The following is a 57,671-nucleotide window of genomic DNA, read 5'->3' as shown; positions in this document are numbered from 1 at the left end:
ATTCGCCAGACGTTGGTCGCCCAACGTGCAGCCAATGCCATGCAGGCCTATTCGGACAGCGTTGTCGGGAAGCTGAAATCCGGTGACACAACGCTGGCTGGTGCGGCAGCCGCCGCAGGCGCAAGCGTCGAAACTCCCATCGTACCGGTCACCCGCATCACCGCAGAACAGAGCGGCCTGCCGACGCCCGCCATTTCGGCCATTTTTTCCGGGCGCGAAGGCGATGTGTACAGCTATCCCAACCGGGCGGGCGACATGTTCATGATCGTTCAGCTCAACAAGGTCACGCCGCCCTCGGATGCAGCGCTTGAAGTGCTCGGCACCCAGGCCACGTCGTCGCTGAACCAGGCCCTGCTTGCAGACCTGCAATTTGCGGCCGAAGCAGAAATTCGCAACGCCATGAAGCTCAAGGTCAATGACAATGGACTCGCGGCGTACAAGAAATCGGTTGCTACCGATCAATGACGCCAGCCCGTCTGATCGTTCGCAGGCGCATCGGGGATATTGAGACACCCGTCGGTGCGATGCTGAAGCTGGGTGATGACGCACCCGGCAGCTTCCTGTTCGAATCCATTGCAGGCGGCGAACGCCTCGGGCGTTATTCCTTCATCGGCCTGGAACCCGAACATTGGTTCCGCATCCAGGATGGAATCGCCACCGTCTCCGAAACGGCGGACTTCGCGGATCCGATCAGCACATCCGACAAGCCGGTTCAGGCCCTGCGCGACTTTGTCCGCTTTGCGCAGGCCGAAACGGACACGCCCCTGCCCCCGATGGCGTCAGGTGCGTTCGGCTATGTCGGCTATGACATGATCCAGCATGTCGAACCGGTGGCCATCACGGGCGAAGATACGCTGAACGTGCCCGAAGCGCTGCTCGTCATCCCGCGCGTGGTCATCGTGTTCGACCACATCTACCAGGAAATCCTGCTCATCGGCCGCGTGCATGATGGCAATGAAGCGGCGATCAACGCCCTGCTGGATGACGTCGAGGCGCGGCTCGAGCGCATGCCGGTCGTCCCACCGAAGGACCAGGCACCTGCTGAGGTCACGCTGACGTCGAACACGACCAAGGAGCGGTATTTCGAGATCGTCGAGCAATGCCGCGACTATATCCGCGCCGGTGACATCTTCCAGGTCGTGCCCAGCCAGCGCCTGTCGACACCGTTCACGCGCAAGTCGATCAGCTTCTACCGGGCGCTGCGCCGCCTCAATCCATCGGCCTTCATGTTCCACATGAACCTAGGCGCCGTGCGCCTCGTCGGTTCCAGCCCGGAAATCCTGGTCCGCCTGCGTGACGGCCGCGTGGCCATCCGCCCGATCGCCGGCACACGCCCCGTCTCCGGTGACGCCGCCGAAGATGCCCGCCGCGCCGAAGGCTTGCTCGCCGACCCGAAGGAGATGGCCGAACACCTGATGCTGCTCGATCTCGGTCGCAACGATGTCGGCCGCGTCGCTGCCTATGGCAGTGTCGAAGTCACCGAGCAATTCATCGTCGAGCGCTACAGCCACGTCATGCACATCGTCTCTCATGTGGAGGGCAACCTGCGCGAAGGTCTCGATGCGGTGGACGCTCTGTTTGCCGGTTTCCCGGCGGGCACCGTCTCTGGCGCGCCGAAAATCCGGGCCATGCAGATCATCAATGAAATGGAAAGCGCCCGGCGCGGAATCTACGGTGGCGCCGTCGGCTATTTCGGCTGGAACGGCGACCTCGATACCTGCATCGCCCTGCGCACGGCGATCATCAAGGACGGCCAGCTCCACATTCAGGCGGGTGGCGGGGTCGTGCTCGATTCCGTTCCGCAATACGAATATGATGAGACCCTGCACAAGGCGGGCGCCCTGAAGCGCGCCGCCGAACTCGCCGCCACATATGAGTTCGACCAATGATCCTCGTCGTCGACAATTATGACAGCTTCACCTGGAACCTCGTCCATTATCTGGAAGAGCTTGGCGCCCATACGAAAGTGATCCGCAATGACGAGCTGACCGTTGAGCAGGCGCTCGCGCTCAAGCCCGACGGCATCCTGCTCTCCCCCGGCCCATGTACGCCCAACGAGGCGGGCATCTGCGTCGACCTGATCAAGGCCGCGCCTGACGACATGCCGATCCTCGGCGTCTGCCTCGGCCACCAGTCAATTGGACAGGCCTTTGGCGGCGCCGTGATCACCGCTAAGGAAATCCGCCACGGAAAGCTGTCCGACATCCACCAGACAGGCGGCGACCTGTTCGAAGGCCTGCCCGAGACCTATTCCGTGGTCCGCTACCATTCCCTGTCGGTGCGCGATTCCGACCTGCCCGATTGCCTCGTTGCGGACGCTGTCACCGATGATGGAGAAATCATGGCGCTCCACCATAAGACCCGCCCCGTCTACGGCGTCCAGTTCCACCCGGAATCGATCAAGACCGAACACGGTCACGCGCTGCTGAAGAATTTCCTGAAAAAGGTCAAATAGGAGGCGAGCCATGAGCGATCTGGACGCTAGAGCCCAGGCCCTGATTGCGGCCATGAAGCCGACCAGTCCCAGTGCCGCACCTGGCCAGAACTTCCTGCCGCCCCAGACCCGGCGCGACATACCAGGCGAATTCGGCTCCACGCCTGTCTGGCGCGCCGGAGACGGAGCGGCGACCCTGTTCGTTCACGGATGGGACGACACGCATCGGGTCTGGCGCCACTTCGCACAGGATTTCCTCCAGAATACGCGGCCTGTCCTGATGATGGACCTGCCTGCGCATGGCGCCTCCAAACTGGAAGACTGCACGCCCGTGAACGCCAGTGCCAGTGTCGCCGAAGTGTGCGCCGCCGAAGGGCCGGTCGACACGATCATCGCGCATTCCTTCGGCTGTGAAGCGACAGTCCGCGCCATCGCCGCAGGGGCAAAGGCTGACTATCTCGTGCTCATCGCGCCGCCGCTCCTCTCCTGGGAAGCCTACCAGCGAATGAAGGGGCATGACGACGCTGTCATTGCCCGCGCCCTCGAACTCCAGGCGGACGGTAATGCAGCCGGCATCAACCGCATAGACTTTCGTGAGGTCCTCGCTGACTATGAAGGGACCGTGTGTTTCGTCGGATCGTCTGGCGACCGAAGCGCGCCTCTCGACCTTGTCCGCAGGCTTTCCGAAGACCTTCCCGGCTCACACCTCATTGCCGATTCCGAACTGGGCCATCGCGATCTCACACTCGATCCGCGCATCCTGTCGGAAATCACCGCCTTTCTCGGCTACTGACGGACCAATCCCGCATTGAACCGCGTGCCCAAGGCCGCTAACGATGGCGCTGGCTTTCGGGAAATCATGATGACTGACACTGCCCTCACCACCGCCATCAAGGCGATTGCCCGCCGAGAGATGCTCGATACGGAGACGTTGGAAGCAGCATTCAACCTGCTCCTCAGCGGAGAAGCTGCGCCGGAAGAAATCGGCGCTTTCCTGATGGGCCTTGCCGTGCGCGGAGAGACAGCTGCCGAACTGACGGCCGGGGCCCGTATCATGCGCCAGCATGCCCGTACAATCACGCTCGACGGCCCGGTTCTCGACACTTGCGGCACGGGCGGCCTGCCATGGAAAAGCCTTAACACGTCCACCGCCAGCGCGTTGGTCATCGCCGCTGCCGGCGGCCGCGTCGCCAAGCATGGCAACCGTTCGGTCCCTCCGAAGACCGGCTCGGCCGATGTGCTCGAAGCCCTCGGCGTGAACCTCGAAACCGACGAGCATGAGTTCCGCGCCTGTCTCGACGGCGCCGGTGTCGCCTTCATGTTCGCGCGCAGCCATCACAGCGCCATGCGCCATGTCGCGCCGGTCCGCGCAAAACTCGGCATCCGCACGATCTTCAACCTGCTGGGCCCCCTATCCAATCCCGCAGGGGCGCAGTTCCAGGTCCTCGGCGTCTTTGCACCCGAATGGACGCGCCCCATGGCCGAAGCACTCGTCGAACTCGGCACGACCCGGGCCTGGGTCGTTCATGGCCTTGACGGGATCGACGAACTTTCGATCGCCGGCCCCACCCATGTCTGCGAAGTACAGGACGGCGCGATCCGCGAGTTCGAGATCCATCCCGCCGATGCCAGCCTTGGCACCAGTCCGCTGTCACGACTCGAAGGCGGCAATGTTGCCGACAATGCCCTCGCGATCACGGAATTGCTCGACAGTCAGGAAGGCCCCTTCCGTGACGCTGTCGTGCTCAACGCGGCGGCCGGCCTCCACGTTTTCGGCAAGGCGCGCGATCTCAAGGAAGGCGCCGCCATGGCCGCCGAAGCCATCGATACAGGCAAGGCGCGCGACACGTTGCGCAGGCTTGTGGCACTCTCGAATGGGCAGGATCCGGCATGAGCACGGCCCTCGACCGCATCATCGATTACAAACGCGATGAAGTCGCTGCACTCAAGCGTTCAGAATCTTTCGCCAGCCTCTCGCGCGCCGCCTCCGAAGCCAGCCCCGTGCGCGGCTTTGCCGCCGCCATGGACCGGATCGCGGCAACCGGCGAAAATGCCCTCATCTGCGAATTGAAGCGTAAGAGCCCGTCGGCCGGCGACATCCTGCCCGGCGCCGATCCGGTCGCCATCGCAGCCGAATATGAATCCGGCGGCGCGGCCTGCCTGTCAGTGCTGACCGATGGTCCGAGCTTTGGCGGCTCGCTGGCCGATTTTGCCGCCATACGCGAAGCGGTGCGGCTTCCGATGCTGCGCAAGGACTTCCTTGTTGACCCCATCCAGGTCGCCGAGTCCCGCGCCAATGGCGCCGATTGCATCCTGATCATACTGTCCGCGGTGGACGACGCACTGGCAGCTGACCTCCACGACGCTGCGACTGGTTTCGGCATGGATGTTCTCATCGAGACCCACGATGAAGCCGAACTGGAGCGTGCCCTTGGGCTCGCCTCACCCCTGATCGGCATCAACAATCGCGACCTGAAGCGGATGGTGACCGACCTGTCGACGACCGAGCGCCTCGCACCTCTGGTCCCGGCAGGCCGCCACATCGTCGCCGAAAGCGGGATTTCGACGCCTGAACACATCGTCCGGCTGCGCGCCACCGGGGCGCGGCGTTTCCTGATCGGCGAGAGCCTGATGAAAATGAACGACAAGCGCAAAACTGCAGTAACAGCTTTAAGAGCGGCCCGTTCCGTTTGACCCGAACCGGGAACACATGTAGAACATAAGCGAACATAGATTCGGACGGAAGGAATCATCCCGTGCTGACCAGTAAACAAAAAGAGCTGCTGCTCTTCATCAACGAGCGGATCAAGGAGACCGGCGTCTCTCCCTCATTCGATGAAATGAAGGAAGCGCTCAATCTCGCCTCCAAGTCCGGTATCCACCGCCTGATTTCGGCGCTTGAAGAACGCGGATTCATCCGCCGCCTCGCGCATCGGGCACGCGCCTTGGAAGTGTTGAAGCTGCCTGAGTCCGCCGTTCCGACGCAGTCGGCGCGTGGACGCAAGGATTTCAAACCCTCCCTCGTCTCGTCAGGCCTGCCGGCAGAGGCCCGTGCGCCCCGCGCCATTCCGATCCTGGGCCGCATTGCCGCCGGTGTGCCGATTTCGGCAATCCAGCAGGACAATGGCCACATTACAGCGCCAGACGATCTGGCCGAGGGCGAAGAGCATTTCGCCCTCGAAGTCAAAGGCGACTCCATGATCGAAGCCGGCATCCTCGAAGGCGATCTCGTCATCCTGCGCCGCACGGAAGCCGCCAATACAGGCGATATCGTCGTCGCACTGATCGATGGCGAGGAAGCCACGCTCAAGCGCCTGCGCCGCAAGGGCGCCTCGGTGGCGCTTGAAGCGGCCAACCCGGCCTATGAGACCCGCATCTTCGGCCCGGACCGTGTGCAGGTCCAGGGGCGGCTCGTCGCCCTCGTCCGCCGCTACGACTGACATGCGCGCCAGGGTCGGTTGCGGCACGCCGCGCCGACCTGCACGTCCAGTCCGGCTTCACCTCGCCGTGCGGTGAGACCGCCTGCCTCCGAGACATCCGTCCAGCGATACGCATTCCGGCAGTCGCCCGGCGGGTCTGACAGTGTCAGTACCAGCACGGCATCAGGCGCTGCGCGGCAATCACCTTCCATAGCCAACACAATTGCGCCTGCTGGCGTTTCGAGCCGGCACGGCAGTTCACCGCATTCCGTCGTCTCAAGCGCGCTGTAGCGCAGCGGCGCCAACCCGTCCCCGTCTGCAAACCCGACCCTCAGCATGCCGTCATCCGCCGTGCGCACGAACACATCGCCCGAGGCCGACCAGTGCACCATGAGTTGCGGGCTGGACGTCCACAACCACACGGCTGGAACGACGGCCACCAGGCAGAGCAGGATCCGCCCCGCCCCGCGCGCGGTCGTCACCAACGCCAGGGCCGCTGCAAACAAGGCGAGGCTGCTGCCCGGCATCGCCGACGTCGTCGACAATTTGGCTGGCGCCAGGTCCACGCACCAGTGCGCAATCGCCAGCACCAGCTCCAGCGAATACCCGAAAAGGCGCAGGCCGACATCGCCCATGCCGAACGGCGTCAGCAGCAGCGCCAACGCCGCAGACGGGGCGCTGACAAAGCTGATCACCGGCATCGCCAGCAGGTTTGCAATCAGTCCCAGCCCCGCCAGGCGATCGAAATGGTAGAGTGCAAACGGAGCCGTTGCAGCAGCAGCCACCACCGATGTCATTACCAGCGACGCCCAGGCATAGGGAATTTGTCCCAGCACTTTTTCCTGCCCGGCCCGTCGATGAGTCCACGCCTCATAGGTTGCGATCAGTGCGCCCGACGCAGCAAACGACATCTGGAAACCCGGCGTCATCACGCTTTCCGGCTGCAGCAGGACGACGGCTATCATCGCAATCGCGAACGAGCGCATGCTGATCGCCGCCCGGTCGAACAGGACCGCACCAAACACGACGGCCGACATGATGAACGCCCGTTGGGTCGAGACACTTGCCCCGGAAAGAACAAGATAGGCGAGGCTTGCCAGCAGGGCGGTCATCGCCGCCGGCTTCTGCACTGGCACGCGCAGTGCCAGCGGCTCGATCAGCACCAGCGCCTTGCGCGTCAGGAAAAAGACGAGCCCGCCCACAATCCCCATATGAAGGCCGGAAATCGCCAGAAGATGCGCAAGGCCCGACCCGCGCAGCGCCTCCTGGTCGTCATTTCGCATGAAGCTCCGGTCTCCGGAAATCAGCGCCGCCGCAAAACCGCCCGCGCGCTCGCCAGCGGCTACAGTCACATGCGCCGCGAGGTTCCGACGGAACGTCGACAGCGCGATACCCATCCTGTCGGCCAGACGTGGCGGCGCACCCAATGTTCCACCCCGGCATCGGCCCTGTACATAGCCCACGGCCCCCAACTGCTCGAAATAGGCCTGTCGCTGGAAGTCATAGTCACTCGGCAGCATCGGCGCTGGCGGCGGCCGCAGCACTGCCCAGCACCGGACAAAACGTCCCGGAGCCACTTCCAGCCGCGCCATATGTGTCAGCCTTACGAATCGCGGTTCCGCCTCGGGCGAAAACCCGGCAATGGCGTGCACTTCGATACGCAGGCGCGGGCCTTTTTTGCCCGGTTCAACTCCGGCGACCCAGCCTTCCAGCATCACCGGCCGCGTCGCGTCGGTTACCACAGGCGCTTCCACCAAGCGGGTTCTGAGCGCGCCGGCCGCGAACCCGGTGACGATACCGAACAAGACGACCGCAAGCACATACAAGAAGGTCCACGCCACCAGCCGCCGCGCGGCCAATAGCAACAAGCCAGCCCCAAGCCAGGCCATCTCGCACAGGAGCAGTCTTGGTTCATCCGGCGCAAGAAAGTAGGCAGCGGCCCCGGCGCAGAGGGAAAACGCGAACAGCAATGGCCGCGCGTCAATGGATGCGAGCGACCACATCCGGGCCCAGGGGCTGCCATGGTCCCGGCCCGCCCCCTTGCCTTCAGGCGCAACCTTGTGTTTGTGCACCGCAGATGAGATTTCCGCACGCATTTATCAGGAGCCTGCCACCCTTATGACCGTTGTCACGCGATTTGCCCCCTCTCCCACCGGCATGTTGCACATTGGAGGGGCAAGGACGGCACTTTTCAACTACTTGTTTGCCCGCCGCCATGGCGGCCGTTTCCTCCTGCGCATCGAGGATACCGACAAGGCCCGCTCCACCGACGAAGCCACCGCGGCGATTTTCGAGGGCATGGCCTGGCTCGGGCTGGACGCCGATGAACCGCCCCTGATGCAATCGACCCGCGAAGCGCGGCATGCAGAAGTGGCCGCTGAAATGCTTTCGCGCGGCACCGCCTTCAAATGCTACGCGACGCAGGAAGAACTCCAGGCCCGCCGGGAACTCGGTGAGGAGAAGCGCCGCGCTGCCAAAGCCGACGGCCTGTCCGATACGGACCGGACCACACTGCTGGCCGAGGCCCATGACCTGCTGGCGCCGTTCCGCTCGCCCTGGCGCGACGGCGCACCTGCTCCGTCTCCCGACGCCCCTTACACCGTTCGCCTCCGTGCACCGGATGATGGAGATCGCGTTGTTGAGGACGTAGTGCAGGGCACGGTACGTATCCAGGCAAGCGAGATCGACGACCTGATCATGCTGCGCGCCGATGGCTCGCCGACCTATATGCTGGCCGTTGTCGTCGACGATCATGACATGGGCATTACCCACGTGATCCGTGGCGACGACCATTTGCGCAACACGTTCCGGCAGGTTCCGATCTATGAAGCCATGGGCTGGGACATTCCCGTCTTTGCCCACGTCTCGATGATTCACGGCAATGACGGCGCCAAGCTGTCCAAGCGCCACGGAGCGCTATCGACTCTTGCTTATCGCGACATGGGATACCTGCCAGAGGCCCTGAATGCCTACCTCCTGCGACTCGGCTGGAGCCATGGCGATCAGGAGATATTTACCCGGGAAGAGGCCGTTGCCGTGTTTGACCTAGAAGGAATCGGTCGGGCGCCCGCCCGTCTCGATCTCGAGAAGCTCGGCCAGATCAACTCCCATTTCATGCGCCTGGCCGACGATTCCCGCCTTCACGGCCTGCTGAAGCCCATTCTCGAAGCGGATGCCCCGCTCTCGAATGATGAATGGCAGCGGATCGACCGCGCGCTGCCGCACCTGAAAGATCGCGGCACCACTCTGGCAGAGCTGGCAGCTGCTTTTGCGTTCCTGACGGTCAAGCGCCCGCTCGATCTCAACAAGAACGCCAGAAAGGCCCTTTCAGGAGAGGGACTTGACCGGCTCGCCGGACTGCGCGACGAACTGCAGCGCGTATCGCAATGGACCTCTGATCAGATTTCCGAAACGATTACGTCGTATTGCGCTGCACAAGACCTATCTATGGGGCAGGTAGGTCAACCGCTCCGCGCTGCTCTGACCGGCGGCCTTCCAGCACCCGATATTGCACCGGTGCTCGAATGGCTGGGACAGGATGAAGCGCTCGGACGGATAGAAGATCAACTCGTCCAGGCCGGCCGATAAGGCGCGCCGGACGGAAAACGAACAAGAAGGGCAAGATCTGATGGAAAACAAGACGAAGAATGCCGGTACCGCCAAGCTCGAGGTCGCAGGCAAGACATATGATTTGCCCGTGCTTTCGGGAACCCACGGGCCAAATGTTGTGGATGTTCGCAAGGTTTACGCTGAATCAGGACACTTTACGTTTGATCCTGGCTTCACATCGACCGCCAGCTGCGAAAGCCAAATCACATTCATTGACGGCGACGAAGGCGTCCTGCTTCACCGCGGTTATCCGATTGGCCAACTTGCTGAAAAGTCGACGTTTCCGGAAGTCTGCCACCTCATCCTGAAGGGCGAGCTGCCTACCGAAACCGAGCTCTCCGAATTCAATGCCGAAATCAAGCAACACACGCTCCTGCACACGCAAATGGACCGCTTTTTCGAAGGCTTCCGCCGTGACAGCCACCCGATGGCCATGCTGACAGGCGCCGTTGGCGCCATGGCTTCATTCTATCCGGGCGCCATGGACAGCGAAGATCCCGAGGAACGCCACCTCAGCTCCGTGCGGCTCCTCGCCAAGATGCCGACACTTTGCGCCCGCATCCTGAAATACAATATGGGCCAGAAATTCGTCGATCCGCGCAACGAATTCTCATACGCCGAAAACTTCCTCAACATGTGCTTCTCGGTGTCGGCTGAGGACTATAAGGTCGACCCGGCCATCGCTAAGGCAATGGATCGCTTCTTCATCCTGCATGCTGACCACGAGCAGAATGCCTCCACCTCGACCGTGCGTCTCGCCGGCTCGTCAGGTGCCCACCCGTTCGCCGCTGTCGCCGCCGGTGTCGCCTGTCTCTGGGGGCCCAGCCATGGCGGCGCCAACGAAGCCTGCCTCAACATGCTGCACGAAATCGGGTCGGTCGACCGGATTCCGGAATTCGTCGAAAAGGCCAAGGACAAGACAAGCGGCTTCCGCCTCATGGGCTTTGGTCACCGGGTCTACAAGAATTACGACCCGCGTGCGACCGTCATGCGCGAGTCCGCCCACGAAGTCCTCGACCTGCTCGGCCTCAAGGACCAGCCGATCCTGAAAGTCGCGATGGAACTCGAACGGATCGCGCTCGAAGACGACTATTTCGTCGAAAAGAAGCTCTACCCGAACGTCGACTTCTATTCCGGCATCATCCTTGATGCGATGGGTTTCCCGAAACAGATGTTCACTGTGCTGTTCGCGCTCGCGCGCACCGTCGGCTGGGTCGCACAACTCAACGAGATGATCGAAGACCCGACACAGCGTATCGGTCGTCCGCGCCAAATCTATACCGGCGCAGCCCAGCGCGACTACGTGCCACTGGCCAACCGCTAGGCGCTGGCCTCTTCCAGAATCACGTCGGCCGCAATTTCAGCCGCATCGCGATCGCCCTCTTTCATCCGGGAGAGGGCGATTTGCTGTGCAGCCCTCTGTTCGGCCAGCGCGTCCGGATTCGTCAGCCAGTAGAGAGCGTGCGCCGCAATCAGGTCCGGTGTCTGCCGTGTCTGCACGAATTCCGGCACGATCTCCTGATCATCACTGACAATGTTCAGCAGCGTGATATGGCGTTTCTGATAAAGAAATCCGCGCGCCAGCGACCACGTCACCCAGCCGGTCTTGTAGGCCACAATCATCGGCGTACCCTGCATCGCGAGTTCGCTCGTGACCGTACCTGAACAGGCCAGCGCCAGGTCTGCAGCAGCCATCGCATCATAACGCTCCGATGTATCAGACGACACGGTTGCCCAATCGGCGACATCGGGAAATGCGACCGCGAACTGCGCCGCAACGCTCGCAGCCGGGGCAATAATGATTTCCCGCGCCGGATCGGACTCCTTGATGATCCGCGCCGCTTCCACCAGTGCTGGCGCGACGCGCTTGATCTCGCTGGAACGGCTGCCGGGCAGCACGAGCACGACCTGAGACTCCTCTGCGATACCATGTGCCTTGCGAAACACCTCGCGCTCGCCCCATTGGTGTCGTGACAGTGCCGGGTTGCCGATAACCGTCGTCTTCAGGTCGAACGGTTCGTAATACGGCGCTTCGATCTCGTGCATGCAGAGCAGGTGATCCACCGTCGCCGCCAGGGTTTTGGCCCGTCCCGGACGCGTCGCCCAGACTTGCGGCCCGATCAATTTGACCAGCCTGATATGCGGCGCCCGCGCCCGTACACGCTGGGCCACCCGCAGCATGAAGCCCCAGGAATCCACCAGTACGACCACGTCCGGCGCATCGGCTATGATCGCATCCGCCGCGATGTCAGCCAGTTTGACCACGGTGCCGTACGCTCTCAATCCTTCAAAAAGGCCGAGAACCGACAGCGGAGAAATATCGATCGGCGAGACAATCCCGACGGATGCCATTTCGGCTCCGCCAATACCCGAAACGTGTACATCGGGCTGCTTCACCCGGATCGTGCTGATCACTTCACGCGCCAGCAGGTCGCCTGAGGATTCGGCCGCCACGAAATAGAGGCGCGGGGCGGTCATGCGCCTAGCCCGGGATCAAAGCCGTAAATGAACACGCCCAGCCTTTCGGCAGCGGCCTGCATCTCCGCACGGCCCAGCATCAGCGCACCACCCGCCTCGACGGCGAGGCCCGCCAGGCCCGCAGCAGCCACTTTCTCCACCGTCGAGACGCCAACGGTCGGCATGTCGATCCGCCGCTCCTGGGTTGGCTTGGGCCGTTTGACCAGGACGCCCCTCCGCGCCGCGCCCGTGCCACGGATAGCCTCTGGCAGCGCGGCACAGCGCTCGAGCATGGCGTCCGTACCCTCCTGGGCCTCGACCGCGAGCACCAAGCCCTCGCACACGACACATCCCTGCCCGATATCCAGATCGCCCAGCGCGGCCACCACGTGCGCACCACGGGCAATATCCGACATGGCAGCCTCGGACGGAGCGGGTCCGCCCACAAGGCCTGGCGGTGCCAGCAAGGCAGCGTGGGCGGTATCAGAGCCAATCACATTGAACCCCTGTTTCTCCACTTCCTTCACCATCAGCCGCAGCAAGGCGTCATCGCCCTTGCCAGCCTCAGCCAGCACTTTTGGCAGCAGCGCGGCGCCGCGCAAGTCCAGTTTCAGGTCCTTGAAATTGGGACGCTTCACGATCCCGGCAAACAGTACGTCCTGGCAGCCGGCCTGCTTGAGCAGCGAAAACAGTTTGCCGATTTCACCCAGTCCGACCACCGCGCCCGGAAACGCTGTAAGGCGGGGCTCTTCAAAACCCTTCAGGCGCAGGACGTAAACACCCTGCCCGGTCGCGACCGCATTCTCGGCAATAGCGACCGGCAGGTCGCCAAGGCCGGCTATGAGTCCGAGAGGCGCTACCATGATGCCGTCACCCGGGCTTGCAGATGGGCCGCCCATCCGCCGAAAGCACAAAATCGATGATCTCCATGGCCAGTGGCTTGTCCTTGAACGTAACGGCAGCGGCAGCCAGCCTGTCTTTGAACAGGCCGTCCCCGGTGAACACGGCCTTGTAGGCGCTGCGGATCTCGTGCAGCTGCGCCTTGTCATAGCCGCGCCGTTTCAGGCCCACCATGTTCAGCCCTGACAATTTGGCATGGTTCCCGATCACAGACCCGAACGGGATCACGTCCTCCACAAGGATGGCCCCACCGCCAATGAAGGCGTTCCGTCCGATCCGCGTGAACTGGTGCACCGCAGCCAGTCCACCGAACCAGACATTGTCCCCGATCTCGACATGTCCGGCGATCGCCACCCCGTTGGCGATCACGATGTCATTGCCCAGTGTGCAATCATGCGCGACGTGGGCACCGACCATGATGAAACACTTGTTTCCCACACGCGTCACACCGCCGAGTTTCGGCACTCCGGCATGCACTGTCGCATGTTCGCGCAGCGTGCAGTCATCCCCAATCTCGAGGCGCGACTCCGGCACCTCCTTGAATCCCAGCACTTGGGGGACATCACCAAGGACGGCATGGGCATGCACCGTGCAATTGCGCCCAAGCCTGGTGTGGCCGTTTACCACGACATGCGAACGCAGTTGGGTCTGGTCTCCGATAACGGCGTGAGCACCCACTAGGCAGAACGGACCGATCCGGACCCCTTCGCCGAGTTCAGCGCCGGGCTCCACGATCGCAGAGGGGTGAATTTCAACTGGCATTTATTCGGTCCGGAGCTTCCATTGAAAATGGCGTTCTTGCTGAAACGTGCGCGCAGGCAACTGTCTTTGATAGGCTTTTCGGTAGATTTGCCTGTTTCCGCAACCGGGACAAGCGATCCGGCGCGCCGGACGCTCAGGAGCTCTTTTTGGGATTGGCCTGTTTCTGCACCCAGGCGATTTCCCGCATCCATTGCCGGACCGGCTTGGCTGGCGTGCCGCCCCAGGTTTCGCCTGGCTCAATATCCCGGAATACGCCCGACGACGCCGCCAGGCTGACACCGTCGCCAACCTTGACGTGATCGGCAATCCCGACCCGTCCGCCAATTCGCGCACCGTCGCCGACAAGGACAGACCCCGATATGCCGCCGAATGCGGCCATGACCACGCTGCGGCCGAACACGACATTGTGGGCGATCTGGCAGAGATTATCGATCTTGGTCCGCTCGCCCACGATCGTGTCGTCAAAAACGCCACGATCAATACAGCTATTGGCTCCAATCGTGACATGGTCCTGCAGGATGACCCGTCCGAAGTGCGGCGCATCTTCCATGCCGTTCGGCCCGCCTGTCACGCCGAACCCGGATTCCCCGATGCGCGCACCTGACAACAGGGTTACATGGTCTCCGACGAGCGAGCAGAATATCGAGACGTTCGCGCCGATCCGGCAATTGCGCCCGACCTGCACGCCCGGACCGATCACGGAATTGGCGCCAATCGTTGCGCCTTCACCAATCGTCGCGCCCGGCCCGACAACGGCGCCGGGCGACAGGATGGCTTCCGGATGCACCTTGGCGTCTGCGGCAATACGCTCGTCCGCACGCCACACGAGGTGCCGGGGCTGGAACATTGCGTAGGCGACGATACCGTGGAAGTGGCGCGGCAAAGGCGTCAGGAGATAAGGCATGCCGGCCGGAACATGCGGCAGGTTCGCCTCATTTACGATCAGCGCCGATACATCCGCCGAGACAGGCGGCTTGCCTTTTCCGTCTCCGTCAAGAAACGCGAGGTCTCCGGTCCGGCCTGTGGCCGAAGCGGAGACCCCATTTATCTCTACCGCCGCATCGCCATGCAGGCTCGCACCGGTCAGTTCCGCGATCTTGCCAAGCGTCTTGGCCCCCAAGGGCGCGTAGAAACGAGCATCGATCGACACGACAATCAGGTCCTATTGGGCGGGTTGCGCCGGCAGGCGCTGGCGCGACACTGCGATCGTGGGTGTCTTGGCGTCCAGTTTGCCGATCACCAATGGCGTAACGTCAACCACATCGGCGCTGAAGATGACCTGCGTTTTGGACATCACAACCTGCGCCTTTTTCTCGTTCACGACTTCCATCAGTGCGGGTTCGATCGCCTTGTTGAAGTCAATCAACGCCTGGCGCTCGGTGAGTTGGAATTCCTTGCTGACGATCTGCTGCTTCTGCGCGAACTCCTGTGCACGCTTCTGATAGGCGGTCAGCTGCGCCACGAGCGCGGTGTCGGCGGCAATCGCTTCACGGGTCTTGCCTTCGACTTTTGGCTGCAGCGCCTTGCCGTCTGTTTCGAGCGTTGCGCGGATTGGCTCCAGCTCGTTTTTCATTTGGGTCTCAAGGTTCTTCAGCTTGGTCTGAATGTCCTTGCCGGCCTTGCTCTCGCTAATAAGACGGCCTTCGTCGATCATCACGACGGTCGTGCCCTGGGCTGACGCGGCCGGAGCGGCAAAAGCAACTCCGCTCACAACAAGCGAAAGGGCAACGAGCATATGTTTGATTGGGGACATTATCGGTCTCCTGGTTAGGTGTTCTGGATTAGAAACGGGTTGAAGTTGAGAACCGGAACGTCTCGGTCCGGTCATAGTCTTCCCTGCGCAGGATCTGCGAGAAGTCGAAGCGAATGGGACCGAAAGGTGAATCCCAGAATACGCTCAGACCGGCAGACGCCCGCAGGGATGTGGCGTCCTTGGTGACACGCACGGCCGGAAGGCCGGTCTGCGGATCCGTAAAGTAAACTGTCGGGCTGATGTCGGGTCCCCGGAGGGTCCCGAGGGCGCCGACGTCGGCGAACAGGGCACTTTTGATGCCATATTCCTCTGGAAAGACGCTTGGCAGGCTAAGCTCGAATGTGCCCTGGTAGTACGTATTGCCCCCTTGCGAGTTCAGGCGGCGTGTTGCCACGATTTCGCCTGTTGCCGGGTCGACCACTCGTACGACTTCGCGTGGGCCGAGACCGGCCACGTCAAATCCGCGGAATGAGCTGCCGCCCCGGAAGAAACGGTTGTTGATCCGGATGCCCTGGCCATTTTCAAGCGGGAAGACATACCCGGCTGACAAACGGGCGCTGGCAATGACATCTTTCCAGATGCCACGGTACATGGATGCGCTCGTTTCCGTGCGCAGGTATTTCACGTCGCCGCCAAGGCCGGCAGCTTCCTGGCTGAAACGGAAATCAAATCCACGCGTCGGCTGGATAGGATCGTTTGTCCGGTCCCAGAAGAAGCTGTAGCCGACAATGCTCGAAATCTCGTTGCGCTCGGACCGGCAATTGGAATCGCGCAGCAGGTAGAGCGGGTCACACTGGTCGACAATAACGAGTTCATTCGGGAAGTCTTCAACCGTTGCCAATCGATACACATCGTCTGTCGCATCGTCAGGCGTATCGGCGCCAGCTGTCTGGACAGTACGCGTCGATGTGAATCGTGTGACCGTATCCAGAAGAATGTCAAAATCCGGAATTTCCACGTCATCCGATTGAATCTTGTAGCTGAGACCAAGCTGCATCCGCTCGGTCAGCGGGAATCCGACGCGCAAGCCTGCACCGATCGTCTCGGCCGTGTAGCTGCCATAGTCCTTGAAATCCTGCTTCGTCGCGAACACATCGACGCCAGCTGATAGATTTCGATCGAGGAAACGCGGCTCCGTGAAGCGCAGGTCCACGACCTGTTGACGGCTAGATGTAGATACTCGGGCCACAACAGACTGGCCGCGGCCACGCAGGTTGCGCTGCGACGCGCTGAGATCGAACAGGTACGAGTCGACCGACGAGAAGCCTGCGGCAAACGACAGTTCGCCGGTGGGCTGTTCGGTAACCTTGACGTCCACGATGCTCCTGTCGGGTCCGTCGCCGGGCGTCTCGACGATTTCGACGTCCTTGAAGTAACCCAGCGAGCGCACACGGTTCTTCGACCGGTCGAGCAGGATACGGTTGAATGCATCGCCTTCGGAAATACGCAACTCACGGCGGATAACCCGGTCCAGAGTCTGCGTATTGCCGACGATATTGATCCGTTCAATGTAGACGCGCGGGCCTTCGTCGACTGCAAATGTCACGTCGATGCGGCCTGTCTCGGGGTTCACATCCAGCTGCGGACGGATATCCACGAACGCGTAACCGGCAATGCCGGCAGCATAGGTCAGCGTGTCGATTGTCGTTTCGATCAGGTTACCCTTGAACAGGTCGCCTTCCTGGATCGGCACAGCCGAGCGCAGGGCGTCAGCGTTCAGCTTTTCAAGGGCCGTTTCGACTTTCACGACGCCGAAATCATATTGGCGACCTTCATCGATCGTCATCGTGATGTAGAAATCTTTTTGATCTGGCGTCAGTTCGGCAACTGCCGATGTAACCCTGAAATCATAGTAGCCATTGTTTTGGTAGAATTCACGCAGCTTCTCGCGGTCATATTCCAGCCGGCCCGGATCGTAGTTGTCGTTGGAACTGAAGAAGCGCCACAGGCGTGACTGGCGCGTGACAATCTCGCTGCGCAGGCGCGAGTCGGAATAGTCCTTGTTGCCGATGAAATTGATCGAACGGACACCTGTGACCGGGCCTTCCGTGATCTCGAAAACGAGATCGACGCGGTTCTGCTCCAGCGGCTTGTATTGCGGCTCGACCTTGGCGGCGAAACGGCCGGATTGGCGATACAGTTCGAGAATGCGCTGGACATCCGCCTGCACGCGCGCTGCGGTGAAGATACCCCGCGGTGCGGCCTGAATTTCTTCCTTGAACTTGTCGTCCTTGAGCGCCCGGTTGCCCTCGAAAATCACGCGGTTGATGATCGGGTTTTCAACCACGCGCACCAGCAGGTCGTCTCCGTTCCGGTCAATCGACACGTCTGCGAACAGATTTGTCGCGAACAGTGTCTTGAGCGACAGGTCGATGCGTTCGGCATCAAACGGATCGCCCGGCTCGACAAGAAGGTATGATTGCACGGTGCGAGCTTCGATACGCTGATTGCCCTCCACGAGGATCGAGCGGATCGTGCCGCCATAGCGACTGTCTTCCTGCGCCTCTGCGGTATTGATCAGCCCTGGCAGGACAACAAACGCAAAAACGCTGGTCGCCATGAAGGTTGCTGCAAGGAACTTACGCATCGTGGAAATACTCTCTGATTAGCTTCGGGACGGTCGGATCAGCCGCCCGCTCCCCCGAACAAGCCGGTCTCGATGATGTCACCCCACGTGATCACCACCACCATTCCCAATAACAGGATCAAACCGAATGTCAGGCTGATCTCCTGTACTTTTTCGGGCAGTTCTCTCCCCATTACGGCCTCATAAGCATGAAAGACCAAGTGTCCGCCATCCAGCACTGGCAGTGGCAACAGGTTGAAGAACCCGACGCCCACTGAAATCGCGGCACAAATGCTTAGCAGCATCCAGAACAATTGTTCCACACGCTGCGCGCGGGTGAGTTCGCTCTGGCTCCAGACCTTGTTCACAACCCGGCGGGAAATATCGCCGATGCCGACAGGCCCGGTCATGGCGTTGAAGGACATCTTGCCGGTCACGATACGAGTCAGCATCGTGACGGTGCGGTCAATCGTTGCGCCTGTTTCGATTACGCCGGCGCCCAGCGCCTCAAGCGGATTGTACCGGGTGCGTTCGCCAATCTCCAGGCCAGCAAGACCGACACCGATCGTGCTTTGCGGCACCATCTGGCCGAACTCGTTCTCGCGCACGACTTCATCCGGCGTCACTTTCAAGCTCACCGGCTCGCCGTCACGCAGGACGTCGAAAGTCATTTCTTTGTTGGGATTGAGCATGATCGGAATGGTAATGTCCTGCGCATCGGTAACGGCGTCGCCATTGATCGCGACGAAGGCGTCACCCGCTTTCAGGCCGCCTCGCTCGGCAGGGGACCCGGCGACGACATTCGCAATTCCAACAGTGTAATTGGCCTTGCCGTGGGTGCCGAGGATCAACGAGAAGATCAGGCTGGCCAGCACGAAGTTTGCAAATGGCCCGGCGAGGCTGACAAGCGAACGCTGCCAGACAGCAAGTTTGTTATAGGCCTTGCCCTGAGGTCCCTGCTCCAGCTTGCCCACGTCACCCGGCAGCTGGCTCTCGCCGACGAACTTGACGAACCCGCCAAGCGGAATCCAGTTGATACGCCAGCGCGTGCCGACCCTGTCCTTGCGTTCGTAAACGGGCCTGCCGAAACCGATGGAAAAGGATTCAACCGCCGCGCCAAATACCCTGCCAACAAGATAGTGACCGAGTTCGTGCACGATCACCACGATCCCCATCATGAAAATGAGGCAGGCAATGAAAAGCGGGCCTTGGCTAAGAAGCTGTCCCAAACGACTTATCCTCCTGCCCGGCTCGGGGCCTTTTTCAGCAACTCGGCCGCCATTTCACGTCCGAACCGGTCCAGATAAGCTATTTCATCCAGCGTGTCACAGCCCAAAGAGGACTTGTTGCCAGAAGAAAAGCGACTCAACACTTCCTCTACAACCCAGCTTATGTCCAGAAAACCGCATTGGCCCGCAATAAATGCAGAAACCGCCAGTTCATTAGCGCAATTTAATACGGTCGTGCCCCCCGACCCGAGGGCAATCGCGCGCCGCGCGAGTTCGATCGCTGGAAAGCGCGCGGCATCCACTTCCGCAAAGTCCAGGCTGCCCAGGGCGGCCAGGTCCAGGCGCGCGACGTTCGTTGCCACCCGGTCGGGCCAGCCCAGCGCATAGGAAATCGGTGCGCGCATGTCGGGCATGCTGAGTTGGGCAATGACAGAGCCGTCCGTGAAGTGCGCCATGCCATGAACAATCGATTGGGGATGGATCAGGACATCGATCTGGTCTGCCGCCACGTCGAACAGGTAGGCTGCCTCGATGAATTCCAGCGCCTTGTTCATCAAGGTCGCGCTATCGATGGAATTCTTGATCCCCATGTCCCAATTCGGGTGTGCCGCCGCCTGCGCGGGTGTCGCGCCAGCCATCTGGCTCAGGCTTGCCGTTCGGAACGGCCCCCCCGACGCTGTAATCGTCAATTTTTCAAGTGACTTGCCGTCGCCCAGCGCCTGGAAGATGCCGCTATGCTCGGAATCGACCGGCAGCACTCGCGCGCCCGTCCGGGCCGCTTCAGAAAGAATCAGCTTTCCGCCACAGACGATGCTTTCCTTGTTGGCAATCGCGACGTCCGTGCCTTGCCGGACTGCCGCCAGGGTCGATGCGAGCCCCGCCGCGCCGACAATCGCAGCCAGCACGCGGTCACATGGCCGGGTCGCCGCTTCGGTAACGGCATCAAGACCGCCGGCTGTTTCAATGCCGGTTCCGGCGAGGCGATCTCTCAAATCAGACAGCTTTGTCACATCTGCAATCACCGCGATCTGGGGTCGAAATTCAATCGCCTGGCGTGCAAGCGTTTCGGAATCCCTTCCGGCTGTCAGTGCAACGATTTCAAAGGGCGTGTCGCCAGCAGCGTTGGCCTGTGCGACGACATCCAGTGCTGACGTGCCGATCGAGCCCGTGGAGCCCATGATGGAAATGCGTCTGGGAGCCGTCATGCTTCAGAATCCAAGCGCGCCTGGAAATCCCGGAAAGGCATACAGGGCCAGCGATCCGAAAATGCATACCGCGCCCAGGCCGTCGACCCGGTCCAGAACACCGCCATGGCCCGGCAACAGGGTACCGGCATCCTTGACCTTGAAGCGCCGCTTCAGCCCGCTTTCGAACAGGTCGCCGATCTGCGCTGTCACCGAAATTGCAACACCAGTTGCAATCCAGACCGGAAAAGAGGCCATTTCGATATCAGCCGCCGCTAGGCCGCACAGGCCGCAAGCCGCAACAGCGCCCAGTGCGCCGCTCCACGTCTTGTTCGGGCTTTCGCTTGGAAGCAGGCGCGGGCCGCCGAGGCCCCGCCCGGTGAAATAGGCTGCAGCATCGGACGCCCACACGAATGACATGAAAAACAGGGCGGCTGCCCGGCCATCCCAAGGACCCTCACGCAGCAAATAAAGGCTTGCGGCCATGGCCGTCACATAGACCAGCCCGAACGCAGCCGTCCATCGGACACGAAAGCCACCGACAGCCGTTGCGGCACAGAAAACCACACCGCCGACAATCACGAGTGCGCTGAGCCAGAGCAATCCTATCGGCAGGCTCAGGCAGAACAAAGCCGCCGCCAACGCCATGGCCTTGCCGTGTGGAAACGCACTGATCTGGCTCCATTCCAGCGCCATGACGGTGCCAAACACAGCGCAGCCGATCGCCAGCCACCAGCCGCCCGCCCATACCATTGCAATGGCAACTGGGATCAGCACCGCCGCCGACATCAGTCGGAGCCCAAGTTCCGAAAAGCGCCGATCGCGCGGCGTCCAGTCTCCCATCAGGCTGCCCCAGGTGAAACTGCGCCAAACCGGCGTTCACGCTCATGGTACTTTGCCAGGGCCTCTTCCAGGCACGACCGGTCGAAGTCCGGCCAAAGCACGTCCATGAAAACGAGTTCCGAATAGGCACATTGCCACAACAGGAAATTGCTCAGCCGGTATTCGCCGCTGGTGCGGATCAACAGGTCGGGATCCGGCATCGAATCAGTGTCGAGAAATCCGGCGAATGATTTCTCGTTCACGTCGTCCGGCATCAGGCGGCCGGATGCCACCTCGTCTGCCACGCGTCGGGCCGCACGGGCGATTTCTTCCCGGCCACCATAATTGAACGCAATCGTCAGGAAAAACTTGCTGTTGGCGGCAGTCTCGCGCTCGGCCTTTTCGACCAGGACGGCGACGTCGTCTGGCAAACCGTCGCGAAGCCCGATCACGCGAATGCGGACGCCTTCCTGCGTCAACCGGGCCAGGTCGCGTTGCACATAGGCCTTCAACAGGCCGAACAATGCATTCACTTCAGCAGCCGGTCGCCGCCAGTTCTCTGTGGAAAAGGAAAACACCGTAAGATATCGGATACCGAGCTCGCCTGCGGCCTCCACGGTCCGCCTGAGGGCTTCAACGCCCCGTTCATGCCCGGCCGCCCGCGGCAGGCCTCTGGCCTTGGCCCACCGTCCGTTGCCGTCCATGATGATCGCGACATGCGAAAGGCCCGGCTGCTGCCCCGACACGATACTGGTGACATCAGAGGCAGACGCTGCAGCCATCAGACTTGCATGATCTCCGCTTCTTTGGCTTTCAGCGCTTCATCGACGCGGCCGACGAACGTGTCTGTCAGCTTCTGGACTTCGTCGGACAGGCCATGGAGCTTGTCCTCGCTGATCTCGCCGTCCTTTTCCATTTTTTTCAGGCTGTCCATACCGTCGCGACGGATATTGCGCACCGCAACCTTGGCAGCCTCGGCATACTTGCCGGCAATCTTTGTCAGTTCGACACGGCGCTCTTCGTTGAGCGGCGGGATCGGAATGCGCAGGGTCTGGCCGTCCATGACCGGGTTCAGGCCAAGGCCCGACTCGCGGATCGCGCGGTCGGTGGCGCCGACCACCGTCTTGTCCCAGACATTGACCGACAGCATGCGCATGTCGGTCACCGACACGGATGCCACCTGCGACAAGGGCACAGTCGATCCGTAGGCAGGCACCTGGATGGAATCGAGCAGGTTCACGGAAGCCCGGCCTGTCCGCAAGCCGCTGAACTCGGTCGAAAGAGAGGTGATTGCACCCTCCATCCGGCGTTCCAGGTCTTTTTTGTTGTAGGTCATTTCGCGACCCCTCCCTTGTTCGAAATCGTTGTCGACGTGCCCCGACCGTGCAGCACGTTCAGCAGCGAACCCTCTTCCTTGAGCGAGAAGACCACAATCGGGATGTTATTGTCACGCATCAGGCTGACTGCAGACGAATCCATGACGCGCAGGTCCTTCACGAGAAGCTCCTGATAGGCAATCTCGTCATAGCGCGTCGCGGTGCTGTCGAGCTTCGGATCGGCCGTGTAGACCCCGTCAACCTGCGTGCCCTTGAGCAAGGCGTCGCAATTCATTTCGATCGCCCGCAGGGCGGCGCCTGTATCGGTTGTGAAGAACGGGTTGCCTATACCGGCGGCAAAAATGACGACCCGGCCCTTTTCCATATGCCGCTGCGCGCGCCGCCGGATATAGGGTTCGCAGATCTGGTCCATCATGATCGCGGACTGTACCCGTGTCGGCACGCCCTGGGTTTCAAGCACGCTTTGCATGGCCAGCGCATTCATCACTGTTGCCAGCATGCCCATGCTGTCGGCCTGCGCCCGTTCCATGCCCTTGGCGGCGCCCGCCATGCCCCGGAAGATGTTGCCGCCGCCAATGACGAGGCAGATTTCCGCCCCGGCTGCGCGCGCATTCGCGATGGCCTTGGCAAATTTTTCGACGGTGGGGATATCGATACCGAACTGGCCGGGGCCCATCAGCGCCTCGCCGGACAGTTTCAGAAGCACGCGCTTGTACTTGAGCGGGCTCTCTTCCGGATTCTCGCCTGCCATAGCTTTCTCCGTCAAATAAAGCCCTGAATAGAGCTCCTAAAAGATTCCCGGCTGCCTGTCATGGGCAGCCGGGATGTTTTAACGCCTCAGGACGGGCCAAAGGCAAGCCTGTTCAGCTGCCTTTTGTGAGCGAAGCCACTTCGTCTGCGAAGTTATCCGCAGCTTTTTCGACGCCTTCACCCAGCTTGAAGTGGACAAAGCCGACCAGTGTCGCGCCCTGGTCCTTGAGATAGGCCGAAACCGTCTGGTCCGGGTTCATGACGAAAGGCTGCTCCAGAAGGACGACTTCCTTGTAGAACTTCTGCATCCGGCCCTTGATCATGCCTTCGATGATGTTGTCGGGCTTGCCGCTTTCACGGGCCTGCTCGGTCAGGACACGCTTTTCGGTCTCGACCAAGGTAGGGTCGAGTTCAGCCGTCGTGGCCGCTGCAGGTGAGGTCGCCGCGATGTGCATCGCAATCTTGCGGCCGATGTCTTCGAGGTCGCCTGAGCCCGAGAGCGCAACCAGGACGCCAACCTTGCCCATGCCAGCCGTTTCGGCGTTGTGGATGTAGGAGGCAACCTTGTCGGCAGTGAGCTTGGCCGAACGGCGCAAGGTCATGTTCTCGCCGATCTTGGCGATCATCCGCTTGATCATGTCGTCGACCGTGCCGTCGCCTTCTGGCGCAGGCGCAGCAGCGACCGCTTCAATCGTACCGTCGGTGCCGAGCGCGGCTTCAGTGATGCCTGAAAGGGCTTTCTGGAAGCCTTCATTGCGCGCCACGAAGTCCGTCTCAGCGTTCAGTTCAACGATCGCGCCCGACTTGCCGTCAGCCGAAACTTTCACGGCCACGAGGCCATCAGCAGCTGTGCGGCCTGACTTCTTGGCAGCCTTGGACAGGCCTTTGGCGCGCAGCCATTCGATGGCGGCTTCTTCGTTGCCATCGTTCTCGACGAGGGCTTTTTTCGCATCCATCATGCCTGCGCCGGTCTTGTCGCGCAGTTCCTTGACGAGCGCAGCTGTAATCTGGGCCATTGCGGTTATCCTTCAGTGTAAACGTTCAATCCCGGGGCGATCAGGCGCCCGTTGCATCTTCCTTGGGTTCGCCTTCTGCCGCGGCGACGTCAGCCTCAACCATGCCCTCGATATCTTCGAGCGCACCGAGGTCGACGCCAAGGCCGGCCGTCGATTCGGCGAGGCCATCAAGCACCGCGTCAGCGAACAGGTTGCAGTATAGCGAAATTGCGCGTGCGGCGTCGTCATTGCCCGCGAACCCGTAATCGGCATCTGCCGGATCGCAGTTCGTGTCGAGCACGGCGACGACCGGGATGCCCAGCTTGCGGGCTTCCATGACGGCGATGGATTCCTTGTTCGTATCGATCACGATCATCGCAGCCGGCAGGCCGCCCATGTCGGCGATACCGCCCAGAGCGCGCTGAAGCTTGTCGCGGCGACGCTGCAGGTCGAGCAATTCTTTCTTGGTCAGACCTTCGCCGCCGCCACTTTCGAACATCGCATTGAGTTCTTTGAGTTGCTTGATCGACTTGGACACGGTGGCCCAGTTGGTCAGCGTGCCGCCGAGCCAGCGATGGTTCATGTAGTACTGTGCGCAGCGCTGGGCAGCCTCTGCAACAGGGTCAGACGCCTGGCGCTTGGTGCCGACGAACAGGACGCGGCCACCCTTGGCCACCGAGTCGCGCACGAAAACGAGCGCCTGGTGAAGGGCCGGGACAGTCTGGGACAGGTCCATGATGTGGATGCCGGAGCGCTCGCCGTAGATATACGGCTTCATGCGGGGATTCCAGCGGTGGGTCTGGTGACCGAAGTGTACGCCAGCTTCGAGCAGCTCACGCATGGTGAAGTCAGGTAGTGCCATTCTTTTTCTCCATCCGGTTAGCCTTCGCAGGTGGAACGTTGGGCCAATATGGCTTTCCGCACCGGATGCACCCGCGAAATGGTTTCAGGAAAGGCGGCTTATACAGAATTCCCCACGCCCGGCAAGATGCCCGGTTGCCCTTTTGTCAGGCCGCTTTCATGGGTTCCACCCGCTCGACGCCCGGGACATCCTTGAGGGCTCGCTGGGCCTTGAGACCGATCGTATATGTGTCGGCCAGGCGCAGGATTACGGTCCGACCGTCCTCAAGCGGCATTTCGATCAGGATCGCCCCGCGTTCATGATCCTGCAACCGTCCCAGGTGGTTCACGATCCCGGCGATATCGTCAGTGTGGGCGCCCACTGCGAGACGCACCTTGAGCGCACCCATGGATTTCGACAGCCGCGCCGATTCCAGCTGGATAATGCGTTCGGCATTCAGCTTGATCTCATCGCCATTGCGCTTCACGCCAACGGTGATGGCCACCGTATTGCCCACCTGCAACAGGTCATAGCTCTGCTGAAGAGTTCTCGGGGAACACCATCATCTCGACCTCGCCGGTCGGATCGGACAGGGTCAGGAACGCGAACTTGCCACCATTGCGGGCCGGTTTCTCGTTTCGCAGGCGCACGACGCCAATCAGCTCGAGGGGCTTGCCGTCGCTCGCACGGTCCGCAATCTCATAAGCCAGCGTGACCCGTTCCCGGTCGATCCCCTCCAGCACATCGTCGAGCGGGTGGCCTGAAAAGTAGAAGCCGATCGACTTGAATTCCTCGTCCAGTTTCTGCTGCCCGTTCCACGGCTTGCAGGCCGGAAGCGCCGGACGCAGCGCCGGTTCGGCGTCACCGAACAGGCCGCCCTGCCCGCCCTGCCGGTCTTCCGCCGACTTGGTTGCCATCTGGGCGAGGATCGGCGCGGCCCCCAGCACTTTGGCCCGGTTGGCATCCAGCGTGTCAAATGCGCCGGATTTCGCCAGCGACTCGAAGGCCTTCTTGTTGATGTGCCGCGGGTCGACCCGCTCGGCAAAATCGTAGAGATCCGAAAATGTGCCATCGGCCTCACGCAGCGCTTCGACGTGCCGCATCGCTTCGAGGCCAACGCCCTTCAATGCGCCCAGTGCATAGACGACAGCGCCATCGCGCACGTCGAAGTCGGCTGTCGACGTGTTCACGTCCGGCGCCAGGACAGGAATCTTGAGCCGCCGCGCTTCCATGAAAAAGGCCGCCAGCTTGTCGGTATTGCCGAGGTCGAGGCTCATCGAGGCGGCCAGGAACTCCACCGGGAAATGGCGTTTCAGGTAACCCGTATGGTACCCGATCAGCGCATAGGCAGCGGCGTGGGACTTGTTGAAACCGTAGCCCGCAAACTTCTCCATCGTGTCGAAGATTTCGTTGGCGAGCGGCTCGTCCATCTGCTTGGTGGCGGCGGCCCCCTCAACGAACCGCTTGCGCTGCGCGACCATCTCTTCGATCTTCTTCTTGCCCATGGCCCGGCGCAGAAGGTCGGCCTCGCCAAGCGAATAGCCGGCGATTTCCTGCGCCATCCGCATGACCTGTTCCTGGTAAACCGGCACGCCATAGGTGGCTTCCAGCACCGGTTTCAGGTCCGGGTGGGCATATTGCACTCCCTCCGGGTTCTCCTTGCCCTGCACGTAGAGCGGGATGTTTTCCATCGGACCGGGCCGGTAGAGCGAGATGATCGCGATCACGTCTTCGATATTGTTCGGGCGCACCTTGCGCAGCGTGTCGCGCATGCCCGCGCCTTCGAGCTGGAACACGCCCAGCGTGTCGCCGCTCGCCATCAGGTCATAAGTGGGCTTGTCGTCGAGACCCTCCCATTCCGGCCCCACATCCTGTCCACTCCGGCGGATCAGCTTCAGCGCGCGGTCAATCACCGTCAGCGTCTTGAGGCCAAGGAAGTCGAACTTCACGAGGCCTGCCATCTCGGCATATTTCATGTTGAACTGCGAGGCCGGAAGGTCGGCGCGCGGGTCGTTGTAAAGCGGCGCGATTTCGACAAGCGGCCGGTCCGCGATGACCACGCCGGCCGCGTGCGTGCCTGCGTTCCGGTAAAGCCCTTCCAGCGCCAGCGCGATCTTGATCAGTTCGCCGACGCGCGGGTCTTCCGCAATTTCGTCATCGAATTTCGGCTCGTCGTCGATCGCTTCCTGCAGCTTGGGCGGCTTGGCCGGATTGAACGGGATCAGCTTCGCCAGCCGGTCGACCTGGAAATAGGGCATCTGCATCACGCGGCCGACATCGCGCACCACAGCTTTGGCCTGCAGCGTGCCGAATGTGATGATCATCGCGACGCTCTCGGCACCATACTTGTCGCGGACATAGCGGATAACTTCGCTGCGGCGTTCCTGGCAGAAGTCGATGTCAAAGTCGGGCATCGACACGCGTTCCGGGTTCAGGAAGCGTTCAAACAGGAGATCAAAGCGCAGCGGATCAAGATCGGTGATCAGGAGGGACCATGCGACCAGCGAACCGGCACCCGACCCCCTGCCCGGCCCAACCGGGATGTCCTGTTCCTTGGCCCATTTGATGAAGTCGGATACGATCAGGAAGTAGCCCGGAAAGCCCATCCGCTCGATTACGCCGAGCTCGTAGTCCAGCCGCTCAAAATAGGTTTTCCGTTCTGCATAGAGCTTGCCGGCGGCTTTCAGGCGGCCTTCGAGTCCTTCGGTCGCCTGTTTCCTCAATTCCTCGATCTCGGACCGGCCTTCATTGCTGAACGAGGGCAGGATCGGGTCGCGGGTGACGGAACGAACAGAACAACGCCGAGCGATCTCGGACGTGTTCTCCAGGGCCTCCGGCAGGTCGGAAAACAGCGCCGCCATTTCGTCCTGTGTCTTTAGGTATTGCGACGGGCAGACGCGCTTGCGGTCCTCCTGGCCGAGATATTCACCATTGGCGATACACATCAGCGCGTCGTGCGCCGTCGCGTCCGACGGCTTCATGAACCGGGCGTCATGGGTCGCGACGATCGGCAACTCGAGCTCGTATGCAAGATCGATCAGGCCGGCTTCCGTGGCCGCTTCATCGGGCGTCCCGTGCCGCGTGATCTCGACATAACACCGGCCCGGATAGGCGCTCGCCAATGTCGACAACTCGGTGCGGGCATCGGCCACGCGGCCCTTCAGCAGGTGACGCGCGACCTCGCCCTCGGCTCCGCCGGTCAGCAGGATCAGGCCATCGGTCTTGTCCAGCAGCAGGTCGCGGTGCAGCTTCGGGACTCCGTCGTCGGCATCGAGATAGGCCCGCGACGACAGCAGCATCAGGCGCTGGTAGCCGGTTTCGTCTTGCGCGTAGAGCGATACGCGTGTCGGCTCGCTGCGATGACCGCCGTCTGTCACGTCAAAACAGCAGGCCATGATCGGCTGGATCCCGGCCTCTGACATGGTCAGCGATATCTCGAGAGCGCCGAACAGGTTATTACGGTCCGTCACGGCCACGGCCGGCATGGCCTGCCCCAGCAACCAGCCCTTCAGGCCTTTGGGCGTGATCATGCTTTCAAGCAGGGAATAGCTCGACCGCACGGCCAGATGGATGAAGGGCGACTCAGGCAAAACGGGTTCTCCAGCGTGGAAGATACAATGCCGCCCGCGCCGGGGCCAGACCACCCGTCAGCAGCGGCCTTCCACAGCTTATTCCGGCTTGTAGTCCACCAGTTTGCCGTCCTGCAGCGTCAGGACGCGGTCCATGTGCTGGGTCAGGGCAAAATTGTGGGTCGCCACGAGGACAGCGGCGCCTTCGTCCCGCACCATCTTGATCAGCGTCGCAAACACCCGCTCGGTCGTCGCCGGGTCGAGGTTGCCTGTCGGCTCATCGGCGATGACCAGGCGCGGGTCATTGGCCAGCGCCCGGGCAATCGCCACGCGCTGTTGCTCGCCACCGGACATCTGGCCCGGCTGGTGGTGGCCCCTGTCGGCGAGCCCCATAACCTCCAGCAGGGCGTTTGCCTTCTCGCGCGCTGCTTTCTTCTTCACACCGGCGATCATCAGCGGCATTGCGATATTGTCGGCCGCGTTGAATTCGGGAAGCAAATGGTGGAACTGGTAGACGAAACCGATTTTCGAGCGGCGGATGGCGGTGCGGCCCCTGTCGTCCAGCGACAGGCAATCGAGGCCGTCCAGCATCACCTTGCCCGCTTCCGGCCGCTCCAGCAGGCCAGCCGTATGCAGCAGCGTCGACTTGCCGGAACCCGAAGGCCCGACCAGCCCCACCAGTTCCCCGGCATTCAAGCGCAGGTCGGTTCCTTTGAGCACAGGCAGTTCGCCCGCAGCGGTGCGATAGACCCGGTCAATCCCGATCAGTTCAAGCACGGGACCGGCCATTATTCGAACCTCAGCGCACTGACCGGATCCTGGCGCGATGCCCACCAGGCCGGGATGATCGAGACGCCCATCGACATGAACAGGGCGTAGAGGCCCGTCCGGATCACTTCGTGCCAGTCGAGGATCGCCGGCAGGCCCTCAAGGCCATATGTTTCCGCGTCGAACACTTCGCCCTGGACGAACAGGTTGATGAAGTCCTCGACAAACCCGATATTCAGCACGACCATCACGCCGACAAGGACGCCCAACAGAGCACCCAGCGTTCCGAGCACGGTTCCGACCAACAGGAACACCCGCAGCACCCCGTTACGGCCAAGGCCGATGGTCCGCAGGATCGCAATATCCCGCGACTTGTTCTTCACCAGCATCACGACGCCCACGATGATGTTCAGTGTCGCTATCGCCATGATCACCATGACGAGAAGGCGCACCATCGTGCGTTCCACCTGCAGGGCATTGAGATAACTTTCCCGCTGGCTCTTCCAGTCGAATGTGTAAAGCGCATTGCCCGTCGCATTCGCGATGGCGGTCATCGCTTCGTGTGTTTTCTCGGGATCCTTCAACCGTATGTCCAGCATGCTGTAATGGCCCTTGGACTGGAACAGGATCTGCGCCTGCTCCATCGGCATGAACGCATAGAGGCTGTCCAGTTCAACACTGCCGGTCTTGAAGATGTCGCCCACGACATAGGACTTGCTGCGCGGTGTGCCGCCCATCGGGCCGGCCGTCTGCTGGGACGTCACGATCTCGACCTTGTCGCCCGGCCGAATGCCAAGCCCTTCCCGTCCCGCCGCGAGGAAGGCGCCAAGCATGATGACATTTCCGCCATTCCGGCCTTCGCCAAAGCCCGCCGCAATGGCCGACTTTCCACCATCCTTGAGGAACGGCATTGTCGCCAGGTCTTCGGTGCGGATCGCGCGAACGGCTGCACCGGTCTTGCGGCCGTTGGCCGTGATCAGCACGTATTCCTCGAGATAGGGCGTCACGCTGGTGATCCCGTCGATCTCGCGGATCGTACCCGCCAGCGCATTCGCTTCATCCTCGGTATAGCTGCTGACCACGCCGTAGACGTGCGGCTGGCCACCGAGCAGGGCATCCAGCAAGGTCGCGCGAAATCCGCTCATCACCGACATGGTGATGATCAGCGCAGCGACGGCGAAGAAAATCCCGACAAAGGAAATGATCGAAATCAGCGATGCCCCCCCATGCTCGCGCTTGGCCCGCAAATAGCGCCAGGCCAGCGTGCGCTCCAGCTTGCCAAAGGGCGGTGCGACGTGGCCGAGTTCGCTCATTTGGGCGTCACTTTCGTCAGCGCTTCGGCGAAAGGCATCTCCACCTTCTCGCCGGACTTGCGGTGCTTCACCTCGACGACGCCGTTTTCGATGCCACGCGGACCGATAACAATCTGCCATGGCAGGCCGATCAGCTCCATGCGGGCAAACTTGCCGCCGGCGCGCTCATCCGTGTCGTCATAGAGTACGTCCATGCCCGCATCGGTGAGGGCCTTGTAGGCGTCAGCGCAGGCTGCATCGCAAGCCGCATCGCCAACGCGCATATTGATCAGGCCGACATGCCAGGGCGCCACGGATTCCGGCCAGACGATCCCGTTTTCGTCATGGCAGGCCTCGATGATGCCGCCGACAAGACGTGACACGCCAATGCCATAGCTGCCCATCTGCACCGGCACCATCTGCCCGTCCGCCGATTGCACGACCGCATTCATCGGCACGGAATACTTTGTGCCGAAGTTGAAAATATGGCCGACCTCGATGCCGCGCGCCGACACCTGCCGGTCAGCCGGGATAGCGGCAAAGGCCGCCTCGTCATGCATCTCTTCGGTCGCGGCATAGTATCGCGTGCGCTTTTCGACTTCGGCGTTGAGGTCAGCGTCAAAATCAAGGTCAAGGCCCGGCGAAGGCAAGTCCAGAAGGGCCTTGTCGCAGAACACTGCGCTTTCGCCTGTGTCCGCCAGGATGATGAATTCATGACTCATGTCACCACCGATCGGCCCTGTATCGGCGCGCATCGGAATTGCGGTCAGGCCCATCCGGTCGAACGCATTGAGATAGGCGCAGAACATCTTGCGATAGGAGACCCCTGCGTCTTCTTCGGTCAGGTCGAAGGAATAAGCATCCTTCATCAGGAATTCACGGCCGCGCATCACGCCGAAACGCGGGCGAACCTCGTCGCGGAATTTCCATTGCTGGTGATACAGGTTCAGCGGCAGCTGCTTGTAGCTTTTGACATAGGAGCGGAACACGTCGGTGATCAGCTCTTCATTCGTCGGCCCGTAAAGCATGTCCCGGTCATGCCGGTCCTTGATGCGCAGCATCTCCTTGCCATAGTCGTCATACCGGCCGGATTCGCGCCACAGGTCGGCCTGCTGCAAGGTCGGCATCAGCATTTCGATGGCACCGGCGCGGTTCATTTCCTCGCGCACGATCTGCTCGATCTTCTTGAGAACGATGTAGCCCATAGGCAACCATGAATAGATGCCCGCGCCGTTCTGCCGGATCATGCCGGTGCGCAGCATCAGCTTGTGCGAGGCGATGGCCGCATCCGCCGGGGCGTCCTTGGTAACCGGCAGAAAGAATTTCGAAAGACGCATGGATTCCCCGCTAACGCTGAATTTGGCGCTCAACTAGCCGCAGCCGCCCCTAGTCCGCAAGGAGCAGCGGCACAACTAACGCGGCAATTGCCGTCAGGATGACACCGCCAATCGAAGCCCAAAGCGCTTTCTTCAACAGCATCGGATTGACGGGGGCCCCTTCCTCCGTCCCGGGAGTCGCGTCGCCGTCCTCGAACTGCCCGCGAACTCCGATCGGAAGGACCGCGAAGAAGCATATCCACCAGCACATGACAAAGACGACGACGCCGCTCGCAATGCTCATCAGTGGTGGCCTTTTGGCGTTTCCATCAACTCGATCAGGACACCGTTCGAATTCTTCGGGTGAACGAAAATGATCATCGTGCCATGTGCGCCGATACGCGGCTTGCCAAGCACCGTCGCGCCGCGCTTGCCCATCTCGTCAACGGCCTGGTTGATGTCATCGACTTCAAAGCAGACATGGTGCTGTCCGCCCTTCGGGTTCTTGGTAATGAAGTTCGCGATGGGCGATTCAGCATTCAGCGGCTCGATCAGCTCGATCTGCGCGTTCGGCAGGTTCACGAAACAAACCTTCACGCCCTGTTCCGGCATGTCGAACGGCGTGGTGATGTCGGTTGCGCCATAAAGCGTGCGATAGGTGTCGCAGGCTTCTTCGATATCCGGCACGGCAATGCCGACATGGTTCAACGGGCCAATTTTGAATTCGCTCATGGTGCTTCAGCTCCTCAATACAGTCACATCAATCATCGGGCGCCGGCCAAACGTCGCCTCGCAGGCCTTTCGCAGGGCCCGACCTATTTCGCGCTCAACCATGTCATCATCAAGACGGGTCTTGCGCTTCATCTTCCGGACGGCCGCGTCTGCAGCCTCGTCCAGGTCATCCAGGCTTTCATCGGCGAGACGGCCATCAGATTCCGAGAACCCCCGCACGACGACGACTGGGCCGTCAATCACGTCGCCATCCTCATCGATCACGACACTGGCGAGTACCATGCCGTTCTCCGACAGTTTCCGGCGTTCATTCAGCCCCTGCGCGCCTTCCGGAACCAGGAATTTGCCATCGAGCAACAACCGGCCCGCCGGCACGAGGTCGATGACCTCGGCCGGGCCTGGCGCGAGCCGGACAAGGCTACCGTTCTGTGGAGCGATTGCCTGCGGAATCTGGAGCGATTTGGCATAGGCCGCGTGCTCCATGATATGCCTGCGCTCGCCGTGCACAGGCACGGCAATCTCGGGCCGCACCCATTGGTACATCTTCTGCAGTTCGCCCCGGCAGGGGTGTCCTGAAACGTGGATAGGCTCCTTGACCATGCGCGGGGTAATGATGCGCACCCCCTGGTCAGCCAGCGCGTTCTGCATGGCAAAAATTTCGCGTTCATTGCCAGGAATGATCCGCGACGAAAAGATGACGCAATCACCTTCGCCCAGCGAGACATTGCGGTGGTCGTTCCGGGAGATCCGGCCGAGCGCGGCGCGCGCCTCGCCCTGGCTGCCCGTGCAAAGGTAGAGAATGTTCTCAGCCGGAATCGACTTGGCTTCCGATTCATCGACGAATTCGAGATTGCGCGGCAGGATGCCGACGGCCTTCGCAGCATCGGTGATGCGATGCATGCTCCGCCCGACAAGGCACACGCTCCGGCCTGCCAGCTCTGCAGCCTCGATGATGGACTTCACCCGCGCAACATTCGAGGCAAACGTCGTGACAGCCACCGCCTGCGTCTGTTCGGCGATCAGGTCGATCAGGCCTTGTTTGACGCTTTCCTCCGAACCGGATTCGCCGTCTTCGAAAACGTTGGTGGAATTGCAGACCATCGCCAGCACGCCGCGATCGCCGAGTGCCGTCAGGCCCTTGATGTCTGTCGGGCCGCCAATCTGGGGATCCGGATCGATCTTCCAGTCCCCGGTGTGAAGGATCATTCCGGCGGGCGTATCGATGGCGAGCGCGTTCGGCTCGGGGATTGAATGGGTAAGCGTGACGTAGGTCACCGTGAACGGCCCGGCCACTACCGTCCCCCCCATCGCGACCGGTTTCAGCCACCGCGGATCGACTCCGCGCTCCAGCATCTTGGACCGCACGAGTTCCGTCGTGAAGGGCGTTGCATAGATTGGCGCCTTGGTCTTGAGGCGCGGGTACAAAAGGCCGACCGCTCCGATATGGTCTTCATGGGCATGCGTCAGGAAGATTGCGTCGATCTGCTCGCCGATCAGATAATCGGGATCTGCACAGATCAGGTCGATTCCCGGCGTATCCAGGCCTCCGAAGGTGACGCCGACATCCACGAGTATCCACCGCCGCGCATGCGGCGGCCCGTACCCATAGGCATTCAGGTTCATGCCGATCTCCTCGCATCCCCCCAGTGGCAGGAAAACGAGTTCGTCGGATAGCTGTGCTGAATCGGCCATAAGGTCCTATTTGTTACGTTTGTAGATTTCGAGGAGACCGCTGATCAGGATATCAGGGTCGTAGTGGTCAATCGTTTCGCTGGCGCCTTCGAACAGGGACGCGACGCCGCCGGTTGCAACCACCTGCATGGGCTTTCCATACTCGGCCTTGATGCGCCGCACCAGCCCGTCAATCAGGTCGATATAGCCCCAGAATACACCAGACTGCATTGCGCTGACCGTATCCTGGCCAATCACCTGGCTCGGGCGCTGGATCGCGATCCGCGGCAATTGCGCTGCAGCATCGTGCAAGGCGCTAACCGACAGGTTGATACCGGGTGAAATGATGCCGCCTTCAAACCCGCCGTCTTCGGCGACGATGTCAAAAGTGGTCGCGGTGCCGCTGTCGATAACGATGAGGTTTCCCGGATAGGATACATGCGCACCGAGCGCGCTGACGATCCTGTCCGCGCCAACCTGTTCCGGGCGACGAATACGGATTTCCACGCCCGTTTTCAGCGACGGATCCCCGATAAACATGGGTTCGATATTGAGATAGCGCCGCGCGAGGTTGCGGAAGTTGAACACCGCTTGCGGCACAACCGTCGAGATCACGCAGCCATTGATCCTGCTCAGGTCCATGCCGTGCATGTCAGCCAGCCGCCACAACCAGGCGGCATGGTCGTCAGCCGTTTTGCGGGCATCAGTCGCGCTGCGCCACTGGACGAGCCAGTTGTCTCCGTCATGAACACCGAACACAGTGTTCGTGTTACCTACGTCAATCGCAAGCAGCATTGCGCCTACACTCTCCCTACCAGGTTCACATCTCCGGCCCTTATGGTCTGCCGAGCACCATCGGGCAATCTGAGGATGAGGGCCCCGAATTCGTCAATATCTTCAAAGATGCCCTCTATGGGTTCGCCCGACGCCGAAACACGCACTGTCGCCCCGATCCCCTCGGCGCGCTCCAGCCAGGCTTTGCGGAGATCGGCAAACCCTACCCGCGCCTCGCTCAACCGTTGCGAAAAGGCCTTCCGCAGGGCTTCGAGCACCATGTCGGCCGCCACGACCGCGTCTCCGCGGAGTGCTGCTATCGATGTCGCGCTCTGTCCGGCTCCGTCCGGGGCGTGGGTGACATTGATGCCGATACCAGCGGCAACCCAGGTATCCGCGCCCGACCCACCGGTTTCGATAAGGATACCGGACAGCTTTGCCCCGCCAATACGCACATCGTTTGGCCATTTCAGGCGAATGTCGGCGTTCGGTGCAAACAATCGGGCAACGTCGCTGACAGCCAGAGCCGCTGCGAAGGGCAACCGAGACGCCACAACCATCCCGCCGGGCTCGTGAAACAATGCCGTCGCGAACAGGTTGCCGACGGGGGAAATCCAGTTTCGCTGGAGCCGCCCGCGACCGGCCGACTGGGCCTCCGCGACGAGCCATGTATCGGAAAATCCGCCTGCGGTCGCACGCCGCTTCGCCTCGGAATTGGTGCTGTCAATGGCGCCGAGGTGATGAACGGGCCAGTCCAGACTCAAGAGGCTAATCCCAGAGCGGCGTCATACGCCCATTGCGAGAGCTGGTTGATGAACACAAGGAACAGGATACCTGCGACGAACGCCGAGGCAAGCACAGTCAATGTCACCGATCCATCAATCGATTCAAAACGCTCTTTCGGCTCGTCGAACCACATGATCTTCACGATGCGCAGGTAGTATCCGAGCGATACGACAGACGCGACCACGAGGATGATCGCCAATGGCAGCAAGCCCGCCTCGATACCGGCGTTGAACACTTCCCATTTCCCGAAGAAACCGCCGAACGGGGGCAAGCCGGCGATAGAGAAAATCAGGATCGACAGGGCGATCGCAAGCCACGGACGCGAGCTGATGAGACCGCCGAGTTCGTCGATGCTCTCGACCATGCCACCGCGGCGGCGCATCGCCAGGACACCGGCGAACAAACCGAGCGACGAAACCACATAGAGCGTCATGAAGATCAACAACGCCCCGGCACCGCTCGCCTGGCCTGCGGCGACCGCCACCAGTGCATAGCCCACATTGGCAATCGAGGAATATCCGAGAAGGCGTTTGATATTGGTCTGTGTCAGAGCGCCGAACGAGCCGATGATCATCGACAGGCCGGCAATGATCGCGACGATCATCTGCCACTCGTCCATCACGTCGCCAAAGGCCGTGAACATCACGTTCGCGAAGACCACCATCGAGGCCATTTTCGGGGCCGACGCGAAGAAAGCGCCGACGGGGGTCGGTGCGCCTTCATAGACATCCGGCGTCCATACGTGCATCGGCGCCGCTGAAACCTTGAACGCCAATCCCACGATCATCAGGACCATGCCGAACATCAGCCCGATTGACGGCGCAGCACTCGAAATGCCTGCATAATGCGTTGTGCCAGCAAAACCGTACACAAGCGAGGCGCCGTAGAGAAGCATGCCGGAGGCAAGTGCACCGAGCACAAAATACTTGAGGCCCGCTTCCGAAGACCGCGCCGAGTCCCGGTGGAAAGCGGCCAGCACGTAGGACGACAGGCTGAGTGTCTCGATGCCCATGTAAAGCGTCATCAAGTCGGCGGCCGACAGGATCATCCCCATCCCAAGGCTCGCGAAGATGGTCAGCAGCACGTATTCATAACGGATCGTGTCATGGCGCTTCAGGAAGCCTTCGGACATCACCAACGCAAAACCGCCCACCGTGAAGCTGACGAACTTCGCGAAGTTCACGAAAGTGTTCGTGTGCACCAGCCCACCGAACGCCTCGCCGCCCTGATAGAACATGAGCGATAGCGCGGCCGCTCCGAACAGGGTTAGTGCGCCGAATTTGAAAGACAATGCGTTGAACCGGTCCTTCAGGACCGCGCCCAGCAGCACGCCGAGCAGTCCCGCCGCCGCGAGCCAAAGCTCCGGGCCGATTGCAACGATCATGGCAGTATAGTCGAGCATGGGCCGTCAGCCTCCGACCATCAGGGACAGAACGCGGTTCGTTGCCCCTTCAGTAATGTTGAAAATCAGGTTCGGCGCGACGCCGAACAATAGTGTGAGCAGCGCAAGCGGCACGATGCAGATCAGTTCGATCAAATTCATGTCGCTAATGTCGTTGAGCTTCGGGTTGGTGATCTCCCCGAACACGGTGCGACGGTACAGCGTCAGCATGTAGACGGCTGAGAAGATCACGCCCAGCGCGGCGCCTGCCGCGGCCCATGTTGCTGCCTGGAAACCACCGACCATGGTGAGGATTTCGCCGACGAACCCGCTCGTGCCCGGCAGGCCGACATTGGCCATGCTGAACAGCATGAACAATGTGGCATAGACAGGCATCCGGTTGACCAGGCCACCATAGGCCGCAATCTCGCGTGTGTGCATGCGGTCGTAAACCACGCCGACAATCAGGAACAGCGCGCCGGAAATCAGGCCGTGGCTCAGCATCTGGAAGATCGCGCCCTGCACGCCAACCTCGTTGAACGAGAAAATGCCGAGCGTCACAAATCCCATGTGTGCCACCGACGAATAGGCGATGAGCTTCTTCATGTCCGTCTGGCGCCACGCGACCAGCGACGTGTAGACGATGGCGATCACCGCCAAAGCGAACATGGCCGGCTGGAACAGATGGCTCGCATCCGGGAACATCGGCAGCGAGAACCTGAGGAAGCCGTAGCCGCCCATCTTCAGCAGCACGCCAGCCAGGATGACCGAGCCAGCCGTGGGTGCCTGGACGTGGGCGTCAGGCAACCATGTATGGACCGGCCACATCGGCAGCTTCACCGCGAAGGAGGCCGCAAAGGCCAGCCACAGCCATGTCTGGATATGCGGCGGGAACGCAAACTTTTCGAGGATTTCAATGTCCGACGAACCGGCAGCCTGGAACATGTAGACGACCGCCACCAGCATCAGCAGCGAGCCCAGAAGCGTATAAAGGAAGAACTTGAACGCCGCGTAGATCTTTTCCTTGCCGCCCCAGATGCCGATGATCAGGAACATCGGGATCAGCCCGGCTTCGAAGAAAATATAGAACAGGACGATATCAAGTGCCGCGAACACGCCGAGCATGAACGTCTCGAGCACCAGGAACGCGACGACATATTCGGTTACGCGCGTATTGATCGAGTTCCAGCTGGCCAGCAGGCAGATCGGCGTCAGGAAGGTCGTCAGCAGGATGAGCGGCATCGACAGGCCATCGATCCCGACCTTGTAGGTGATCTCGCCATACCAGGCATATTGCTCAACGAGTTGGTAGCCGACCGCACTGGAATCGAATGTCAGGAAGGCTGCAACCGACGCAACAAATGTCGCGCTGGAGATGATCAGGCCCGCCAGCAAGGCGGCACGGCTGTCCTTGCCGGCTTCCTCGCTGCTGAAACTGCCTGCAGTTGCCGAGCGCACACCCATGATGATGAGCGCGCCGATCAGCGGCAGGAAGACAACCGCCGAAAGAATGGGAAAACCGCCCATCAGTTAACTCCTCCAGCCCGCAACCACATGACGGCGCCGAGTACCAGCGCAGCTCCAATGATCACGAACGCATAATGATACAGGTAGCCAGTGTGCATCGCGGAGACACGCCGGGCACCCCAGCGCGTGAGCGATGAAACGCCGTCGGGTCCGACGCCGTCGATGATCTTCTTGTCGGCCTTCCAGAACAGGTTCCCGAGAAGCGCCGAGCCCTTGATGAGCGTCGCGTTGTACAGTTCGTCGAAATACCATTTGTTCGAAAACAGGGCATGAAGCGGCCCGCCGCTGTCGGCGATGCGCTTTCCGAATCCGCGATTGAAGAAATAAGTCAGCGTCGCAATCAGGAAGCCGGCAAGCGTGACAGCCAATGGCGCCCACAGCACCCATTCGGGCACGTTATGCCGGTCGTGCAGCACGTGGTTCTCGGCAGCCGAATAAATGGCGCCGCCCCAGAATGCGCTTTCCTTGCCGCCGACAAACCAGTCGTGGAAATAGAAGCCGGCGAAAACCGCTCCCAGGCTCAGCAGGGCCAGCGGCACAAGCATGATGGCCGGGCTCTCGTGCGGCACGTGCGCATGGTCGTCATGGGCGTGTCCATGGTCGTCCGCCGCAGCATGCCCATGATCGTCATGATGCTCTGCAGATGCCTGCGGCCCGTGGAACGTCATGTAGATGAGGCGCCAGGAATAAAAGCTGGTGAGCAGTGCCGCGACGATGCCGAACCAGAAGGCAACCTGGCCGAACATGACGTGATGTTCTCCGGCAGCAAACGCACTCTCCAGGATCGCGTCCTTCGAGAAGAAACCCGAGAATCCGATGAGTGTATGCGGAATGCCCAGGCCGATGATGGCAATCGTGCCTATCAGCATCGCCGCATAGGTCAGCGGCATGAATTTCACGAGACCGCCCATGCGCCGCATGTCCTGCTCGTGGTGCATGCCATGAATGACCGAACCTGCGCCAAGGAACAGCAGCGCCTTGAAGAAGGCGTGCGTGAACAGGTGGAACATCGCGGCTTCATAGGCGCCGATGCCTGCTGCAAAGAACATGTAGCCGAGCTGCGAACAGGTCGAATAGGCAATCACGCGCTTGATGTCATTCTGCGCCATGCCGACCGTCGCGGCATAGAGCGCCGTGACCGCACCCACAATCGTCACCATGCCGGCAGCATAGAGTGTGTGCTCGTACAGGGGCGAGAGAAGGCAAACCAGGTAGACGCCTGCGGTCACCATGGTCGCAGCGTGGATCAGGGCCGAAACAGGTGTCGGGCCTTCCATGGCGTCCGGCAGCCAGACGTGAAGGAAGAACTGGGCCGACTTGCCCATTGCGCCGATGAACAGGAGTACGCCGATCAGCTCGAGCGCGTAGACGCGCTGCCCGAGGAACTCGATGATCGCCTCCTGCGCCGGCGCCGCTTCCGCGAAAGCCAGCGGCGTCACCACTGCGTTCTCGCGAATGGCAGCCAATACAGGTTCGAATTCGACCGATCCGAACACGAAGAACACGGCCATGATGCCGAGCGCGAGGCCGAAATCACCCACCCTGTTGGTCACGAATGCCTTGATCGAGGCGTCGTTGGGGGCCTTCTTCGTGTACCAGAACCCGATCAGCAGGTAGGACGCCAGGCCAACACCTTCCCAACCGAAGAACAGCTGGATGAAATTATCCGCCACGACAAGCGACAGCATCGCGAAAGTGAACAGCGAGAGGTAGGCAAAAAAGCGCGACCGATGCGGGTCTTCGCTCATGTAGCCCCACGAATAGAGGTGCACGAGTCCGGACACGCCGGTGATCACGGCCATCATCACGATGGACAGCGTATCGACGCGGATCGCCCAGTTCGCCTGGAACGCGCCAACATCAATCCAGGGCATCAAGGTGATGACATGCGCGCCATTGGCAGCAACCGCTTCAACCGCATGACCAGCCGCTTCGCCATGGCCTTCCGCGCCGCCGATACCGGCCGCATAGGCAAACAGCTGGAACAGCGACAACGCGCCGGCAGCAAGCACGACACCCGTCGTCAGGAACATGACCGGCCCATCGCCGATCTGCTTGTGAACGAGGCCTGTCAGCGCCACGATTCCGGGCGCAAGCACGATAAAGAGAATGAAGATATCCGGCAGCATCAGCCTCTAACCTTTCATCAGGTCGACATTCTCGACCGCAATATCCCCGCGATTGCGGAAATAGACGACGAGAATGGCAAGGCCGACAGCCGCTTCAGCTGCCGCCACGGTCAAGACCAGCATGGCGAAGATCTGCCCGGCGATGTCGCCGTTGAAGACCGAGAACGCGATCAGGTTCAGGTTCACCGACAGGAGGATCAGTTCGATCGCCATCAGGATGACGATGATGTTCTTCCGGTTCACGAATATGCCCACGACCCCGATCGTGAACAGCGCCGCCGAGACGGCGAGAAAATGGGAAAGTCCAAGGTCCATGATATCAGATCCCCTGCCCGGAGCTCGGGTCTTTCAATTCGAAAGCGTCTGAACGACGACGCGATGTCTGCTTGGCAATGTTCTGGCGCTTGGTTCCGGGGCGATGCCGCAGTGTCAGTACGATGGCGCCGATCATGGCGACCAGAAGGATGAGTCCCGCCATCTGGAACAGCAGCATGTATTGCGTGTACATCACCTGCCCGATGGCCTCGGCATTGGTTGCCGCACCGGGCGAAGCATCAAACGCACCAACATGGTTTTCGAGGCCCGCAAATGAAGCGAGCACGATTTCGGCGAGGAATACCGCGCCAACCAAGAGGCCGAACGGCAAATAACTCAAAAAGCCTTGTTTCAGTTCGACAAAATCAACGTCCAGCATCATCACCACGAACAGGAACAGCACGGCCACGGCGCCGACATAGACGACGACAAGAAGCATGGCGAGGAACTCGGCCCCGATCAGCACGAGCAGGCCCGCCGACGTGAAGAACGCAAGGATCAGGAACAGGACCGAATGCACGGGATTGCGCGCCGCGATCACCATGACCGCAGACAAGACCACGATCGTGGCCAGTATCCAGAATGCGTAAACTGCCAAAGCCCTCAAAGCCCCTATTTCGTGAAGCATGAGAGGCGCCTGCCTCCGTGCTCCGGTTCAGTCATTCTGCAAGGCGGCCCTAACGATAGGGCGCGTCCAGCTCCAGGTTCTTCGCGATCAGACGTTCCCACCGGTCGCCATTCGCAAGCAGGCGGTCCTTGTCGTAGAAAAGTTCTTCACGCGTCTCGGTCGCAAATTCGAAGTTCGGCCCTTCGACGATGGCGTCGACCGGGCAGGCCTCCTGGCAGAAGCCGCAATAGATGCACTTCACCATGTCGATATCATAGCGCGTCGTCCGGCGCGCGCCGTCCTCGCGCGGTTCGGCCTCAATCGTGATGGCCTGCGCAGGACACACAGCCTCGCACAGCTTGCAGGCGATGCAGCGCTCTTCCCCGCTCGGGTAGCGGCGCAACGCGTGTTCACCCCGGAAACGGGGGCTGAGCGGGTTCTTTTCAAACGGATAGTTCACGGTCGCCTTGCGGCGGAACATTTCCCGCAGCGCCGACCAGAAAGCCCCGATGAAATCGGTCAGCAGCGCGCCGCGAATGGTCTGCGCAATGCTCATGACTGTACTCCAGTATAAACAACGTAGCCCGCCACGATCAGAACGGCTGCGAGCGATGTCGGCAGGAAGATTTTCCAGCCCAGGCGCATCAGCTGGTCATAGCGGTAACGGGGCACGATGGCCTTCACCATTGCAAACATGAAGAAGAAGAACAGGATCTTCAGCATGAACCAGAACAGGCCCGACAGGCTGAGCAGGAGGGGCGGCCAATCCTGCACCGCGTCTCCGAGAGCAATCGGGCCGTGCCATCCACCAAGGAAGAGGACGGTCATCATCGCGCACATCAGCACGATGTTGAGATACTCGCCCAGCATGAACAGGAGATACGGCGTCGAGCCGTATTCTACCTGATAACCGGCGACGAGTTCGGATTCTGCTTCAGGCAGGTCGAATGGGGGGCGGTTCGTCTCTGCCAGCGCCGAGATGAAGAACATCACGAACATCGGGAACATGACGAAGATCAGTGGAAAATATTGCAAGCTGAAAGCGTGCCAGTTCCAGAAACCGCCAGCCTGGTTCTCGACGATGACGCTCAGATTCATCGAGCCGGTCAGGAGGATGACAGTGACGATGATGAAGCCGATCGAAACTTCATAGGACACCATCTGTGCGGCCGAACGCAGCGCGCCAAGGAACGGGTATTTCGAGTTCGACGCCCAACCGCCCATGATGATGCCGTAGACGCCAAGCGAACTGATGGCAAAAAGGTACAGCACGCCGACATTGAGGTTCGACACGACCCAGCTGGTTCCCGACACCGTTCCCGGCGCAACGGGAATGGCCGCCCAGGCTACGAAGGACAGCGTACAGGTCAGTATCGGCGCGAGGATGAACACCGTCTTGTTCGCTCCTGCCGGAATGACGATTTCCTTGAGCAGGAATTTCCCGAAGTCTGCAAACGACTGAAGCAAGCCAAACGGACCGACGACATTCGGCCCCTTCCGCATCATGACAGCAGCCCAGACTTTCCGGTCCAGCAAGAGCAGGAAGGCAATCGACAACAACAGGACAAGGGTGAACAGGCCGATCTGGCCAAGCACCATCCAGAAGCCGGTAAAGTCGCCGAAAGAACTCGATGAGATTGCTCATGCCGCCGCCCTACTCCGCTGCTACCGGAGTGTCTAGGGCCGTGCTGAGCGCTGAGCACTCCGCCATGGTCTTGGACGCCCGTGCGATGGGATTGGTCAGGTAGAAATCATCGATTACTGCGGCAAAACGGTCCGCCTTGATTGCGCCGCCAGCACCGCTGACAGCAGCCAGGAGTGCACTGACGCCGCTTGCGCCCGGCGCAAAGCCATGTCCGGAAAAGACTGTGCTTTCACCTTCCGCGCCGCGCAGGCCGGCCCGCAAAGCGTCGGCGGTATCATAAGGCAGCGTCTTGCCCATGACTTGCGACAGCGCGCGGAAAATGGCCCAGCCCTCACGGGCTTCGCCCTTCGGCTGGACGGCGCGATTCGTCGTCTGGACGCGCCCTTCCGTGTTCACATAGGTGGCGTCCAACTCGGTGAAGGTTGCGCACGGCAGGATAATGTCTGCGCGGGCTGCGCCCGCATCGCCATGCGACCCGACATAGATCACGGTCGCGCCGCCGAGACCGGACAGGTCCGCTTCGTCTGCGCCGAGCAGGACAACCGTTTCCATCCCGCCGCCGAGAATGGCGCCGGTCGCCTTGCCGTTGTCGCCCGGCACGAAACCGGTATCGAGAGCGCCCACACGGCCTGCTGCATTGTGCAGGACGCCAAATCCGGCCCAGCCATCAGCGACGGCGCCGACGTCCTGCGCCAGTTTCTGGGCAACGTCCAGGATGGTCTGGCCATCTTCGCGGCACAGCGCGCCTTCACCGACAACGACCATCGGGCGCTTGGCATCCTTGAGAACCTTGTAGAAGTCGCTGCCAGACAGGTTGGCCAGCGCGTCGCCGCCAATGCCAAGATGGTCGTACTCATAGGTCAGGTCAGCCGCTTCGCCGATCACGCCGACCTTCAGGTCGCCCCACAGCCACGACTTGCGGATACGGGCATTCCAGACTGCCGCCTCGACGCGCGGGTTGGTGCCGATCAGCAGCAGTGCATCGGCCTCTTCCACGCCCATCAGCGTCGGATTGAGGATATAGCGCTCTCGCACGCCATCGGCGCCATACTCGGCGCCTGCCGGGCGGCAGTCCGTGTTTTGCACGCCGAGCGCGCGGAACAGGTCCAGCGCGGCCTTGGCCTGCTCCACTTCGATCAGGTCGCCGGCAACAACGCCGATCTTTTCTGCGGGCGCTGATAGCGCCGTCTGCGCAGCAGCAAACGCCTCGCCCCAGGTCGCAGGCACGAGCTTGCCGTTGACGCGCACATAAGGTTTGTCGAGGCGCTGGCGGGCAAGCCCGTCCCAGACGAAGCGGGATTTGTCCGAAATCCACTCCTCGTTCACTTCCTCATTGGTCTCCGGCAGGATCCGCATCACACCGTCACCCTTGGCATCAATGCGGATCGACGCGCCCATGGCATCCATCACGTCAATCGACGAGGTCTTGCGCAGCTCCCACGGGCGCGCATTGAAGGCGTAGGGCTTGGAGGTCAGCGCGCCGACCGGGCAGAGGTCGATGACATTGCCAGACAGTTCCGAAGTCAGCGACTTTTCAAGATAGGTCGTGATCTCTGCACTCTCGCCGCGCGAGATCATGCCGATTTCCTCAACACCGGCGACTTCAGCGGCAAACCGGATACAGCGCGTGCACTGGATGCAGCGCGTCATGATCGTCTTGACCAGCGGCCCCATATTCTTGTCTTCGACGGCGCGCTTGTTTTCGTCATAGCGGCTGCCGCCCCGGCCATAGGCCATGGCCTGGTCCTGCAGGTCGCATTCGCCGCCCTGGTCACAGATCGGGCAATCCAGAGGGTGGTTGATCAGCAGGAATTCCATCACGCCATTGCGGGCCTTCTGGACATAGTCGCCCTTGGTCCGCACGTTCGGTGCCGATCCGTCCCGGTTCGGGCGCATGTCGCCAACGGTCTGGGCGCACGAGGCAATCGGCTTCGGCGCGCCTTCCCACTCGACGAGGCACATGCGGCAATTGCCAGCGACAGAGAGGCGCTCATGATAACAAAACCGCGGAATCTCGGCGCCCGCTTCCTCGCACGCCTGCATCAGCGTGTAGTGCTTGGGCACCTCGATGTCCTGGCCATCGATATTGAGCTTGAACGTGTCGGTCATATCTTCCCTACTCCGCCGCGATCACTGCGCCCTGCACCATGGCGCGGGGCAGACGGTATTCATTGATACGGGCTTCGATTTCTGGCCGGAAATGGCGGATCAGGCCCTGGATCGGCCAGGCCGCAGCGTCGCCGAGCGCACAGATCGTGTGGCCTTCGACCTGCTTGGTCACGTCGAGCAGCGTGTCGATCTCGTCATGCTCGGCCTCGCCCTTCACCATCCGCTCCATCACCCGCCACATCCAGCCGGTGCCTTCCCGGCACGGCGTGCACTGGCCGCAGGATTCGTGCTTGTAGAAGTAAGCGAGGCGCGCGATCGCCTTGATCAGGTCGGTATCTTTATCCATCACGATGACGGCCGCCGTGCCGAGACCCGACTGCAGGTCGCGCAGCGTGTCGAAATCCATATAGGCGTCCATGATCTGCTCGGCCGGAACCATCGGCACGGACGACCCGCCCGGGATCACCGCCTTGAGGTTGTCCCAGCCGCCGCGAATGCCGCCGCAATGGGTGTCGATCAGGTCACGGAACGTGATCGACATTTCTTCTTCCACATTGCACGGCTTGTTCACGTGGCCGGAAACGCAGAACAGTTTGGTGCCGGAATTGTTCGGGCGCCCGAAGCCGGCAAACCATTCCGCGCCGCGCCGCAGGATCGTCGGTGCAACCGCGATCAATTCAACATTGTTCACGGTCGTCGGGCAGCCATAGAGACCCGCATTGGCGGGGAATGGCGGCTTCATGCGCGGCTGGCCCTTCTTGCCTTCAAGGCTTTCGAGCAGCGCGGTTTCTTCCCCGCAAATATAGGCACCGGCGCCATGGTGGACGTAGATGTCGAAATCCCATCCGTTTACGTTGTTCTGGCCGATCAGCTTGGCCTCATAGGCTTCCTTGATCGCCGCTTCCATGGCGTGACGCTCGGCAATGTATTCGCCGCGCAGGTAAACATAGCATTTGTGGGCGCGCATCGCGCGGCTCGCCACCATGCAGCCTTCGATCAACAGGTGCGGATCGTGCCGCATGATCTCGCGGTCCTTGCAGGTGCCCGGCTCGGACTCGTCCGCGTTGACGACGAGGTAATGCGGGCGCTCGCGCACCTCTTTCGGCATGAAGGTCCATTTCAGGCCGGTCGGGAAGCCGGCGCCGCCGCGGCCGCGCAGGCCGCTCGCCTTGATCTGGTCGCAGATCCAGTCAGGCCCAAGCGCAAGCATCTCGCGCGTCAGGTGCCAGGCGCCACGCTTTTGCGCCGCTTCCAGACCCGGTGAATGGAGCCCGTAAAGATTGGTGAAGATGCGGTCCTTGTCCTGCAACATGTCCTAGTCCTCATCGCTCTTTTTTGTGGCGGCCCCGTCGCTCTTCGGCAGCAAGGTCGTCTTCGCAGCCGGTGCGGCTTGAGCAGCCTCTTCAGGCGCCGCCGCAGGCAGGTTCGGCAGCACGGAAACCTTGTTCCGCGTGCCGTCGAACAGGTGCGGCTCGGTCAGCACGGTCGTGCCGCCTTCCGGTCCGCTGTTCACCCGGTCGATCTGCGGCCCCGGATGCGCTTCAGCGCCATTTTTCAACTTGGATATGATGTTGGTGAAGCTGTCGGCCGACAGGTCTTCGTAATAGTCGTCATTGATCTGCGCCATTGGCGCGTTGACGCAGGCGCCCAGGCACTCGACCTCTTCCCAGGACAGGCGCTTGTCGTCGGTGACATACATCGCCGGGCCGATTTCCTTCTTGCACACGTCCTTGAGCGATTCCGCGCCCCGCAGCATGCACGGCGTCGTCCCGCATAGCTGGATGTGGAATTTGCCCACCGGCTGCATCCGGAACATCGTGTAGAAGGTCGCGACTTCGTAGACGCGGATATAAGGCATCTCCAGGCGGTCGGCGACTTCGCGCATCGCCGGTTCCGACAGCCAGCCATTATTGTCCTTCTGGGCCAGCCACAGCATCGGGATCACGGCCGAGCGCTGCCGGTCTGCCGGGTACTTCGCCCGCCAGAACGCAATCTTGTCCTCAGTCTCGGGCTTGAAAGCGAACGTGTCGCCCCCAGCCTCGATATCAAACCGGCGCAATGCCATCTAAACGTCCTCCGTGGAGGGCAGCACAACGCGGCCTGCCTCATCCAGTGTCCAAAACGGGTTGAAAGCGACTTCCCAGGCATTGCCTTCGGGGTCCGCAAAATATCCGGAATAGCCGCCCCAGAAAGCCTTGTGCGGCGCAGTGGTGATTTTCACGCCGGCCGCCTCGAGCCGACCGAAAATGGCGTCCACTTCTTCAATCGACCGCGCATTGTAGGCCAGCGCGACGCCCTTGAAATCGCCGGCGCGATTGTGCGGCAAGCCGGCATCCTTGGCCAACTTGTTCTCTTCCCAGAGGCCGAGCATGAATCCGCCCATGTCGAACAGTGTCATCCCTTCAGGGCCGACATTCCGGAAGCCGACAACGTCTTCATAGAACGCCGTCAGGGCTGCGCGGTCCTGCACGCCCAGCGTCATGATCGAAAGACGGTGTTCCGGGAAGACTGCCATCAATCAGCTTCCCCGCGCAAAGTCGACGCGGGCGATCTTGCCGTCGCGGATCGTATAGATTGCAGCCACTTCAAACGGCTCGCCACCGGGAAACCGTTCGACCTTTTCGTGATCGACAACCGCCGACCCAAGGTCGATCCGGTTCACGAGCTCGGCGCGGTTCTGAGGGTGCTCGGCAAACAGGTCCTTGTGGCGGGCCCGAATCGCATCGCGCCCTGTTTGGGTCACCGCGCCATTCAGGCCGGACAGTATCGCGTCATCGGCATAGCACGCCATGAAGGCGTCGATGTCCTGCGCATTATAGGCGTCAAGCTGGCGCTGGATCAGGTCGGACGACTTGCTCACCGGTCAACCTCCCCGAACACGATATCGAGAGAACCGAGAATTGCCGAAACGTCGGCCAACATGTGGCCCTTCGACAGATGGTCCATGGCCTGCAGGTGCGGAAAGCCTGGTGCGCGAATCTTGGCGCGGTACGGCTTGTTGGTACCATCGGAGACAAGATAGACGCCGAATTCACCCTTCGGCGCTTCGATTGCCGCGTAGCATTCGCCGGCCGGCACGTGGAAGCCTTCCGTGTAGAGCTTGAAATGGTGGATCAGCGCTTCCATCGAATTCTTCATCTCGGCGCGTCGCGGCGGCGACAGTTTCGAACTCTTGGGCAGGACAGGTCCCGGACCTTCCTTTGCCATCAGCTCGATACATTGCTGGATGATCTTCGTGGACTCCTTCATCTCCTCCATGCGGCAAACATAGCGATCGTAATTGTCGCCGTTCTTGCCGACCGGAATTTTGAAGTCGAGTTCGTCATAGCATTCATAAGGCTGCGACCGTCGCAGGTCCCACACCAGCCCCGAGCCCCGGACCATTACGCCGGTAAAGCCCCATTCCATGATCGTCTTCACGTCCACGACACCGATATTGGCGTTGCGCTGCTTGAAGATGCGGTTCTCGGTGATCAGCGATTCCAGGCGGTTCATCGCCACCGGGAAGTGAAGGCACCATTCTGCAATATCGTCGATCAGAGACTGCGGCAGGTCCTGGTGCACGCCGCCTGGGCGGAAATATGCCGCGTGCATGCGGCTGCCCGAAGCGCGCTCATAAAAGACGCACAGCTTTTCGCGCTCTTCGAAGCCCCAGGTGATTGGCGTCAAGGCGCCAACGTCCATCGCCTGCGTGGTCACATTCAGGATGTGCGACATGATCCGGCCGATCTCGGAAAACATCACGCGGATCAGGCTCGCCCGGCGCGGCACCTTGATGCCCATCAGCTTTTCGATCGCCAGGCACCAGGCGTGCTCCTGGTTCATCGGCGAGCAATAATCCAGCCGGTCATAGTATGGCAGGCCTTGCAGGAAGGTCTTGTATTCAAGCAGTTTTTCCGTGCCGCGGTGCAGCAGGCCGATATGGCTGTCGATCCGGGTGACGACTTCGCCGTCAAGATCCATGATCATGCGCAGAACGCCGTGCGCGGCCGGGTGTTGCGGGCCGAAGTTCAGTGTGAACTTGCGCTCCTCATCGATGGAAGTGTGGATCGTGTCGGCCATTATTCAGGTGCCTCCTCGGAGACGGCTTTCTCATCGCCGGGAATCTCGGCTGTCATGCCTTCCCATGGCGAGAGGAAATCGAAATTCCGGTATTCCTGCGTCAGCTGGACCGGCTCATAGATCACGCGCTTTTCAAGATCGTCGTAGCGAACCTCATAATGGCCCGTCAGCGGGAAATCCTTGCGCAGCGGATACCCTTCGAACCCGTAATCGGTGAGAATGCGGCGCAGGTCCGGATGGTCGGAAAACTGGATCCCGTACATATCGAACGCCTCCCGCTCGAACCAGTTCGCGGCCGGCCACAGCGCCGTGAGGCTCGGCACCGGCGTTTCCTCATCGGTGCGGATGCGCACCCGGATGCGCTGGTTCATGCGCATAGACAGGAGGTGGTAGACGACTTCGAACCGGTCGGAACGCTCCGGATAGTCGACCCCGCAAATGTCGATCAACGTCTCGAAATTGCATTGCTGGTCGTCGCGCAGGAAACGTAGCAAATGCACGATATGGTCGCGCTCGGCCAGCAGGGTCAGTTCGCCAACAACGATCTGGGACGCACGCACGGCATCGCCCTGCGTCGCCTCGATATGGGCTGCGAGATCTTCCAGCGCTTCGATATTCATCTTGGTTCCCCTAGCGCTCGATTGAGCCTTCGCGGCGAATTTTCTTTTGCAGCTGTAGGAAGCCGTAGACGAGCGCTTCAGCCGTTGGCGGGCACCCGGGAATGTAAATATCCACCGGCACGATCCGATCACATCCACGCACAACCGAATAGCTGTAGTGATAATAACCGCCGCCATTGGCACAGCTGCCCATGGAGATCACGTAGCGGGGCTCCGGCATCTGGTCATAGACCTTGCGCAAGGCTGGCGCCATTTTGTTGGTCAGCGTGCCGGCAACGATCATCACGTCTGACTGACGCGGGCTGCCGCGCGGCGCCATGCCAAAACGCTCAAGGTCATAGCGGGGGTTGCCCGCATGCATCATTTCAACCGCGCAACAGGCCAGGCCGAATGTCATCCACATCAGCGAACCGGTTCGCGCCCAGGTGATCAGGTCGTCGGCGCTGGCCGTGAAATAGCCCTTGTCGGCCAAAGCGTCTGACAAGCCACTGTAAAACGGGTCGTCGTCGCGGGGCACAAAGCCCCCTTCAACCCCTGCCCGGGCTCCGCCCAACGCGTATTTCTTGAAACCATCCTCTGCCATCATTCCCACTCCAGCGCACCGCGGCGCCATTCGTAGATGAACCCGACAGTCAGCACGCCCAGGAAGACGACCATCGACCAGAATCCGACCAGGCCGATCGTGCCCAGCGAGATGGCCCATGGGAACAGGAACGCCACTTCAAGGTCAAAGATGATGAACAGGATGGCGACGAGATAGAATCGCACGTCGAATTTCATCCGCGCATCGTCGAACGCGTTGAAACCGCACTCGTAGGCAGAGTTCTTTTCAGGGTCAGGGTTTGAAGGCGCCAGAAGCGCGGAACCTGCAATGAACAGGCCCGAAATAGCCGCGCCAATCACCAGGAATATGATCACTGGAAAATAATCCAGCGCGAGCCGTTCTATCTCGGTCATGTTCAGTGTCTCCTGACCTTGTCTGGCGCCGGATTAGGACGGTTTTGCCTGCCGCGCAACAGACGGGTACATTATATCTCAGACGGCGACTCTATCGCCTTCAATACCCGAATTCACGTGCTGGCAGATGCGGCGGTGCGTCACGCACAGGCGCTGCGCCATCGTCGAAACCATTTATTGCGCGCTACGCCGGATCGGGCAGCCGGACACAGCTTCATAATCCGCAACCATGGTTCAGATGGCATCCAGCGCCTTGCGCGCCTTTGCACTGATTCCTTTCCAGTCTTCGGCAGCGATGTCGGCGCCCGTGGCAATCCACGATCCCCCGACCGCAAAGACATTGGGAAGCGCCAGATACTTGCCCGCGTCTGCTTCGGTTATACCGCCCGTCGGCATGAATCGAAGGTGTGGCAGCGGGGCGCCGAGCGCCTTGAGGGCGCCAACACCGCCGGCAATCGAGGCCGGAAACAGCTTCAACAGGTCAAAACCGTCTTCATGCCGGGCCATGGCCTCGCTTGCCGTCGCAACGCCGGGAATCATCAGGCGCCGGCGGCCGCCGAGCCCGGCAAGCAATTTTGGCGACATGCCGGGCGCAACGAGGAAGTCCGCGCCAGCCGCCAACGCGTTGTCCACATCGGATTCGGTCAATACCGTGCCCGCCCCGACCTTCAGGCCAGGCTCGGCGGATTTCATCTCTTCGATAACAGCCAGCCCCGAACGCGTTCGCAAAGTAACTTCAGCAATCGTCAAGCCACCTTCAACGAGGGCCCGCGCAAGGGGCGCTGCAGCTTCAATGCTATCAACGACAAGCACGGGTACAATCGGTGCCTTGAGCGCGGCTTCCACGAGTGACTTCAGGGGGAAGGTCATGACTTAATCTCCTGTTCGTGGAAGGCTGCAGCGCCGATCAACGGCGCTTCCGGGTCGCGCATCAGCCTGACGGGACAATTCCGCAAATATTGGCAAAGTGGCCCGCGCTCGACAAACCTTTCGCATGCTTCGGGTGATTTAAGGAATTTCGTAATACGATCCGTGACGCCGCCGGCCAGAACCACACCGCCAAGTGCCCCATTTGCCAATACGAGATCGCCCACGGCGCTCATCACGGTATTTGCCCGCAACTGAATGAGCGAACGGAACATCTCGTCTCCCGCGTCGGCCAACCGGCGCATCTCTTGTGGACCGATCTCCTGATACGTCCGCCCGTGAATCTCGCAAAAGGCTTCATGCACGGCATTGAGGCCGCTGCCAGACGCGACCAACTCATTGGAGACATAGCCATGCCGCGCCAACAAGATGCGTGCGAGCTCCAGTTCGGTTTCGTCACGTGGCGAAAACGCGACATGCCCGCCTTCACCGTTCAGGACATGCCAGGTTGATGCATCGCTTCCGAGCAGTGTCGCGACGCCGAACCCCGTACCAGGTCCCGCGACGAGGACAGGAGCCCCCACCATTGGTGTTCCATCGACGATGATCTCGAACGCGGCGGGATCGAACTCCGGCACGGCGCGGGCCATGGCGGCAAAATCATTGATGAGACTCACGGTCCCAATTCCGAACCGCCGGGACACGTGGCTTGCAGACACGTGCCAGCGGCGATTGGTCAGCAGGACTTCACCTTCCCGTACGGGACCGGCGAGCGCAAAACAGGCATGGTCGGGTCTCAGACCGGTTGACTCGAGATATGCCGCGAGCGCGTCCTCGAAGGATCCGAAATCGTCGCCTTCCAGCTTCTCGAAATGGTCGATGACAAACCGGCCCGCTGATCGGTGCGCCATGGCAAAACGGACATTGGTTCCTCCAACGTCACCAACCAGCAGCTCGTTCATCATCATTCAGGACTCCTCGCCGAGGAACGTAAACTGGCTCGCGCCGGAATCCGCCGTTCCCGCCATTTGCCGGAAGTAGGAGAACATTTCCCGCCCCAGCCCGACTGACAATTCATTCGGTCGGAACTGGGCTGGCTCGCGCGACGCAAAGGTTTTGCTGTCCACCTTGATCTCAAGCGTCCCTTGCTCGGCGTCGAAGGCGATCAGGTCTCCGTCCCGGACGCGCGCCAGAGGTCCGCCGCGTGCTGCTTCCGGACTGATATGGATGGCTGAAGGAATCTTGCCGCTGGCTCCGGACATGCGGCCATCGGTGACAAGCGCGATCTTGTAACCCCTGTCCTGCAGGATGCCGAGCACTGGCGTGAGCCCGTGCAGTTCCGGCATGCCATTGGCCGCTGGCCCCTGGAACCGGACCACGGCGACAAAATCACGGTCCAGCTCTCCGGCTTCGAACGCCGCTTTCAATGCGCCCTGCGTCTCGAATACGATCGCGGGCGCTTCGAGCACGCGATTCTCGGGTTTTACCGCAGAGACCTTGCTGACGCCTCGGCCCAGCGGACCACTCATCAGGCGCAAGCCACCATCCGCCGAGAATGGATCGGATGCCGGCCGCAGGATTTCCAGGTCACCGCTCTTTTCCGGCGCGTCGCGCCAGACGACCTTGCCATTTTCGAGGAACGGTTCGCGGTCATAGCCCGAGATGGGACCTGCCACCCCCTTCGCTTCCCCATGCATAAGCCCCGCTCCCAGCAGCTCGCGGACGAGGAAACTCATTCCACCGGCCGCATGGAAGTGGTTCACGTCCGACGCTCCGTTCGGATAGATGCGCGCCAGCAAGGGCGTCACAGCACTGATTTCAGCAAAATCCTGCAGCGTGACCTGGATGCCCGCCGCCGCCGCCATGGCCGGGATATGCAGGGCATGGTTTGTCGACCCGCCTGTCGCCATCAAGCCGACAATCCCGTTCACAATTGACCGTTCGTCGATCAGCTCGCCAGCAGGACGATAGTCATCGCCCTGCGCCGTGATCGCGGCGGCACGCTGAGTTGCAGCGCGTGTCAGCGCCTCGCGCAACGGCGTTCCCGGATTGGTGAACGCCGCGCCCGGCAGGTGCAGCCCCATGACTTCCATTAGCATCTGGTTGGAATTGGCTGTGCCGTAGAACGTGCAGGTTCCCTGCGCATGATAGCTTTCAGCTTCAGCCCGGAGCAATTCCTCCCGGCCTATCTTGCCCTCGGCAAACAGCTGTCGAATGCGAACCTTCTCCGGATTCGGCAGGCCGGACGGCATTGGTCCCGCAGGCACGAAGACCGATGGAAGCCAGCCGAAGCGAAGCGCCGCTATCACCAGTCCCGGAACGATCTTGTCGCACACGCCGAGATGCAATGCGGCGTCGAAGACGTCATGACTCAGGCCGATTGCCGAGGCCATCGCGATCACATCCCGCGAAAACAGCGAGAGCTCCATGCCCTCCTGGCCCTGCGTGACGCCATCGCACATGGCCGGCACGCCACCGGCTACCTGTGCAATTGCGCCGGCTTCGCGCGCTGCCTTGCGAATGATGTCCGGATAGTGCTCGAACGGCGCATGCGCCGACAGCATGTCATTGTAGGAGGTGATGATCCCGATATTGGGCCAGCCGCCTCCGAGCAGTTCGGCTTTCTCCATCACCGCACATCCGGCTGACGCATGAGCGAGGTTGCCCTCCGTCATCTTCATCCGCGCGAACCCTTCTGGCCGCCGCGCCCGGATCATTTCCAGATAAGCAGCCCGCGTGTCCTTCGAGCGAAGACGAATGCGATCTGTTACGGACGTTATGGTGGGATGCATGTGTGTCATCATGGGGCCCATATGATTGTGAGGCGGGGGCCGAGCCCATCTACGGCGAAACGGATCGGGCGGTCATCGGGTTCCGACTTGAGGGCTGCCTCCAGCACGTCCCGCTTCTCTTCGCCGAATATCAGAAGGATGGCGGCATCTGAATCGATGATCGCCGGTCCCGTCAGGGAGAGCCGTTCCGTCAAGTCGCCGGCAACTGGACAGCCAGTCGCATCAATTGCGGCGACGACCTCTCCATGTCTGGCATGCATCGCCGCTTTCAGGCCGCCGGCCTTTGGAAACCAGCTTGCAGTATGCCCGTCATTCCCCATCCCCAAGAGGATCAGGTCTATCGGGTTGCAATGTGGTGCGTAGGCGAGATTCCGGTCAGCGACTGCCGCTACCGCTGTCAGCGCCGCCGTCTTCATGGGAACAAATCCGGCCGCGCCGGCTTTGCCGGTCAGCAAATGGTTGCGCACCAGTCGCTCATTCGATCCTTCATCAACCGGGCTCACCCATCGCTCGTCGACAAGACCGACGGTCACCCGGTCCCACGCCATATCTGTCTGCGCTAGCCGGTCGAACACGGGCTCGGGAGTGGATCCTCCCGACACCAAGAAGCTGGCTTTTCCGGCCTCCTCGATCGCAGCCGACAAAACACCTTCAGCCATGCGCGCCGCAAAATCGGCAGCCTCGCCGCGACTCGAATGCGCCAGGAACTCGTGCTTCATATCCCTATTTCCCTTCGAACCAAGCGCGCCCGTCGCGGTCCATCATCATGGCGGCGGCGAGAGGTCCGTTGCTTCCAGCAGCGTAGAGATCCGGCGCATCGCCGTAGCGGTCCCAGGCGTCGATCAGGCCGTCGACCCATTTCCAGGCGGCTTCTACCTCATCGCGGCGCATAAACAGGGACAAATTGCCCCGCACCACATCCATCAGCAATCGTTCGTAGGCGTCCGGATAGCGGACGGTAAAACTTTCGGCATAGGACAGGTTCAGCGGAAGGGATTTCACGCGCAGGCCGCCGGGGCCCGGCTCCTTTATCTGCACATAAAGGCGCACGCCTTCGTCCGGCTGGAGCCGGATGACCAGCCTGTTGACGGCATCGTTGCCTTCGCCGAACAGCGAATGCGGGGTCGGCTTGAACTGGATCACGATATCGGAATGGCGAATGGGCAATCGCTTGCCCGTTCGCAGGTAGAACGGCACGCCGGCCCAGCGCCAATTGTCTATCGACGCCTTGATTGCGACGAAAGTCTCGGTCGAACTGGCAGAACCGCTGCTCAACTCGTCGACATAGCCCTTTACAGGTTCATCGCCGCGCACGCCCGCCTTGTATTGGCCTCGCACGGTCACCCGCCTCGCCGCTTCGCCCGTGATCGGCACCAGCGCGTTCAGAACCTTGATCTTTTCGGTCCGGATATCGTCATCGTCGAGATGATTGGGCGGCTCCATCGCCGTCAGGCAGAGCAGCTGGAGCATATGGTTCTGCACCATGTCGCGCAGGGCGCCGGACTTGTCGTAATAATCGGCCCTGCCCTCGAGCCCGAGGTCCTCAGCCACCGTGATCTGGACATGATCGATATAGTTGCGAGACCAGAGCGGCTCGAACAGCATGTTTGCGAACCTCAGGACCATCAGATTTTGGACCGTTTCCTTGCCGAGGTAGTGGTCGATGCGAAACACTTGGCGTTCGGCGAACACGGCACCGACTCCGTCATTGATTTCGCGGGCGGACTCCAGGTCGGTACCGATCGGTTTTTCGAGCACAACCCGTGCCTGTTCGGTCGCCAGCCCCGCCCGCCCAAGCGCTTCGGAAATGCCGACATAGAGGCGCGGCGACGTTGCGAGATAGAAAACGCATGGACGCTCTGCCTCGTCTGACAGTTTCGATTTGAGGGTCGGCCAGTCGGCTTTGGGGTCGGTGGCGTCAATCGAGACGTATTCGACGAGCTTTTCGAACCCTTTCCACGCGTTGGCATCCCAATTGTTGCCCGACGCCTTTTCGCAGGCTTCGCGCGCCATGTCGCGATAGGCTTTGGTGGACAGCTCAGAACGCGCCGTGCCGACGATCCGGCTCGTTTCCGGAATCTGGCCATCCAGCCAGCGATGATAGAGCGCTGGCAACAACTTGCGCCGGGACAGATCGCCCGTGCCACCGAAAATGACGATATCGAATGCATCAACCGGTATGAATTTGGCCATTGTAGACGCTCCCCGCACATTCAAATTCTCGCATGCCGCAAGAATTCAATTCTGAGTATAATATTTTGGCGAACGTGCCAAAGATCATCATGTTAGCGCTCTCATAGGTCAACGTCACGCACAGATTTGGATTATGCGGTGCGGAGGCTCTGCTCAGACCCCAGGATCGACTCTTTCATGTTCGAAAGCGGCCCGCCTAAACTCGACCGATCCAAACCGAATATTCGGGCACGTCGCCCAAAAATTCACCATCCCATCCGGAATCTGCCAATACGGTTGCGCCTGATGGCATGCAGCCGGGGCGCGGCCGGGAATCGGCCCCAAGATTGAACACGCAGAGTATTTTTTCGTCGCCCTGCACGCGCCAGAATACCAGCAGAGGCTCATCCGCCTCCACAAATGCCATGTCTCCAAGGGTCAGGGCCGGCGACACTCGCCGAAGGTCCAACACGTGCCGCGTAAAGTTCAGGACCGATCCCTGCGCCGTTTCCTGCACGTCAG

At 61.1% G+C, this 57,671-nt stretch carries 56 protein-coding genes (2 of these 56 cut by a window edge); 9 read left to right on the top strand and 47 right to left on the bottom strand.

What is annotated here, in order from left to right; all coding sequences use genetic code 11:
- The 7 genes from AC0L7I_RS11190 to lexA form a co-directional block, all read left to right on the top strand.
- Window positions 1-465, top strand: the end of a protein-coding gene (locus AC0L7I_RS11190) for a SurA N-terminal domain-containing protein (RefSeq protein WP_473396506.1). The gene continues 1,437 nt to the left of window position 1, outside the view; 465 of the gene's 1,902 nt are visible here — the last part of the coding sequence; the start codon falls outside the window, past its left edge; it ends in the stop codon at window positions 463-465.
- Window positions 462-1,889 carry an anthranilate synthase component I gene (gene trpE, locus AC0L7I_RS11185; protein WP_473396505.1) on the top strand — a complete coding sequence of 476 codons (1,428 nt, stop codon included), beginning with the start codon at window positions 462-464 and terminating at the stop codon, window positions 1,887-1,889. The genes AC0L7I_RS11190 and trpE overlap by 4 nt, the downstream gene beginning before the upstream one ends.
- Window positions 1,886-2,455, top strand: coding sequence for an anthranilate synthase component II (locus tag AC0L7I_RS11180; RefSeq protein WP_473396504.1), 570 nt, complete (start codon window positions 1,886-1,888; stop codon window positions 2,453-2,455). The genes trpE and AC0L7I_RS11180 overlap by 4 nt, the downstream gene beginning before the upstream one ends.
- A gap of 10 nt (window positions 2,456-2,465) precedes the next feature.
- Window positions 2,466-3,227, top strand: coding sequence for an alpha/beta fold hydrolase (locus tag AC0L7I_RS11175; protein WP_473396503.1), 762 nt, complete (start codon window positions 2,466-2,468; stop codon window positions 3,225-3,227).
- A 69-nt stretch (window positions 3,228-3,296) separates the two neighbouring features.
- The gene (gene trpD, locus AC0L7I_RS11170) at window positions 3,297-4,328 is read left to right on the top strand and encodes an anthranilate phosphoribosyltransferase (RefSeq protein WP_473399148.1); all 1,032 of its coding nucleotides are present in this window, start codon (window positions 3,297-3,299) and stop codon (window positions 4,326-4,328) included.
- Complete coding sequence (gene trpC, locus AC0L7I_RS11165) at window positions 4,325-5,128, top strand: indole-3-glycerol phosphate synthase TrpC (protein WP_473396502.1); 804 nt, start codon at window positions 4,325-4,327, stop codon at window positions 5,126-5,128. The genes trpD and trpC overlap by 4 nt, the downstream gene beginning before the upstream one ends.
- A gap of 62 nt (window positions 5,129-5,190) precedes the next feature.
- Window positions 5,191-5,874, top strand: coding sequence for a transcriptional repressor LexA (lexA, locus tag AC0L7I_RS11160; RefSeq protein ID WP_473396501.1), 684 nt, complete (start codon window positions 5,191-5,193; stop codon window positions 5,872-5,874).
- Here lexA and AC0L7I_RS11155 read toward each other — a convergent pair.
- Window positions 5,865-7,949 (bottom strand): ComEC/Rec2 family competence protein, encoded by a 2,085-nt coding sequence (locus AC0L7I_RS11155; protein ID WP_473396500.1) that lies wholly within the window; start codon window positions 7,947-7,949, stop codon window positions 5,865-5,867. The genes lexA and AC0L7I_RS11155 overlap by 10 nt on opposite strands.
- Window positions 7,950-7,971: 22 nt before the next feature.
- Between AC0L7I_RS11155 and gltX the strand changes: the two genes are divergently transcribed.
- Window positions 7,972-9,441: a glutamate--tRNA ligase gene (gltX, locus tag AC0L7I_RS11150; protein ID WP_473396499.1), complete on the top strand. Its 1,470-nt coding sequence runs from the start codon at window positions 7,972-7,974 to the stop codon at window positions 9,439-9,441.
- 40 nt (window positions 9,442-9,481) lie between these two features.
- Complete coding sequence (gene gltA, locus AC0L7I_RS11145; RefSeq protein ID WP_473396498.1) at window positions 9,482-10,786, top strand: citrate synthase; 1,305 nt, start codon at window positions 9,482-9,484, stop codon at window positions 10,784-10,786.
- On the opposite strand, the gene AC0L7I_RS11140 is transcribed toward gltA, so the two are convergent.
- The 46 genes from AC0L7I_RS11140 to AC0L7I_RS10915 form a co-directional block, all read right to left on the bottom strand.
- Window positions 10,783-11,940: a lipid-A-disaccharide synthase gene (locus AC0L7I_RS11140; protein ID WP_473396497.1), complete on the bottom strand. Its 1,158-nt coding sequence runs from the start codon at window positions 11,938-11,940 to the stop codon at window positions 10,783-10,785. The two genes, gltA and AC0L7I_RS11140, sit on opposite strands and share 4 nt — an antisense overlap.
- Window positions 11,937-12,782 carry an LpxI family protein gene (locus AC0L7I_RS11135; RefSeq protein ID WP_473396496.1) on the bottom strand — a complete coding sequence of 282 codons (846 nt, stop codon included), beginning with the start codon at window positions 12,780-12,782 and terminating at the stop codon, window positions 11,937-11,939. Before AC0L7I_RS11135 ends, AC0L7I_RS11140 begins: the two co-directional genes overlap by 4 nt.
- 7 nt (window positions 12,783-12,789) lie before the next feature.
- Entirely contained in the window at window positions 12,790-13,581 is a 792-nt protein-coding gene (gene lpxA, locus AC0L7I_RS11130) for an acyl-ACP--UDP-N-acetylglucosamine O-acyltransferase (RefSeq protein ID WP_473396495.1), read from the bottom strand.
- A 133-nt stretch (window positions 13,582-13,714) separates the two neighbouring features.
- Window positions 13,715-14,731: a UDP-3-O-(3-hydroxymyristoyl)glucosamine N-acyltransferase gene (gene lpxD, locus AC0L7I_RS11125; protein ID WP_473396494.1), complete on the bottom strand. Its 1,017-nt coding sequence runs from the start codon at window positions 14,729-14,731 to the stop codon at window positions 13,715-13,717.
- A 12-nt stretch (window positions 14,732-14,743) separates the two neighbouring features.
- Window positions 14,744-15,235, bottom strand: coding sequence for an OmpH/Skp family outer membrane protein (locus AC0L7I_RS11120; protein WP_473399147.1), 492 nt, complete (start codon window positions 15,233-15,235; stop codon window positions 14,744-14,746).
- A gap of 127 nt (window positions 15,236-15,362) precedes the next feature.
- Complete coding sequence (bamA, locus tag AC0L7I_RS11115; protein WP_473396493.1) at window positions 15,363-17,921, bottom strand: outer membrane protein assembly factor BamA; 2,559 nt, start codon at window positions 17,919-17,921, stop codon at window positions 15,363-15,365.
- A gap of 38 nt (window positions 17,922-17,959) precedes the next feature.
- Entirely contained in the window at window positions 17,960-19,129 is a 1,170-nt protein-coding gene (locus tag AC0L7I_RS11110) for a M50 family metallopeptidase (RefSeq protein ID WP_473396492.1), read from the bottom strand.
- Window positions 19,130-19,134: 5 nt separating this feature from the next.
- Window positions 19,135-20,334, bottom strand: a complete 1,200-nt coding sequence (dxr, locus tag AC0L7I_RS11105) for a 1-deoxy-D-xylulose-5-phosphate reductoisomerase (protein ID WP_473396491.1) — start codon at window positions 20,332-20,334, stop codon at window positions 19,135-19,137.
- 3 nt (window positions 20,335-20,337) lie between these two features.
- Window positions 20,338-21,156 (bottom strand): phosphatidate cytidylyltransferase, encoded by an 819-nt coding sequence (locus AC0L7I_RS11100; RefSeq protein WP_473396490.1) that lies wholly within the window; start codon window positions 21,154-21,156, stop codon window positions 20,338-20,340.
- Window positions 21,156-21,917 (bottom strand): isoprenyl transferase, encoded by a 762-nt coding sequence (locus AC0L7I_RS11095; RefSeq protein WP_473396489.1) that lies wholly within the window; start codon window positions 21,915-21,917, stop codon window positions 21,156-21,158. Before AC0L7I_RS11095 ends, AC0L7I_RS11100 begins: the two co-directional genes overlap by 1 nt.
- On the bottom strand, window positions 21,917-22,471 hold the full coding sequence (gene frr, locus AC0L7I_RS11090) for a ribosome recycling factor (RefSeq protein WP_473396488.1): 555 nt from the start codon (window positions 22,469-22,471) through the stop codon (window positions 21,917-21,919). Before frr ends, AC0L7I_RS11095 begins: the two co-directional genes overlap by 1 nt.
- Window positions 22,468-23,223 carry a UMP kinase gene (gene pyrH / locus AC0L7I_RS11085; RefSeq protein ID WP_473396487.1) on the bottom strand — a complete coding sequence of 252 codons (756 nt, stop codon included), beginning with the start codon at window positions 23,221-23,223 and terminating at the stop codon, window positions 22,468-22,470. Before pyrH ends, frr begins: the two co-directional genes overlap by 4 nt.
- A 112-nt stretch (window positions 23,224-23,335) precedes the next feature.
- On the bottom strand, window positions 23,336-24,238 hold the full coding sequence (tsf, locus tag AC0L7I_RS11080; RefSeq protein WP_473396486.1) for a translation elongation factor Ts: 903 nt from the start codon (window positions 24,236-24,238) through the stop codon (window positions 23,336-23,338).
- Between the two features lie 40 nt (window positions 24,239-24,278).
- Window positions 24,279-25,079 carry a 30S ribosomal protein S2 gene (gene rpsB / locus AC0L7I_RS11075; protein ID WP_473396485.1) on the bottom strand — a complete coding sequence of 267 codons (801 nt, stop codon included), beginning with the start codon at window positions 25,077-25,079 and terminating at the stop codon, window positions 24,279-24,281.
- Window positions 25,080-25,224: 145 nt separating this feature from the next.
- Window positions 25,225-25,563: a hypothetical protein gene (locus AC0L7I_RS11070; RefSeq protein ID WP_473396484.1), complete on the bottom strand. Its 339-nt coding sequence runs from the start codon at window positions 25,561-25,563 to the stop codon at window positions 25,225-25,227.
- A gap of 22 nt (window positions 25,564-25,585) precedes the next feature.
- A complete protein-coding gene (dnaE, locus tag AC0L7I_RS11065; protein WP_473396483.1) occupies window positions 25,586-28,648 on the bottom strand; it encodes a DNA polymerase III subunit alpha in 3,063 nt (1,020 codons plus the stop codon).
- Window positions 28,649-28,726: 78 nt separating this feature from the next.
- A complete protein-coding gene (locus AC0L7I_RS11060; RefSeq protein WP_473396482.1) occupies window positions 28,727-29,416 on the bottom strand; it encodes an ABC transporter ATP-binding protein in 690 nt (229 codons plus the stop codon).
- Complete coding sequence (locus AC0L7I_RS11055; RefSeq protein WP_473396481.1) at window positions 29,416-30,708, bottom strand: ABC transporter permease; 1,293 nt, start codon at window positions 30,706-30,708, stop codon at window positions 29,416-29,418. Before AC0L7I_RS11055 ends, AC0L7I_RS11060 begins: the two co-directional genes overlap by 1 nt.
- Window positions 30,705-32,024, bottom strand: coding sequence for a proline--tRNA ligase (proS, locus tag AC0L7I_RS11050; protein ID WP_473396480.1), 1,320 nt, complete (start codon window positions 32,022-32,024; stop codon window positions 30,705-30,707). The genes AC0L7I_RS11055 and proS overlap by 4 nt, the downstream gene beginning before the upstream one ends.
- A 49-nt stretch (window positions 32,025-32,073) precedes the next feature.
- Window positions 32,074-32,307, bottom strand: coding sequence for a DUF1467 family protein (locus AC0L7I_RS11045; RefSeq protein WP_473396479.1), 234 nt, complete (start codon window positions 32,305-32,307; stop codon window positions 32,074-32,076).
- Window positions 32,307-32,735 (bottom strand): methylmalonyl-CoA epimerase, encoded by a 429-nt coding sequence (gene mce, locus AC0L7I_RS11040; RefSeq protein WP_473396478.1) that lies wholly within the window; start codon window positions 32,733-32,735, stop codon window positions 32,307-32,309. Before mce ends, AC0L7I_RS11045 begins: the two co-directional genes overlap by 1 nt.
- Window positions 32,736-32,741: 6 nt before the next feature.
- Window positions 32,742-34,427 (bottom strand): ribonuclease J, encoded by a 1,686-nt coding sequence (locus AC0L7I_RS11035; RefSeq protein ID WP_473396477.1) that lies wholly within the window; start codon window positions 34,425-34,427, stop codon window positions 32,742-32,744.
- A 6-nt stretch (window positions 34,428-34,433) separates the two neighbouring features.
- On the bottom strand, window positions 34,434-35,201 hold the full coding sequence (locus AC0L7I_RS11030; RefSeq protein ID WP_473396476.1) for a type III pantothenate kinase: 768 nt from the start codon (window positions 35,199-35,201) through the stop codon (window positions 34,434-34,436).
- 5 nt (window positions 35,202-35,206) lie between these two features.
- On the bottom strand, window positions 35,207-35,944 hold the full coding sequence (locus AC0L7I_RS11025) for a biotin--[acetyl-CoA-carboxylase] ligase (protein ID WP_473396475.1): 738 nt from the start codon (window positions 35,942-35,944) through the stop codon (window positions 35,207-35,209).
- Entirely contained in the window at window positions 35,941-37,368 is a 1,428-nt protein-coding gene (gene nuoN / locus AC0L7I_RS11020; RefSeq protein WP_473396474.1) for an NADH-quinone oxidoreductase subunit NuoN, read from the bottom strand. Before nuoN ends, AC0L7I_RS11025 begins: the two co-directional genes overlap by 4 nt.
- A 6-nt stretch (window positions 37,369-37,374) precedes the next feature.
- A complete protein-coding gene (locus tag AC0L7I_RS11015) occupies window positions 37,375-38,874 on the bottom strand; it encodes an NADH-quinone oxidoreductase subunit M (RefSeq protein WP_473396473.1) in 1,500 nt (499 codons plus the stop codon).
- Window positions 38,874-41,003 carry an NADH-quinone oxidoreductase subunit L gene (gene nuoL, locus AC0L7I_RS11010; RefSeq protein ID WP_473396472.1) on the bottom strand — a complete coding sequence of 710 codons (2,130 nt, stop codon included), beginning with the start codon at window positions 41,001-41,003 and terminating at the stop codon, window positions 38,874-38,876. The genes AC0L7I_RS11015 and nuoL overlap by 1 nt, the downstream gene beginning before the upstream one ends.
- Window positions 41,004-41,009: 6 nt before the next feature.
- Window positions 41,010-41,318 (bottom strand): NADH-quinone oxidoreductase subunit NuoK, encoded by a 309-nt coding sequence (gene nuoK / locus AC0L7I_RS11005; protein ID WP_473396471.1) that lies wholly within the window; start codon window positions 41,316-41,318, stop codon window positions 41,010-41,012.
- Between the two features lie 4 nt (window positions 41,319-41,322).
- Window positions 41,323-41,946 (bottom strand): NADH-quinone oxidoreductase subunit J, encoded by a 624-nt coding sequence (locus AC0L7I_RS11000; RefSeq protein ID WP_473396470.1) that lies wholly within the window; start codon window positions 41,944-41,946, stop codon window positions 41,323-41,325.
- A gap of 49 nt (window positions 41,947-41,995) precedes the next feature.
- Window positions 41,996-42,481 (bottom strand): NADH-quinone oxidoreductase subunit NuoI, encoded by a 486-nt coding sequence (gene nuoI / locus AC0L7I_RS10995; protein ID WP_340693726.1) that lies wholly within the window; start codon window positions 42,479-42,481, stop codon window positions 41,996-41,998.
- A complete protein-coding gene (gene nuoH, locus AC0L7I_RS10990) occupies window positions 42,478-43,524 on the bottom strand; it encodes an NADH-quinone oxidoreductase subunit NuoH (protein WP_473396469.1) in 1,047 nt (348 codons plus the stop codon). Before nuoH ends, nuoI begins: the two co-directional genes overlap by 4 nt.
- Window positions 43,525-43,579: 55 nt before the next feature.
- A complete protein-coding gene (gene nuoG, locus AC0L7I_RS10985) occupies window positions 43,580-45,679 on the bottom strand; it encodes an NADH-quinone oxidoreductase subunit NuoG (RefSeq protein WP_473396468.1) in 2,100 nt (699 codons plus the stop codon).
- A gap of 7 nt (window positions 45,680-45,686) precedes the next feature.
- Entirely contained in the window at window positions 45,687-46,991 is a 1,305-nt protein-coding gene (gene nuoF / locus AC0L7I_RS10980) for an NADH-quinone oxidoreductase subunit NuoF (RefSeq protein WP_473396467.1), read from the bottom strand.
- A gap of 3 nt (window positions 46,992-46,994) precedes the next feature.
- Window positions 46,995-47,744 (bottom strand): NADH-quinone oxidoreductase subunit NuoE, encoded by a 750-nt coding sequence (gene nuoE / locus AC0L7I_RS10975; protein ID WP_473396466.1) that lies wholly within the window; start codon window positions 47,742-47,744, stop codon window positions 46,995-46,997.
- Window positions 47,745-48,194, bottom strand: coding sequence for a VOC family protein (locus AC0L7I_RS10970; protein ID WP_473396465.1), 450 nt, complete (start codon window positions 48,192-48,194; stop codon window positions 47,745-47,747). It lies immediately after the preceding gene.
- A 3-nt stretch (window positions 48,195-48,197) separates the two neighbouring features.
- Window positions 48,198-48,539: a nuclear transport factor 2 family protein gene (locus tag AC0L7I_RS10965; protein WP_473396464.1), complete on the bottom strand. Its 342-nt coding sequence runs from the start codon at window positions 48,537-48,539 to the stop codon at window positions 48,198-48,200.
- On the bottom strand, window positions 48,536-49,741 hold the full coding sequence (locus AC0L7I_RS10960) for an NADH-quinone oxidoreductase subunit D (RefSeq protein ID WP_473396463.1): 1,206 nt from the start codon (window positions 49,739-49,741) through the stop codon (window positions 48,536-48,538). The genes AC0L7I_RS10965 and AC0L7I_RS10960 overlap by 4 nt, the downstream gene beginning before the upstream one ends.
- Window positions 49,741-50,361 (bottom strand): NADH-quinone oxidoreductase subunit C, encoded by a 621-nt coding sequence (locus tag AC0L7I_RS10955; RefSeq protein WP_473396462.1) that lies wholly within the window; start codon window positions 50,359-50,361, stop codon window positions 49,741-49,743. The genes AC0L7I_RS10960 and AC0L7I_RS10955 overlap by 1 nt, the downstream gene beginning before the upstream one ends.
- A 10-nt stretch (window positions 50,362-50,371) precedes the next feature.
- Window positions 50,372-50,947, bottom strand: a complete 576-nt coding sequence (locus tag AC0L7I_RS10950; RefSeq protein ID WP_473396461.1) for a NuoB/complex I 20 kDa subunit family protein — start codon at window positions 50,945-50,947, stop codon at window positions 50,372-50,374.
- Window positions 50,944-51,318 (bottom strand): NADH-quinone oxidoreductase subunit A, encoded by a 375-nt coding sequence (locus AC0L7I_RS10945; protein WP_473396460.1) that lies wholly within the window; start codon window positions 51,316-51,318, stop codon window positions 50,944-50,946. Before AC0L7I_RS10945 ends, AC0L7I_RS10950 begins: the two co-directional genes overlap by 4 nt.
- A gap of 234 nt (window positions 51,319-51,552) precedes the next feature.
- Entirely contained in the window at window positions 51,553-52,188 is a 636-nt protein-coding gene (locus AC0L7I_RS10940) for a bifunctional 4-hydroxy-2-oxoglutarate aldolase/2-dehydro-3-deoxy-phosphogluconate aldolase (RefSeq protein WP_473396459.1), read from the bottom strand.
- A complete protein-coding gene (locus AC0L7I_RS10935) occupies window positions 52,185-53,153 on the bottom strand; it encodes a glucokinase (protein ID WP_473396458.1) in 969 nt (322 codons plus the stop codon). Before AC0L7I_RS10935 ends, AC0L7I_RS10940 begins: the two co-directional genes overlap by 4 nt.
- Window positions 53,154-54,986, bottom strand: a complete 1,833-nt coding sequence (gene edd / locus AC0L7I_RS10930; protein WP_473399146.1) for a phosphogluconate dehydratase — start codon at window positions 54,984-54,986, stop codon at window positions 53,154-53,156.
- The gene (gene pgl / locus AC0L7I_RS10925; protein WP_473396457.1) at window positions 54,986-55,696 is read right to left on the bottom strand and encodes a 6-phosphogluconolactonase; all 711 of its coding nucleotides are present in this window, start codon (window positions 55,694-55,696) and stop codon (window positions 54,986-54,988) included. Before pgl ends, edd begins: the two co-directional genes overlap by 1 nt.
- Before the next feature lie 4 nt (window positions 55,697-55,700).
- A complete protein-coding gene (zwf, locus tag AC0L7I_RS10920) occupies window positions 55,701-57,170 on the bottom strand; it encodes a glucose-6-phosphate dehydrogenase (protein ID WP_473396456.1) in 1,470 nt (489 codons plus the stop codon).
- Window positions 57,171-57,366: 196 nt separating this feature from the next.
- Window positions 57,367-57,671, bottom strand: the 3' portion of a protein-coding gene (locus AC0L7I_RS10915) for an alpha-amylase family glycosyl hydrolase (RefSeq protein WP_473396455.1). It continues 1,330 nt past the right edge of the window; only the last 305 of its 1,635 coding nucleotides appear in the window; the start codon falls outside the window, past its right edge; the stop codon is at window positions 57,367-57,369.

Source organism: Hyphomonas sp. J20-32, assembly GCF_055808555.1.
This window is presented reverse-complemented; position numbering and strand designations above follow the sequence as displayed.

Bases quoted from the DNA above. Each gene is read 5' to 3' on its own strand.
- trpE (WP_473396505.1), top strand. From the start codon at position 462: ATGACGCCAGCCCGTCTGATCGTTCGCAGGCGCATCGGGGATATTGAG.
- AC0L7I_RS11180 (WP_473396504.1), top strand. From the start codon at position 1,886: ATGATCCTCGTCGTCGACAATTATGACAGCTTCACCTGGAACCTCGTC.
- AC0L7I_RS11175 (WP_473396503.1), top strand. From the start codon at position 2,466: ATGAGCGATCTGGACGCTAGAGCCCAGGCCCTGATTGCGGCCATGAAG.
- trpD (WP_473399148.1), top strand. From the start codon at position 3,297: ATGACTGACACTGCCCTCACCACCGCCATCAAGGCGATTGCCCGCCGA.
- trpC (WP_473396502.1), top strand. From the start codon at position 4,325: ATGAGCACGGCCCTCGACCGCATCATCGATTACAAACGCGATGAAGTC.
- AC0L7I_RS11155 (WP_473396500.1), bottom strand. From the start codon at position 7,949: ATGCGTGCGGAAATCTCATCTGCGGTGCACAAACACAAGGTTGCGCCT.
- gltX (WP_473396499.1), top strand. From the start codon at position 7,972: ATGACCGTTGTCACGCGATTTGCCCCCTCTCCCACCGGCATGTTGCAC.
- gltA (WP_473396498.1), top strand. From the start codon at position 9,482: ATGGAAAACAAGACGAAGAATGCCGGTACCGCCAAGCTCGAGGTCGCA.
- AC0L7I_RS11140 (WP_473396497.1), bottom strand. From the start codon at position 11,940: ATGACCGCCCCGCGCCTCTATTTCGTGGCGGCCGAATCCTCAGGCGAC.
- AC0L7I_RS11135 (WP_473396496.1), bottom strand. From the start codon at position 12,782: ATGGTAGCGCCTCTCGGACTCATAGCCGGCCTTGGCGACCTGCCGGTC.
- lpxA (WP_473396495.1), bottom strand. From the start codon at position 13,581: ATGCCAGTTGAAATTCACCCCTCTGCGATCGTGGAGCCCGGCGCTGAA.
- AC0L7I_RS11120 (WP_473399147.1), bottom strand. From the start codon at position 15,235: ATGATCGACGAAGGCCGTCTTATTAGCGAGAGCAAGGCCGGCAAGGAC.
- bamA (WP_473396493.1), bottom strand. From the start codon at position 17,921: ATGCGTAAGTTCCTTGCAGCAACCTTCATGGCGACCAGCGTTTTTGCG.
- dxr (WP_473396491.1), bottom strand. From the start codon at position 20,334: ATGACGGCTCCCAGACGCATTTCCATCATGGGCTCCACGGGCTCGATC.
- AC0L7I_RS11100 (WP_473396490.1), bottom strand. From the start codon at position 21,156: ATGGGAGACTGGACGCCGCGCGATCGGCGCTTTTCGGAACTTGGGCTC.
- AC0L7I_RS11095 (WP_473396489.1), bottom strand. From the start codon at position 21,917: ATGGCTGCAGCGTCTGCCTCTGATGTCACCAGTATCGTGTCGGGGCAG.
- frr (WP_473396488.1), bottom strand. From the start codon at position 22,471: ATGACCTACAACAAAAAAGACCTGGAACGCCGGATGGAGGGTGCAATC.
- pyrH (WP_473396487.1), bottom strand. From the start codon at position 23,223: ATGGCAGGCGAGAATCCGGAAGAGAGCCCGCTCAAGTACAAGCGCGTG.
- tsf (WP_473396486.1), bottom strand. From the start codon at position 24,238: ATGGCCCAGATTACAGCTGCGCTCGTCAAGGAACTGCGCGACAAGACC.
- rpsB (WP_473396485.1), bottom strand. From the start codon at position 25,079: ATGGCACTACCTGACTTCACCATGCGTGAGCTGCTCGAAGCTGGCGTA.
- AC0L7I_RS11060 (WP_473396482.1), bottom strand. From the start codon at position 29,416: ATGGCCGGTCCCGTGCTTGAACTGATCGGGATTGACCGGGTCTATCGC.
- AC0L7I_RS11055 (WP_473396481.1), bottom strand. From the start codon at position 30,708: ATGAGCGAACTCGGCCACGTCGCACCGCCCTTTGGCAAGCTGGAGCGC.
- proS (WP_473396480.1), bottom strand. From the start codon at position 32,024: ATGCGTCTTTCGAAATTCTTTCTGCCGGTTACCAAGGACGCCCCGGCG.
- AC0L7I_RS11045 (WP_473396479.1), bottom strand. From the start codon at position 32,307: ATGAGCATTGCGAGCGGCGTCGTCGTCTTTGTCATGTGCTGGTGGATA.
- mce (WP_473396478.1), bottom strand. From the start codon at position 32,735: ATGAGCGAATTCAAAATTGGCCCGTTGAACCATGTCGGCATTGCCGTG.
- AC0L7I_RS11035 (WP_473396477.1), bottom strand. From the start codon at position 34,427: ATGGCCGATTCAGCACAGCTATCCGACGAACTCGTTTTCCTGCCACTG.
- AC0L7I_RS11030 (WP_473396476.1), bottom strand. From the start codon at position 35,201: ATGCTGCTTGCGATTGACGTAGGTAACACGAACACTGTGTTCGGTGTT.
- nuoN (WP_473396474.1), bottom strand. From the start codon at position 37,368: ATGCTCGACTATACTGCCATGATCGTTGCAATCGGCCCGGAGCTTTGG.
- AC0L7I_RS11015 (WP_473396473.1), bottom strand. From the start codon at position 38,874: ATGGGCGGTTTTCCCATTCTTTCGGCGGTTGTCTTCCTGCCGCTGATC.
- nuoL (WP_473396472.1), bottom strand. From the start codon at position 41,003: ATGCTGCCGGATATCTTCATTCTCTTTATCGTGCTTGCGCCCGGAATC.
- nuoK (WP_473396471.1), bottom strand. From the start codon at position 41,318: ATGGACCTTGGACTTTCCCATTTTCTCGCCGTCTCGGCGGCGCTGTTC.
- AC0L7I_RS11000 (WP_473396470.1), bottom strand. From the start codon at position 41,946: ATGCTTCACGAAATAGGGGCTTTGAGGGCTTTGGCAGTTTACGCATTC.
- nuoI (WP_340693726.1), bottom strand. From the start codon at position 42,481: ATGAGCATTGCGCAGACCATTCGCGGCGCGCTGCTGACCGATTTCATC.
- nuoH (WP_473396469.1), bottom strand. From the start codon at position 43,524: ATGGTGCTTGGCCAGATCGGCCTGTTCACCCTTGTCCTGTTGTTGTCG.
- nuoG (WP_473396468.1), bottom strand. From the start codon at position 45,679: ATGACCGACACGTTCAAGCTCAATATCGATGGCCAGGACATCGAGGTG.
- nuoF (WP_473396467.1), bottom strand. From the start codon at position 46,991: ATGTTGCAGGACAAGGACCGCATCTTCACCAATCTTTACGGGCTCCAT.
- nuoE (WP_473396466.1), bottom strand. From the start codon at position 47,744: ATGGCATTGCGCCGGTTTGATATCGAGGCTGGGGGCGACACGTTCGCT.
- AC0L7I_RS10970 (WP_473396465.1), bottom strand. From the start codon at position 48,194: ATGGCAGTCTTCCCGGAACACCGTCTTTCGATCATGACGCTGGGCGTG.
- AC0L7I_RS10960 (WP_473396463.1), bottom strand. From the start codon at position 49,741: ATGGCCGACACGATCCACACTTCCATCGATGAGGAGCGCAAGTTCACA.
- AC0L7I_RS10955 (WP_473396462.1), bottom strand. From the start codon at position 50,361: ATGAATATCGAAGCGCTGGAAGATCTCGCAGCCCATATCGAGGCGACG.
- AC0L7I_RS10950 (WP_473396461.1), bottom strand. From the start codon at position 50,947: ATGATGGCAGAGGATGGTTTCAAGAAATACGCGTTGGGCGGAGCCCGG.
- AC0L7I_RS10945 (WP_473396460.1), bottom strand. From the start codon at position 51,318: ATGACCGAGATAGAACGGCTCGCGCTGGATTATTTTCCAGTGATCATA.
- AC0L7I_RS10940 (WP_473396459.1), bottom strand. From the start codon at position 52,188: ATGACCTTCCCCCTGAAGTCACTCGTGGAAGCCGCGCTCAAGGCACCG.
- AC0L7I_RS10935 (WP_473396458.1), bottom strand. From the start codon at position 53,153: ATGATGATGAACGAGCTGCTGGTTGGTGACGTTGGAGGAACCAATGTC.
- edd (WP_473399146.1), bottom strand. From the start codon at position 54,986: ATGACACACATGCATCCCACCATAACGTCCGTAACAGATCGCATTCGT.
- pgl (WP_473396457.1), bottom strand. From the start codon at position 55,696: ATGAAGCACGAGTTCCTGGCGCATTCGAGTCGCGGCGAGGCTGCCGAT.
- zwf (WP_473396456.1), bottom strand. From the start codon at position 57,170: ATGGCCAAATTCATACCGGTTGATGCATTCGATATCGTCATTTTCGGT.